Source organism: Alphaproteobacteria bacterium (assembly GCA_019635875.1).
GTDB lineage: Bacteria > Pseudomonadota > Alphaproteobacteria > Reyranellales > Reyranellaceae > JAFAZJ01.
In genome coordinates, this window is sequence record JAHBYP010000001.1 from 1113061 (window position 1) to 1170731 (window position 57671).

At 67.4% G+C, this 57671-nt stretch carries 43 protein-coding genes (2 of these 43 only partly in view); 18 read left to right on the forward strand and 25 right to left on the reverse strand.

The annotated features are described in order from the left end of the window. The 3 genes in view from KF889_05575 to KF889_05585 are tightly spaced (at most 16 nt apart) and all read right to left on the reverse strand, a layout consistent with a single transcriptional unit that may run on beyond the window. Window positions 1-440: the 5' portion of an aromatic ring-hydroxylating dioxygenase subunit alpha gene (locus KF889_05575; protein MBX3498895.1), read on the reverse strand. The gene continues 937 nt to the left of window position 1, outside the view; only the first 440 of its 1377 coding nucleotides appear in the window; its start codon is at window positions 438-440; the stop codon falls past the left edge of the window. A gap of 16 nt (window positions 441-456) precedes the next feature. Continuing rightward, window positions 457-1002, reverse strand: coding sequence for a 3-phenylpropionate/cinnamic acid dioxygenase subunit beta (locus KF889_05580; GenBank protein ID MBX3498896.1), 546 nt, complete (start codon window positions 1000-1002; stop codon window positions 457-459). After that, a complete protein-coding gene (locus KF889_05585; GenBank protein MBX3498897.1) occupies window positions 999-1190 on the reverse strand; it encodes a hypothetical protein in 192 nt (63 codons plus the stop codon). Before KF889_05585 ends, KF889_05580 begins: the two co-directional genes overlap by 4 nt. 145 nt (window positions 1191-1335) lie before the next feature. Here KF889_05585 and KF889_05590 point away from each other — a divergent pair, with 145 nt between their 5' ends. Further along, a complete protein-coding gene (locus tag KF889_05590; GenBank protein ID MBX3498898.1) occupies window positions 1336-1650 on the forward strand; it encodes a HigA family addiction module antidote protein in 315 nt (104 codons plus the stop codon). Window positions 1651-1805: 155 nt separating this feature from the next. On the opposite strand, the gene metH is transcribed toward KF889_05590, so the two are convergent. The 4 genes from metH to KF889_05610 all read right to left on the reverse strand — a co-directional run bounded on the left by metH (window position 1806) and on the right by KF889_05610 (window position 7512). Continuing rightward, window positions 1806-4448: a methionine synthase gene (metH, locus tag KF889_05595; protein ID MBX3498899.1), complete on the reverse strand. Its 2643-nt coding sequence runs from the start codon at window positions 4446-4448 to the stop codon at window positions 1806-1808. Then, a complete protein-coding gene (locus KF889_05600) occupies window positions 4448-5503 on the reverse strand; it encodes a homocysteine S-methyltransferase family protein (GenBank protein MBX3498900.1) in 1056 nt (351 codons plus the stop codon). Before KF889_05600 ends, metH begins: the two co-directional genes overlap by 1 nt. A 114-nt stretch (window positions 5504-5617) precedes the next feature. Next, window positions 5618-6547: a methylenetetrahydrofolate reductase gene (metF, locus tag KF889_05605; GenBank protein ID MBX3498901.1), complete on the reverse strand. Its 930-nt coding sequence runs from the start codon at window positions 6545-6547 to the stop codon at window positions 5618-5620. Beyond that, entirely contained in the window at window positions 6544-7512 is a 969-nt protein-coding gene (locus tag KF889_05610; protein MBX3498902.1) for a metalloregulator ArsR/SmtB family transcription factor, read from the reverse strand. Before KF889_05610 ends, metF begins: the two co-directional genes overlap by 4 nt. Window positions 7513-7721: 209 nt before the next feature. Between KF889_05610 and KF889_05615 the strand changes: the two genes are divergently transcribed. From KF889_05615 to KF889_05635, 5 genes are all read left to right on the forward strand, one after another. Next, the gene (locus tag KF889_05615; GenBank protein MBX3498903.1) at window positions 7722-8489 is read left to right on the forward strand and encodes a VacJ family lipoprotein; all 768 of its coding nucleotides are present in this window, start codon (window positions 7722-7724) and stop codon (window positions 8487-8489) included. Between the two features lie 23 nt (window positions 8490-8512). Beyond that, window positions 8513-9091, forward strand: a complete 579-nt coding sequence (locus tag KF889_05620; GenBank protein ID MBX3498904.1) for an ABC transporter substrate-binding protein — start codon at window positions 8513-8515, stop codon at window positions 9089-9091. Window positions 9092-9241: 150 nt separating this feature from the next. Then, window positions 9242-10042: a serine O-acetyltransferase gene (gene cysE, locus KF889_05625; GenBank protein MBX3498905.1), complete on the forward strand. Its 801-nt coding sequence runs from the start codon at window positions 9242-9244 to the stop codon at window positions 10040-10042. A 241-nt stretch (window positions 10043-10283) separates the two neighbouring features. Next, entirely contained in the window at window positions 10284-11189 is a 906-nt protein-coding gene (locus tag KF889_05630; GenBank protein ID MBX3498906.1) for a M23 family metallopeptidase, read from the forward strand. A 56-nt stretch (window positions 11190-11245) separates the two neighbouring features. After that, window positions 11246-11593, forward strand: coding sequence for a RidA family protein (locus KF889_05635; protein MBX3498907.1), 348 nt, complete (start codon window positions 11246-11248; stop codon window positions 11591-11593). Between the two features lie 57 nt (window positions 11594-11650). Here the strand turns inward: KF889_05635 and KF889_05640 are convergent, their stop codons facing one another. After that, complete coding sequence (locus KF889_05640) at window positions 11651-12466, reverse strand: hypothetical protein (GenBank protein ID MBX3498908.1); 816 nt, start codon at window positions 12464-12466, stop codon at window positions 11651-11653. Between the two features lie 69 nt (window positions 12467-12535). Further along, complete coding sequence (locus KF889_05645; protein MBX3498909.1) at window positions 12536-12736, reverse strand: hypothetical protein; 201 nt, start codon at window positions 12734-12736, stop codon at window positions 12536-12538. Window positions 12737-12992: 256 nt separating this feature from the next. On the opposite strand from KF889_05645, the gene KF889_05650 reads away from it, so the two are divergent. Next, window positions 12993-17180, forward strand: a complete 4188-nt coding sequence (locus KF889_05650) for a PAS-domain containing protein (protein MBX3498910.1) — start codon at window positions 12993-12995, stop codon at window positions 17178-17180. Here KF889_05650 and KF889_05655 read toward each other — a convergent pair. Both KF889_05655 and KF889_05660 read right to left on the reverse strand, forming a co-directional pair. Next, window positions 17153-17866, reverse strand: coding sequence for a response regulator (locus tag KF889_05655; protein MBX3498911.1), 714 nt, complete (start codon window positions 17864-17866; stop codon window positions 17153-17155). The two genes, KF889_05650 and KF889_05655, sit on opposite strands and share 28 nt — an antisense overlap. A 94-nt stretch (window positions 17867-17960) precedes the next feature. Continuing rightward, entirely contained in the window at window positions 17961-19364 is a 1404-nt protein-coding gene (locus tag KF889_05660; protein MBX3498912.1) for an FAD-binding protein, read from the reverse strand. A gap of 116 nt (window positions 19365-19480) precedes the next feature. Between KF889_05660 and KF889_05665 the strand changes: the two genes are divergently transcribed. The 8 genes from KF889_05665 to KF889_05700 all read left to right on the forward strand — a co-directional run bounded on the left by KF889_05665 (window position 19481) and on the right by KF889_05700 (window position 30724). Then, entirely contained in the window at window positions 19481-20935 is a 1455-nt protein-coding gene (locus KF889_05665) for an MFS transporter (protein MBX3498913.1), read from the forward strand. Window positions 20936-20981: 46 nt separating this feature from the next. Continuing rightward, window positions 20982-22304: an aminotransferase class III-fold pyridoxal phosphate-dependent enzyme gene (locus tag KF889_05670; GenBank protein ID MBX3498914.1), complete on the forward strand. Its 1323-nt coding sequence runs from the start codon at window positions 20982-20984 to the stop codon at window positions 22302-22304. A 91-nt stretch (window positions 22305-22395) separates the two neighbouring features. Then, window positions 22396-23154 (forward strand): phage Gp37/Gp68 family protein, encoded by a 759-nt coding sequence (locus KF889_05675; protein ID MBX3498915.1) that lies wholly within the window; start codon window positions 22396-22398, stop codon window positions 23152-23154. 36 nt (window positions 23155-23190) lie between these two features. Then, on the forward strand, window positions 23191-24024 hold the full coding sequence (locus KF889_05680) for a three-Cys-motif partner protein TcmP (GenBank protein ID MBX3498916.1): 834 nt from the start codon (window positions 23191-23193) through the stop codon (window positions 24022-24024). A 239-nt stretch (window positions 24025-24263) separates the two neighbouring features. Continuing rightward, on the forward strand, window positions 24264-25154 hold the full coding sequence (locus tag KF889_05685; GenBank protein ID MBX3498917.1) for an SDR family oxidoreductase: 891 nt from the start codon (window positions 24264-24266) through the stop codon (window positions 25152-25154). Continuing rightward, window positions 25147-26340: an adenylate/guanylate cyclase domain-containing protein gene (locus KF889_05690; protein ID MBX3498918.1), complete on the forward strand. Its 1194-nt coding sequence runs from the start codon at window positions 25147-25149 to the stop codon at window positions 26338-26340. The genes KF889_05685 and KF889_05690 overlap by 8 nt, the downstream gene beginning before the upstream one ends. 66 nt (window positions 26341-26406) lie before the next feature. Next, window positions 26407-26931 (forward strand): helix-turn-helix transcriptional regulator, encoded by a 525-nt coding sequence (locus tag KF889_05695; protein MBX3498919.1) that lies wholly within the window; start codon window positions 26407-26409, stop codon window positions 26929-26931. Between the two features lie 337 nt (window positions 26932-27268). Then, on the forward strand, window positions 27269-30724 hold the full coding sequence (locus KF889_05700; GenBank protein ID MBX3498920.1) for a hypothetical protein: 3456 nt from the start codon (window positions 27269-27271) through the stop codon (window positions 30722-30724). 2 nt (window positions 30725-30726) lie between these two features. Here the strand turns inward: KF889_05700 and KF889_05705 are convergent, their stop codons facing one another. Then, a complete protein-coding gene (locus KF889_05705; GenBank protein MBX3498921.1) occupies window positions 30727-30915 on the reverse strand; it encodes a DUF4169 family protein in 189 nt (62 codons plus the stop codon). A 44-nt stretch (window positions 30916-30959) separates the two neighbouring features. Here KF889_05705 and KF889_05710 point away from each other — a divergent pair, with 44 nt between their 5' ends. Beyond that, a complete protein-coding gene (locus tag KF889_05710) occupies window positions 30960-34274 on the forward strand; it encodes an AsmA family protein (GenBank protein MBX3498922.1) in 3315 nt (1104 codons plus the stop codon). 40 nt (window positions 34275-34314) lie between these two features. On the opposite strand, the gene KF889_05715 is transcribed toward KF889_05710, so the two are convergent. From KF889_05715 to gltB, 4 genes are all read right to left on the reverse strand, one after another. Then, the gene (locus tag KF889_05715; GenBank protein MBX3498923.1) at window positions 34315-34620 is read right to left on the reverse strand and encodes a ribbon-helix-helix domain-containing protein; all 306 of its coding nucleotides are present in this window, start codon (window positions 34618-34620) and stop codon (window positions 34315-34317) included. Beyond that, a complete protein-coding gene (gene fumC / locus KF889_05720) occupies window positions 34575-35972 on the reverse strand; it encodes a class II fumarate hydratase (GenBank protein MBX3498924.1) in 1398 nt (465 codons plus the stop codon). The genes KF889_05715 and fumC overlap by 46 nt, the downstream gene beginning before the upstream one ends. A gap of 87 nt (window positions 35973-36059) precedes the next feature. Then, window positions 36060-37511: a glutamate synthase subunit beta gene (locus KF889_05725; GenBank protein MBX3498925.1), complete on the reverse strand. Its 1452-nt coding sequence runs from the start codon at window positions 37509-37511 to the stop codon at window positions 36060-36062. A gap of 92 nt (window positions 37512-37603) precedes the next feature. After that, a complete protein-coding gene (gltB, locus tag KF889_05730; protein ID MBX3498926.1) occupies window positions 37604-42253 on the reverse strand; it encodes a glutamate synthase large subunit in 4650 nt (1549 codons plus the stop codon). Window positions 42254-42589: 336 nt separating this feature from the next. On the opposite strand from gltB, the gene typA reads away from it, so the two are divergent. Next, a complete protein-coding gene (gene typA, locus KF889_05735; protein MBX3498927.1) occupies window positions 42590-44416 on the forward strand; it encodes a translational GTPase TypA in 1827 nt (608 codons plus the stop codon). A 3-nt stretch (window positions 44417-44419) separates the two neighbouring features. On the opposite strand, the gene KF889_05740 is transcribed toward typA, so the two are convergent. From KF889_05740 to KF889_05750, 3 genes are read right to left on the reverse strand one after another with little or no spacing between them, the layout of a single operon-like run. Further along, the gene (locus tag KF889_05740; protein ID MBX3498928.1) at window positions 44420-44830 is read right to left on the reverse strand and encodes a type II toxin-antitoxin system VapC family toxin; all 411 of its coding nucleotides are present in this window, start codon (window positions 44828-44830) and stop codon (window positions 44420-44422) included. Beyond that, window positions 44827-45210: a type II toxin-antitoxin system Phd/YefM family antitoxin gene (locus KF889_05745; GenBank protein MBX3498929.1), complete on the reverse strand. Its 384-nt coding sequence runs from the start codon at window positions 45208-45210 to the stop codon at window positions 44827-44829. The genes KF889_05740 and KF889_05745 overlap by 4 nt, the downstream gene beginning before the upstream one ends. A gap of 28 nt (window positions 45211-45238) precedes the next feature. Continuing rightward, window positions 45239-45928 (reverse strand): VOC family protein, encoded by a 690-nt coding sequence (locus KF889_05750; protein ID MBX3498930.1) that lies wholly within the window; start codon window positions 45926-45928, stop codon window positions 45239-45241. Between the two features lie 36 nt (window positions 45929-45964). Between KF889_05750 and KF889_05755 the strand changes: the two genes are divergently transcribed. Further along, window positions 45965-46837: a branched-chain amino acid ABC transporter permease gene (locus tag KF889_05755; protein ID MBX3498931.1), complete on the forward strand. Its 873-nt coding sequence runs from the start codon at window positions 45965-45967 to the stop codon at window positions 46835-46837. Here KF889_05755 and KF889_05760 read toward each other — a convergent pair. From KF889_05760 to KF889_05785, 6 genes are all read right to left on the reverse strand, one after another. Beyond that, complete coding sequence (locus KF889_05760) at window positions 46834-47898, reverse strand: LLM class flavin-dependent oxidoreductase (GenBank protein ID MBX3498932.1); 1065 nt, start codon at window positions 47896-47898, stop codon at window positions 46834-46836. The genes KF889_05755 and KF889_05760 overlap by 4 nt on opposite strands. Before the next feature lie 14 nt (window positions 47899-47912). Then, the gene (locus tag KF889_05765; protein ID MBX3498933.1) at window positions 47913-49208 is read right to left on the reverse strand and encodes a tetratricopeptide repeat protein; all 1296 of its coding nucleotides are present in this window, start codon (window positions 49206-49208) and stop codon (window positions 47913-47915) included. Between the two features lie 275 nt (window positions 49209-49483). After that, a complete protein-coding gene (locus tag KF889_05770; GenBank protein MBX3498934.1) occupies window positions 49484-54229 on the reverse strand; it encodes an AAA family ATPase in 4746 nt (1581 codons plus the stop codon). Window position 54230: 1 nt separating this feature from the next. Beyond that, window positions 54231-55589 carry a hypothetical protein gene (locus tag KF889_05775; protein ID MBX3498935.1) on the reverse strand — a complete coding sequence of 453 codons (1359 nt, stop codon included), beginning with the start codon at window positions 55587-55589 and terminating at the stop codon, window positions 54231-54233. Further along, on the reverse strand, window positions 55582-57156 hold the full coding sequence (locus KF889_05780; protein MBX3498936.1) for a hypothetical protein: 1575 nt from the start codon (window positions 57154-57156) through the stop codon (window positions 55582-55584). The genes KF889_05775 and KF889_05780 overlap by 8 nt, the downstream gene beginning before the upstream one ends. A gap of 25 nt (window positions 57157-57181) precedes the next feature. Continuing rightward, window positions 57182-57671, reverse strand: partial view of a DUF4338 domain-containing protein gene (locus KF889_05785; protein MBX3498937.1) — the end only. It continues 1454 nt past the right edge of the window; the window shows 490 of its 1944 coding nt (coding positions 1455-1944); the start codon falls outside the window, past its right edge; its stop codon occupies window positions 57182-57184.

A 57671-nucleotide genomic window follows, 5' to 3' on the forward strand; every position in this document is an offset into this window, starting at 1 on the left:
TAGTTCTCCAGTTGCGCGACCTCGACGAGGCCCCATTTTTCCTTGTCGAGCCGTGAGTGGTAGGCCTCGCGGAAGTACGGCACGCCGACCAGGCGCCCGTCGGTGCCGTAGCTCCAGCCGTGATAGGGGCAGGTGAAGACGCTGGTCGAGCCCTCGTCGTAGCGGCACACCTTCATGCCGCGGTGGCGGCAGGAATTGAGGAAGACGTGAACCCGGCCGGCCCGGTCGCGGCACAGGATGACCGACTCCTCGCCCATCGACGACACGAAATAGTCGCCCGGCCGGGGGATCTGGCTCTCGTGCCCGACATGCAGCCAGGCGCGCGCGAAGATGCGTTCCTGCTCCTCGGCGTAGATGTGCTCGTTGACGAAGATCTCGCGGCTGATCTCGCCCGCCTGCAGATTGACCAAGCCGGAGCGATAGCCCGTGGTTGCCTTCATCGCCATCGCCGCCACCTCAAATGAAGAAGGTCAGGTTCTTTGACAGCAGCACGTTCTGGTCGAGAATGATCCTGCGCCGCGCCAGAAGCCAGCCGGCTTCCTCGCGCCTGAGCGAATCCTCGCGCTTGCCGACGAGGATGTCGGTCTCGGTCTCGACGCGGTTGCGATAGATCAGGAAGCGGCAGCTGACCGAGACCTCCCGGGGCGCGGCGAGCGAAGGCTCGGCGCTGTGGACCTGCACGTTGGTCACGAGATGCGAGAGACGCGAGTGCGGCTCCTCGGCCCAGTGGATGCCGGTCTCGATCTGCTTCACGCGCCGGGTCAGGGTTTCCTTGCCCTCGTCGAACCAGTTGATGTCGCTGTCGGCGCGTGTGAACTCGCGGTCGTCCTCGCCGAACTTGACGTTACGCCGCATCGGCATCCAGTAGCGGATGTCGTCGGCCAGCAGGCCGAGCCATTCCTGGTAGCGCCGCTGATCGAGCAGCTCCGCCTCGCGATAGAGGAAGCCGGCGATCTCCTCGCCGAGCAGCAGCCGGTCGATACGCGCCTCGCGCTCGCTCATGGTTCGTCTCCGTGGCGCGCAATCCGGTGCCGGCCATGCGCTCGGGCCGGCGCCAGCATATGCGCGGCCAACGTCGCCGTGGCCTCGGGCCGGATATCGTGCGCGGCGAGGTCGCGTCCGGCCGCCATCAGGTCCGGCACGATCGGCCCTGCCGTCGCGCCCATGCCGACAAATCCGATGCGCATCATGCTTCCCCTCTGGCCGGCGGCGTGCGCCAGCCGACCGGGTGAAACTTGGACGACCAGGTCAATCGAGCCTACAAAGAGGGTGATTGTCGATCAAGGGAATGGACCGTGGCGACTGCGCTTTCGCGTCCATGACGGAGATGCTCACATGTCGAAATCATCGACCGTCACTAGGCGCGGAACGCTGCCGCCGGTCCATCCCGGCCGGTTTCTGCGCCGCGAGATGACAGCGCGCGATCTGTCGGCCAACGCGCTGGCTCGCGGTTTGCGCGTGCCACCAGGACGCATCGTCGATATCGTCAACGGCAAGCGCGCGATCACGCCGGAGACGGCGCTGCGGCTCGGGCGCTACTTCGGCAATGGCGGCGGGTTCTGGCTGACATTGCAGACCAACTACGATCTCGCCTCGGCCGAACGCGAACACGGCGCGCGCATCGCGGTCGAGGTGCTCGCCGCCGCTTAGCGGGACGCGTGGCCAGTCAAGGGCAGCTGTCATCCCGAGCGCAGCGAGGGATCCAAGGAAGCTGCCTGGATCCCTCGCTGCGCTCGGGATGACAGGTGCATCTGAGTAGCCGCACGCCGCTTTGAGAAGAGCCGGCGGGTCGCTGGTGGTCCCAGTTATGAGTTGTAGCCGAGGTTCGGGCGCAGCCAGCGTTCGATCTGCTCAACCTCGACGCCGCGACGTCGCGCCATATCCTCGACCTGGTCACGGCCGATGCGCGCGACGCCGAAATACTGCGCCTGGGGATGGGCGAAGTAGTAGCCCGACACCGCCGCCGTCGGCAGCATGGCGAAGCTCTCGGTCAGGGTCATGCCGGCGTTCTGGCCGGCGTTGAGCAGGCGGAACAGCTCGGGCTTCTGGCTGTGGTCGGGGCAGGCGGGATAGCCCGGCGCCGGGCGGATGCCGCGGTACTTCTCGCGGATCAGCTCGGCGTTGCTGAGCGCCTCGTCGGGCGCGTAGCCCCACAGCGTCTTGCGCGCGCGCTCGTGCAGGCGCTCGGCGAAGGCCTCGGCAAGCCGGTCGGCCAGCGCCTTGAGCAGGATGTCGGAATAGTCGTCGTGCGCGGCCTTGAAGCGCTGGAGATGCTCCTCGATGCCGTGGCCGGCGGTGACGGCAAAGCCGCCGATCCAGTCGGCTTCGGGCGAGATGAAATCGGCCAGGCACATATTGGCGCGGCCGGCGCGCTTCTCGACCTGCTGGCGCAGGAAGAACAGACGCGACAGCTCCTTGGTCCTTGTCTCGTCGGTGTAGAGCACGACGTCGTCGCCCTCGCGGCGGCAGGGCCAGAAGCCGACCACGCCCTTCGCGGTGAGCCACTTCTCGCGCACGATGCGCTCGAGCATCTTGCGCGCGTCGTTGTAGAGCCGGCGTGCGCTCTCGCCCACCACCGCGTCCTCGAGGATCGCGGGATAGTTGCCAGCGAGCTCCCAGGCGCGGAAGAACGGCGTCCAGTCGATGCGCTCGACCAGCTCGTGCAGCGGGTACTCGGCGAAGACGCGCGTGCCGGTGAAGGCCGGTTTGGGCGGCGTGTAGGAAGACCAGTCGATCCTAAACTCGTTGGCGCGCGCATCGGCCAAGGAGGCGAGCTTCTCCTTGCTGCCGTCGCCGCGCTCGACGCGGATCGCCTCGTACTCGGCGGCGACCCTGGTGGCGAAATCCGTGGCCTGCGTGTCGGAGGTCAGCGCGGTGCAGACGCCGACGGCGCGCGAGGCGTCGAGCACATGCACGGTCGGGCCCTGGTACTTGGGCGCAATGCGCAGCGCGGTGTGCACCTTCGACGTCGTGGCGCCGCCGATCAGCAGCGGGATCCGGAAATCCGAGCGCGTCATCTGCTCGGCCACGGTCTGCATCTCGTCGAGCGACGGCGTGATCAGGCCGGAGAGGCCGATGATGTCGGCCTTGTTCTCGTTGGCCGCCTTGAGGATGTCCTGGTAGGGCACCATCACGCCGAGGTCGATGACCTCGAAGTTGTTGCACTGGAGCACGACGCCGACGATGTTCTTGCCGATGTCGTGGACGTCGCCCTTGACCGTCGCCATGACGATCGTGCCCTTGGCGCGCTGTCCTTCGGACTTCTCGGCCTCGATGTAGGGGATCAGGTGCGCGACGGCCTTCTTCATCACGCGCGCGCTCTTGACCACCTGCGGCAGGAACATCTTGCCGGCGCCGAAGAGATCGCCGACCACGTTCATGCCGGCCATCAGCGGGCCTTCGATCACCTCGATCGGCTTGGCCGCGACCTGGCGCGCCTCCTCGGTGTCGTCGACCACCCACTGGTCCATGCCCTTGACCAGCGCATGCTCCAGCCGCTTCTCGACCGGCCACGAGCGCCACTCGGCGTCGACGGTCTCGGCGGCCGCGCCGGTGCCCTTGTACTTCGGCGCCAGCTCCAGCAGGCGCTCGGTGCCGTCGGGCCGGCGATTGAGGATCACGTCCTCGCAGGCGTCGCGCAGCTCCTGCGGAATCTGGTCGTAGACCTCGAGCTGGCCGGCATTGACGATGCCCATGTCCATGCCCGCCTGGATGGCGTGATACAGGAACACGGAGTGCATCGCCTTGCGCACCGGCTCGTTCCCGCGGAAGGAGAAGCTGAGGTTCGACACGCCGCCCGAAATACGCGCGTGCGGGCAGGTCGCCTTGATCTGCCGCGTCGCCTCGATGAAGTCGACGCCGTAGTTGTTGTGCTCCTCGATGCCCGTCGCCACGGCGAAGATGTTGGGATCGAAGATGATGTCCTCGGGCGGGAAGCCGACCTCCTCGACCAGCACCTTGTAGGCGCGCTGGCAGATCTCGACCTTGCGCTGGATGGTGTCGGCCTGGCCCTTCTCGTCGAAGGCCATGACGACGGCGGCCGCACCGTAGCGCCGGAGCTTGCGCGCCTGCGCCTTGAACGGGTCGATGCCCTCCTTCATCGAGATCGAATTGACGATCGGCTTGCCGGCGACGCATTTCAGGCCGGCCTCGATCACGCTCCATTTCGAGCTGTCGATCATGATCGGCACGCGCGCGATGTCGGGCTCCGCCGCGACCAGCTTGAGGAAAGTCTCCATCGCCTTCTCGGAATCGAGCAGGCCTTCGTCCATGTTGACGTCAATGATCTGCGCGCCGTTCTCGACCTGCTGGCGTGCGACCTCGATCGCGGCGTTGTAGTCGCCGGCGAGGATCAGCTTCTTGAACTGCGCCGAGCCGGTGACGTTGGTGCGTTCGCCGATGTTGATGAACGAGGCGCGTTGCGCCTGTGGCTGGGGTTCGGCGGACATCAGAAGAAACTCGCCGCTTCCATTCCAGACAGGCGCAGGGCCGGGATCAGGCTCGGCTTCTGCCGCGGCGGCAGGTCGCGCACCGCCTCAGCGATTGCCTTGATATGCGCCGGCGTCGTGCCGCAGCAGCCGCCGACGACATTGATCCAGCCGGCCTCGGCCCATTTGCGCACCAGCTTGGCAGTCAGCTCGGGCGGCTCGTCATAGGCGCCCATGTCGTTGGGCAGGCCGGCGTTGGGATAGACGCAGACCAGGCTGTCGACGCGGCCGTTCATGTCGGCGACGTAGGGCTGCAGTTCGGTGGCACCGAAGCTGCAGTTCAGCCCCATGGTCAACGGCCGCACGTGGCGGATCGAATGCCAGAAGGCCTCGACCGTCTGGCCCGAGAGGTTGCGGCCGGCGAGGTCGGTGAGCGTCATCGAGACCATCACGGGCAGCTCTTCGCCGAGAGCCTCGGCCGCCTCGTCGGCGGCCACCAGGGCCGCCTTGGCGTTCAGCGTGTCGAACACCGTCTCGACCAGGATGAAGTCGACGCCGCCCTCGAGCAGCCCGTCGATCTGCTCGCGGTAGATGGCCTTGACCTCGTCGAAGCTCACGGCGCGATAGCCCGGATCGTTGACGTTGGGCGAGACCGACAGCGTCTTGTTGGTCGGGCCCAGCGCGCCGACGACGAAGCGCGGCTTGCCCGGATCCTTCGCGGTCCAGCGGTCGGCGTGCTCGCGCGTGATCTTCGCGGCGGCGATATTGATCTCGCGCGCCATGGTCTGGATGCCGTAGTCGCTGAGGCTGATGGCGTTGGCGTTGAAGGTGTTGGTGGCGACGATGTCGGCGCCGGCGGCGAGATAGGCGTCGCAGATCTCGCCGACGATCTCCGGCCGCGTCACGTTCAGGAGGTCGTTGTCGCCCTTCTGGTCGTGGTTGAAACTGCGGCCGCCGCGGAAGCCGTCCTCATCGAGCCTGTAGCTCTGGATCATCGAGCCGTAGGGCCCGTCCTTCACCAGGATGCGCTCCTGCGCGATCTGCAGCAGCAGGTCGGCTTTCTCACTGCGGGTCATGTCACGGATTCCGATAGCTCGTTGTCGTCCTGAGCGCAGCGAAGGACCTTGCGGTGCTGCGTCCGGATGCGATGGTTCGATGTGGCCGCCATGCCGCGAGGTCCTTCGCTGCGCTCAGGACGACGGGGTGCGTGCCGGCCGGACGCCCAGCAGATGGCAGATGGCGAAGGTCAGGTCGGCGCGGTTCAGCGTGTAGAAGTGGAAGGCGTTGACGCCCTCGCTCTCGAGGCGGCGGCAGAGATCGCCGGCGACGGTGGCGGCGATCATGCGGCGCGTCTCGACGTCGTCGTCGAGGCCCTCGAACATCTCGGCCAGCCAGCCCGGCACCCTGGCGCCGCACAGGCCGGCGATGCGCCTGACCTGGGCGAAATTGCTGACCGGCACGATGCCGGGCACGATCGGGGCGTGGATGCCCATCGCCCAGGCCTGGTCGCGGAAGCGCAGATAGTCGTCGGGCTCGAAGAAGAACTGGGTGATGGCGCGATCGGCGCCGGCGTCGATCTTGCGCTTGAGGTTCAGCAGATCCGAGGCCGTGTCGGCCGAGTCGGGATGCTTCTCGGGATAGGCCGCGACGCTGATCTGGAAGTCGCCGATCTTCTTCAGGCCGGCCACCAGCTCGGCGGCGTTGGCGTAGCCCCCGGGATGCGCGGTGTACTTGCCGCCCATGCCCGAGGGCGGATCGCCGCGCAGGGCGACGATGTGGCGGATGCCGGCGTTCCAGTAGTCGCGCGCGACCTCGTCGATCTCCGCTTTCGTCGCGCCGACGCAGGTGAGATGCGCCGCGGGGTCGACACCGGTCTCGCGCTTGATGCGCACCACGGTCTCGTGCGTGCGCTGGCGGGTCGAGCCGCCGGCGCCGTAGGTGACGGAGAAGAACGTCGGCTTCAGCGGCGCCAGACGCTCGACGGCGCCCCACAGCGTCTGCTCCATCGCCTCGGTCTTGGGCGGGAAGAACTCGAAGGAGACGGCGAGCTTGCGCGGGGCGCGGGCCGGGAACTCGGCGAGGGGCGCGGCATGGCTGAGCGGGCCGGTGTCGGGACTCATCGCGAATTCTCCTGCAGCGGGGCGCCGGTCTCGGCCGGCACGACGGCGGTATCGGCTCTCGGCTTGGTGGCGCGCCAGATGCCCACCATCAGGCGCTTGCCCGGCAGGTGCAGCGGCGGCGCGGCGTCGAGGCCGGCGGCGCTCAGCCAGCCGGCGACCTGGTTGTCGGCGAAGCCGAGATGGACATGGGCGTGCTCGCGGCGCAGCTCGACGAGATCGTGCGGCGCGAAGTCGACGATCAGCGCCGTGCCGCCGGGCGCCAGCACGCGCGCGGCCTCGCGCAGCACGGCGGCGGGATCCTCGGCATAGTGCAGCACCTGGTGGATCGACACGACGTCGAGCGACATCGAGGCGAAGGGCAGGGCGTACATGTCGGCCTGGCGGATCTCGACCTGGGCTAGGCCGGCGCGCGCCAGATTGGTGCGGGCCACCGCCAGCATCTCGCGCGACTGGTCGATGCCGGTGGCGCGCTCGGCGTGGCGCGCCAGCACCTCGAGGATTCGGCCGGTGCCGGTGCCGATGTCGAGCAGCGAGCCGACATCGTCGGGCAGCAGGCCGACCAGGGCCTTCTCGATCTCGGCGTCGTCGATGTGCAGGGCGCGCAGCTGGTCCCAGCGCTCGGCGTTGGTGCGGAAATAGGCGATGGCGCGGTTCTCGCGCCGGCGCCGCAGATCCTCGAGTCGCGCCAGGTCGCCTTCGGCGCCCAGCTTGGCGACGATCGCCTCGACCACCGGGGCCAGCTCGGGATGGCGCGCCAGCCGGAAATAGGCCCACTGGCCCTCGCGGAAGCGCTCGAGCAGGCCGGCCTCGACCATCAGCTTGAGGTGTCGCGACACCCGGGGCTGGCTCTGGCCCAGGATGTCGACGAACTCGCTGACGGTCAGCTGGTCGCGCGCCGCCAGCGCCAGGATGCGCAGCCGCGTATCCTCGGCCGCCGCCCGGAGCAACAGGAGAAGGTCTTCCATATGGCTACATAAAGATATATTTATATAGAGGTCAAACCAAAACTTCTAATGTCTGAAAAAAGCCGACATTGAGCAAAGCCCACGCGGATATCGGGGAAAATTTGCCGTTGTGAAATGAGCGCCCGCGCAAGCATACTGCCTCACCCTTCCGGGCCCTCGGGATAGGCGAGCAGGTCGCAACGAGAATGATCAGGTATCTACTGTCCCGAGTGCGATTCGGCCTCGCGGTCGTGCTGGTGGCCGCCACCACGGGCCTGGGCGCCTGCGCCTCGCAGGAGCCCGGCGAGCCGTGGGATCCCCTGGAGGTGCCCAACCGTTTCATGTTCGCGATCAACCGCACCATCGACATGTTCGTCGTGCGGCCCCTGACGGTGACCTACAAGTTCTGGGTGCCCGAGCCGATCCAGCGCGGCGTCACCAATGTCGTGCACAACCTCGGCGAGCCGGTCACCGCGATCAACGAGGTGGCGCAGGGCGAGCCGTCGCGGGCGGCCCAGACCATCGCGCGCTTCCTGGTCAACACCACGATCGGCATCCTCGGCATCTTCGACGTCGCCAAGGAGCTCGGCATGCCGCCGACCAAGGAGGATTTCGGCCAGACCATCGCCGTGTGGGCCAAGGCGCCGCCGGAGGACGGCGGCCCCTATCTCGTGCTGCCGCTGATCGGTCCGTCCAACGCGCGCGACGCGGTGGGCCTGCTGGTCGACTATGTGATCGACCCCTTCCGCATCCTTACCTGGCAGCTCGACGTTGAGTACCTGATGTATGCGCGTGCCGGCGTCACCTTGGTCGACGCCCGTTCGCGCACCATGCAGGCACTGGACGACATTGAGAAGAACTCGGTCGACTACTACTCGGCGCTGCGCAGCGCCTACACGCAGAGGCGCGTGGCCGAGATCCGGCAGAAGGGCGCTCCCCAGACCGCGTCGATCGCGCTGGTCGCGTCGGGGCGGCCGGAGCTGGGTTTCGCGCGCTGACGCACCATCGGATGGAGGCTCATGTGACGACGTTTCGGCGTTGGGTCGTGACGTGCGTGGTCGCGTCGGCGGCGATGGTCCTGGCGGCGTCGGGCGCCGCCGCCCAGGAGGCGGCGCAGGTCGTCGAAAGGATGGCGAGCCAGGTCCTGGCGACGGTCAAGACCGGGGCCTCGGACGCCGAGCGCGAGCAGCAGATGACCCAGCTGTTCCGCGCCAATTTTGACATCAATGCGATCGGCCAGATGGTGCTGGGCCGGCACTGGAACAGCGCCACGCCCGACCAGCGCAGCCGGTTCATGACGGCCTTCGAGAAGGCCGAGATCCGGGCCTATTCGGGCCGCTTCAAGAACTACCAGGGCCAGACGCTGACGGTCGGCAGGGTCACCTCCAACGGCGCCTCCCAGCTCGTCGACTCGCAGCTGGTGCAGCCCTCCGGCGGACAGCCGATCCGCATTGTCTGGGAGATCGCCCGCGGCAAGGTGGTCGACATCTCGGTCGAGGGCGTCAGCATGGGCATGACGCGGCGCTCCGACTTCAATTCCTATGTCAGCCGCAACGGCCTCGACGCGCTGATCGCCGAGCTCGAGCGCCGCGGCGGCTGAACCACGCGCTCGCGTGACCCTCACGCTTCGCGTGAGTGGGATTGCTGCAGCGCGCGCTAAAACTCATGTGAGGGCGGCTTGCGCCGGCGCGCGCGCGCGGCGAGAGTCCTGCCACGAACCCGGCCAGTACTGCCGCGGGAGGACAGTCGCATGGACAGCAATGTCATCGCCAGGGTCGCCGCCGTCGACCCGATCTGGACCGAGATCCGCGAAGCTGCCCAGGACCTGGCGCGCGCCGAGCCGGCGCTGGCCAGCCTGCTACACGCCGCGATCCTCAGCCAGCCGCGCTTCGAGAGCGCGCTCAGCTATCACCTCGCGCGCATGCTGGCGACCAGCGAGACGCCGGCCATGCTGATCCGCCAGACGCTTGACGAAGCGATCGCCGGCGACCCCGAGATCGGCGTCGCCGCGCGGGCCGATATCGTCGCCGTCTACGAGCGCGATCCCGCCTGCCGCTCGCGCCTCGATCCTTTCCTGTGGTTCAAGGGATTCCACGCGCTGCAGACCCACCGCGTGGCGCACTGGCTGCTCGGCCGCGGCCGGCGCGGCATGGCGCTGTTCCTGCAGAGCCGCTCGAGCTCGATCTTCGGCGTCGACATCAACCCGGCCGCGCGCATCGGCAAGGGCATCATGATCGACCACGCCACCGGCGTGGTGATCGGCGAGACGGCGGTGGTCGAGGACGGCGTGTCGATGCTGCAGGGCGTGACGCTCGGCGGCACCGGCAAGGAAACCGGTGATCGCCATCCCAAGATCCGCCGCGGCGTGCTGATCGGCGCCGGCGCCAAGGTACTCGGCAACATCGAGGTCGGCGCGCGCGCCAAGGTCGCCTCGGGCAGCGTCGTGCTGCACCCGGTGCCGGCGGGCTGCACCGTCGCCGGCGTACCGGCCAAGGTCGTGGGCTGCGTCGACTGCGACGAGCCGGCGCTGGAGATGGACCAGCGCATCTGAGGGCGACCGCCGGCCCCTTCACGTCGGCCCCTCGTCCCGGCAGAGTTCTCGTATCCGGCTGGTGTGCTGGGTTGGGGCCGCGCCGCTCCGGCCGCGCTCATGATGGGTGATTGCAGCGACGCTGCCCGAACGTCGTCGAGAACCGCATCGTGGTCGCAGCGCGCCATGACCATGTGTCCTCGCCCTGACCTCGCGCCGGGGATTCACATCGGAGCCGGGTTCGGGTAGTGTGCGCGTTCAAATGAACGCGCATCGCTCCCCCTCGCGATCGCTGCCGTTCGTCGCCGCGAAGCGGGTTCTCGTCGCCCTGGCCATGCTGTTCATGGCCGCCTGCGACCGGACCTACAGCGGGCGTGAAGGCACGATCGAATATCCCGGTTCGGGCGCAAGCCCCAACGCCGTCGCGATCTATGTCACGAAGCAGGGCGATACGCTCGACGCCGTCGCCTCGCGCTTCGGCGTGCCGCGCGACGCGATCATCCAACGCAACGGTCTGAGGGAGCCTTACCGGCTGCGCCCGGGGACGAGCCTCGCGCTGCCCGGCGCGCGTGTCGTCGACACCAGCGCGGCGCGCGATGCGCCGCCGCCGTCGGCACCGGCGCCTGCGGGCGGACCCGCGCCAGCGGGCGGCCGTGTCACATCCACTGAACTTCCGCCGCCATCAGGCACACCGGCGGCTGCACCGCCACCGCCGACATCGGCCGCACCGCAGCCGCCCGCCGATCCGGCGCCGCGCATGGCGCCGCCAGCATCCGCGCTGCCCGGCGCGGCGCCGCGCTTCGACTGGCCGGTGCGCGGCCGTACCCTGGCGGGCTTCGGCCCGCGTGCCGGCGGCCAGCGCAACGACGGCATCGACATCGCCGCCGCCGCGGGCACGCCGGTGAAGGCGGCCGACGGCGGTACCGTGGTCTATGCGGGCAACGAGGTGCGCGGCCTGGGTAACCTGCTGCTGGTCAGCCACACCGGCGGCTACATCACCGCCTATGCCCATCTCGACAGGATGTCGGTGGCCAAGGGCGCGACGGTGCGCAAGGGCCAGACCATCGGCACGGTCGGCACCTCGGGCGGCGCATCGGAACCGCAACTGCATTTCGAGATCCGTCACCGCAACAAGCCGGTCGATCCGGTCGGCCTGCTGCCGCGCTGACTCTTTCTCGCCTTGTTTGCTAGGGTGCGCTCCGTCTCGTTCAACGGAGGGAAAGTATCATGGTCGAACGCATCAACGCCGGACCGCGCATGAGCCAGGCGGTCGTGCACGGCAACACCGTCTATCTCGCCGGGCTGACCGCCGACGACAGCAAGGCCGACGTCAAGGGCCAGACCAAGCAGATCCTCGACAAGATCGACGCGCTGCTCGCCAAGTCCGGCACCGACAAGAGCAAGATCCTTTCGGCCAATATCTGGCTCACCGATATCGCCACCTGGAGCCAGATGAACGAGGTGTGGGACGCCTGGGTGGCGCCCGGCAACACACCGGCGCGCGCCACCGTCGAGGCCAAGCTCGCCGCGCCGGGGCTGAAGGTCGAGATCATGGTGCAGTGCGCGAAATAGCCGCCGCCACGACAACCCCGACAACGACGGCGCGCCCCCTGCGGCGCGCCGTTCTCGTTACGGGTTGGAGTGATTGAAGATCACGGCGCCGTGGGCGCGGGCGAAGGCCTCGGTGCAGATCGCGCCCGTGCGGCCCTTGAGCCTGGGGTTGCGCGCCTCGAGCTGCTCCAGCGTCACATTCTCCTTCACGCGCGGATGATGGACGCAGACCGCGCCGTTCTCGTCCCACCCCGCTTCGAAGCGCATGCCGGGTACATCCTCGGGCGGCTGGATGCCGAGCGCGTCGGAGACGTTGATCTTCATGCCGTCGCGTGTCATCGGCTCATCGCGGCCGCCATAGTCGCCGCGCAGCATGCGCACGCAGGCGCGGTGCAGGGCGAGCAGGGGCCGGCCATCGGCGCTCGTCGCCCAGGGCCGGTAGCCGAACCGGGCGCACTTGGCCATGGCGCCCGACGTGCAGAGGATTTCCAGGCGCCCCGGCTCGGCGGGGCGGAGAATGCCGTCGCGGCCGGCCCGACCGGCGACCGGGAAGCCGACGCGGCGGCCGTCGGGGCCGGGCGTGCAGTGCGTTGTCCAGCGGCCATCGGCGCCTTCGACGGACAACGAATGCAGCCAGACGTCGGACGCGTAGTCGGTGGTGTCGCGCTCGACGGCGTCGATGCGCACCCTCACCGATCGCTTGCCGACGCCGATGGTCAGAATGGCGCCAACCAGCGAATCGGAATGGCGTTCCCGTCCGTCCGTCATCGTCACGCGGAAGCGGCTGTCGACGACATCGACGCGCGCGACCCGCCGGCTGTCGGGCGCGGCCGCGGCGGTGCCGGCCTGGAGGGCGGCGAGTAGCGGCAGGACCTGGCGGAGGATGGCGTGCACGAATGGAACTCCCTGACGGTGTGAACGCGAAACGGGACCGGCGGCGAGCCGGTCCCGTGGTGCGGTCGATCACTCCTTGGGCAGCTCGATCATCAGGATGTGACCGTGCCGCGCACCACTATCCCGGCCGTTCGTGCTGTCGAGGCCGTTCGTGCCGATGAGGCCGTTCGTGGCGCCGAGGCCGTTGTCGGTCAGCGCGGCCTGGGCCGAGGTGGCGACGGTGGCGGCCAGCAGGGTGGCGGCGATCAGGGTCGTGAAGCGCGTGAACATGGTCGTATCTCCCGTGTGGTGTTGGCCGGCGGTGTGCCGTCCTTCGATGGCGGGGAGATGCCTGTGGTGCGCGTCGCCGGAATGTCCCCGATCACTGGACATTGTGTCGTGAGTGTCGTGGCATCCAGATGTTGTGTCTTGCGGCGGCAACGTCGATGTCTCCCCGATGTCGTCAGGCGCCCGCGAAGACACACACGACACAATTGGCGGCATCCCGCGACATGCGTGAGACGCGCGGGAACGGCATGATGGCGCGATGAACGAGTCCCCGGACGCCGCCGAGCGACCCATCGATCCGGCCGACCGCGCCGTCGAACGCGAGCTGACGTCGCGCCTGCTGCGCCGGAGCATGGGCGTGCGCAGCTTGCTGCTCCTGATCTGGCCGATCTACGCGGTCCTCGACGCTGGCCGCAGCCCATGGTGGGTGTTTGTCGCGCTTGCAGCCCTCCACGTCGCGGGGCGTTTCGGCTATCCCCGTCTCGAGCGCGACTACGGCGCGAACGCCGATCGCCGTCCGCTTCGCCAATGGCAGAACCTGCACCTGGCGTTGACGCTGTGGAACGGCCTCGTCGTCGGCGCCGGCGCCGCGCTGGTGGCCGTGTCGGCCGATCCGCCGGTGCGCTTCTCGCTGTGCCTGCTGCTGATCATCATGACGCTGGGCTCGCCCACGCGGGCCTACTCGATGCGCAGCTATGCCGGCTACGTCTTCGCCCTGCTGACGCCGATGAGCGTCGCGCTGATCGCCGCCGGCGACATGCTGTCGGTCGTCCTGGGCGCCGCCTGCCTGCCGCCTTTCGGTCTCGGTCTCCTGCTGGTCGCGCGCGGCCAGCAGCGCTTCGCGCGCGAGATGATCGCCGTGACGCTCTCGCACGAGCGGCTGCTCGGCCGACTCGAGGCGGCGCGCGGCGAGGGCGAGGAGGCGCGCGCGACCCTGCGGACCGCACTCAACGCGCTCAGCGAAGCGGTCTTCCTCTACGCGCCCGACGGCCGGCTGCTGCTGCTCAACGACGCCGCCTACCAGATCCACGCCATCGACCGCGCGGCGCCCCTGATCGGCCGGACCTTCCGCGAGATCATCGAGGCCCAGGCCGACCGTGGCGATTTCGGACCGCTCGGCGCAGCGACGCGTGACGCTGCGATCGCCGATCGTATGGAGCAGTTCAACCGCGGAACCAATGGCTGGCAGCAGGTACGGCGGCGCGATCGCTGGCTCGAGCTGTCGACCACGGTGCTGCCTGACGGCCACCGGCTGATCGTGCATCGCGACGTCACCGATCTGAAGAACAGCGAAACCGCCGCCACCGAGGCGCGCGAGACGCTGCAGACCGCGCTCAACGCGCTGAGCGACGCGGTCATCCTCTATGGCCCGGACAAGCGGCTGCTGTTCATCAACGATGTCGCGCGCCGGACCCTGGGCGACATTCCCGCCGAGCGGCTGATCGGCGGCGCGCTTCGCGAGCTGGTGGAGCGCCAGATCGAGGCCGGCGTGTTCGGGCCGCTCGATCAGGAGGAGCGCGAGGCGGCGATCGCCCTGCGCGAAGAGCTTCTCGAGAACGGGACCAACGGCTGGTACCCGTTGCGTCGGCGGGATCGATGGCTGGAAGTGTCCGTCGTCATCCTGACCGATGGCCGGCGCGTGGTCGTGCATCGCGACGTTACCGACCTCAAGAACAGCGAGACCACCGCCAGGGAGGCCGGCGCCAAGCTGATCGCGGCCATGGAGTCCAGTGCCGGCGGCATCGCCTTCCTCGATGCCGACGAGCGGCTGGAACTGTGCAACGAGGCCTTCAAGCGGTTCATGGACGACGACCCCATGATGTGTGTGCCCGGCGCTTCGCTCGAGCTCGGCACCCGGCGGGGCGCGGAGAAGAAGCTGCCGCCGGAGAATCGGGAGGAATGGACCCGTGAAGCCCTGCGTCGCTACCGCGCCGGCGAGCCCGTGCTCGTGCCGTTCGGCGACGACAGGTGGGCCCGGCTGCTGATGCGACCGACCGGCGATGGCCGCTGGACCCTGCTGGCGACCGACGTGACGGAGCAGCGCCAGCGCCAGCGCGAGCTGGAGCAGGCGCTGGCATCGGCCACGGAATCGCGCACCAAGCTGATTGCGGCGATGGAAACCATGGCCGGCGGTATCGCCTTCCTCGACGCCGACGAGCGGCTGGAGCTGTGCAACGAGGCCTTCAAGCGCTTCGTGAATGACGACCCTCTCATGTGCTCCCCGGGGATCACGCTGGAGGGCGCGATTCGCCAGGGCGCGCTCAGGCTGCCGGCGGAAGTCAGGCAGAAGGCGATCGTCGACGCTTTGCGCCGCTACCGCGCGGGAGAGTCGGTCCTCATCCCGTTCGGAGACAATCGCTGGACCCGCATGGAAATGCGACGTACCGGCGACGGTCGCTGGACCTTGCTGGCGACCGACGTGACCGAGCAGCGCCAGCGCCAGCGCGACCTCGAACAGGCGCTCGATTCCGCCACCGAAGCGCGGCGCAAGCTGGTGGCGGCGATGGGTTCGATGGCCGACGGCATCGCGTTCTTCGACGCCGACGACCGGCTGGAATTGTGCAACGAGGCGTACGAGCGTTTCATGGGCAGCAACCCGGCGCTCTTCAAGTCCGGCCTTTCGCTGTCGATGGCCGTGGTCATCGCCGCCGACGCCGGCGCCGTTCCGGCGAACCAGAAGGCCGAGTGGATCGCCAGCACGCTGCTCAGCCTTCGGACCGGCGATCCGATCCTTTTCCGCTTCGGCAAGGGCCAGTGGGCGCGGGCGCTGGCGCGCTCGATCGAGGGACGCACTACCCTGCTGGTGACCGATGTGACCGAGCAGCGCCGACGCCAGCGGGAACTGGAGCGGGCGCTGGAGGCCGCGGAGACGGCGCGCGTCGAGTCCGACGCGGCCAACCAGGCGAAATCGACGTTCCTCGCCACCATGAGCCACGAGATCCGCACGCCGATGAACGGCGTGCTCGGCATGATCGAGGTGCTCGGCCGCGAGAAGCTGAACGACGACCAGCGCGATCTCGTCCATACCATGCGCGACAGCGCCGGCTCCGTGCTGCGCCTGCTCGACGACCTGCTCGACTTCTCCAAGATCGAGGCCGGTCGCACCGATCTGGAGGCGGCCGCCTTCTCGCTGTCGAGCGTGGTCGAGCGCGCCGCCGACAATTTCCGTGCCGCCGCCGCCGCCAAGCGCGTCAGCCTGAGCGTCGCCATGTCGCCCGGCTCGGCCGATGCGCTGATCGGCGACCCGACGCGCGTGCGCCAGATCGTCGCCAACCTGATCGGCAACGCGGTGAAGTTCACCGAGCGCGGCGCGGTCATCGTGCGCGCGCTGACCCGGCCGCTGGGCGAGGGCCGCACCGAGGTCGAGATCTCGGTCAGTGACACCGGCATCGGCATGGACGAGACGCAGCTCGCCGGCCTGTTCAAGCCTTTCGCCCAGGCCGACTCCGGCACGACGCGGCGCTATGGCGGCACCGGGCTGGGCCTGTCCATCGTGCGCCGCCTGTCGCAGCTCATGGACGGCGACGTGCGGGCCGAAAGCGTGCCCGGCGCCGGCTCCACCTTCACGGTGACGCTGGTCCTGCGCGCCGCGCCGGCCGATTCGCCGCTGGTCGAGCTGCAGGCGCAGTCGGTTTCCGGTGCGATCGACGTGCCGATCCCGAGCGCGCTGCCATCGAGCGCGCGTGTGCTGGTCGTCGACGATCACCCGGTCAACCTGAAGGTGGCGCTGCGCCAGCTCGCCTCGCTGGGGGTCGCCGCCGACACGGCGGTGAACGGCCGCGAAGGTCTGGAGCGCTGGCGGGCTGGCGACTACGCGCTGGTCCTCGCCGACGTGCACATGCCCGAGATGGACGGCTTCGAGATGACCGCCCGGATCCGCAGCGAGGAGGTGCGCCGCGCCCTGCCACGCACGCCGATCGTCGCCAGCACGGCCAACGCCATGAAGGGCGAGGACGAGCGCTGTCGCGCCGCCGGCATGGACGGCTACCTCGCCAAGCCGGTCGAGACGGAGCGGCTGCGCGCGGTGATCGAGCGCTGGCTGCCGGCGGTGGAGCAGGCGGGCTCGCGGGCCCATGTCGCGTCCGACGGACCGGGTGGCGGCGACGAAGTACTCGACCGGTCGGTGCTGGGGCGCTGGTCGGGCGGCGACGCGGCCTTCGAGCGCGAGCTCTTCGACACCTTCTCCGGCGAGCTGGAGGAGTCGGAGGGCGAAATCGACGCGGCGATGCGCGCCGGCGACCTCGCGCGCGTGGCGCGCGCGGCGCATCGGCTGAAGGGCTCGGCGCTGCAGATCGGCGCGCAGCGCGCCGGCGCGGCGGCCCTGGCGCTCGAGGAGGCCGGCAAGGCCGCGGACCGCCAGCGCTGCCAGGACGCGCGCGGCCATCTCGCCACCGAGCTGCGCCGCCTGGCGTCGGCGCTTCAGTCGGTCGGCGGCACGAACATGTAGCCGGCGCCGCGCACGGTGCGGATCGCCTCGGGATGTGCGGCGTCCTGCTCGACCTTGCGCCGCAGACGCTTGATGCGCAGGTCGATCGAGCGCTCGAAGGCGTCCATGTCGCGGTGGCTGGTGACCTCCAGCAGCCACTCGCGGGTCAGCGGCCGGTTGGGATTCTCGGCGAAGACCTTGAGCAGATCGAACTCGCTGGCGCTCAGCGTCTCCTCGCCGCCGTCGGGATCGACCAGCAGGCGCTTGTCGAGATCGAGGATGCGCCGGCCCATGCGTACGCGGCCGGCCGCCTTGGGCGTCACCGCGCCGGCGCCGGTTGCGCGCCGCAGCCCGGCCTTGACCCGCGCCAGCAGCTCGCGCGGATCGTAGGGCTTGGCGACGTAGTCGTCGGCGCCGGTTTCGAGCCCGACGACGCGGTCGACCGGATCGCCCGCGGCCGTGACCATGATGATCCACACACGGCCGCTCTTTTCGCGCAGGTAGCGCGCCAGCGAGAAGCCGTCCTCGTCGGGCAGGCCGACATCGAGCAGCACCACCGCCGGCATCTCGCGATCGGCGATCCGGCGCAGCATGCCGCCATTCTCGGCGCCGCTGACCCTGAGATTCTGGCGTGTCAGGTAGTCGACGAGCATCTGCCGCTGCGAGGCGGCGTCTTCGACAACGACGATGTGGGGGCGGATATCCATGGACGGTCCTACCGTCCTCGACACTGAACACCGCGTCAAGCCGCCGGACGCGATTTTATCAACCTGCGGCCAGGCCACCCGTCCGCAAACGGCCTCAGTTCATCGGCCCGAAGATCTTGCCCGGGTTCATGATGTTGTCGGGGTCGAGCGCCTTCTTCACGGCGCGCATCAGGCTCACCGCCTCGCCGTGCTCGGCATAGAGGTACTTGATCTTGCCGATGCCAACGCCGTGCTCGCCGGTGCAGGTGCCGCCGAGGTTCTGCGCCCGCGCGATCATGCGGTCGTTTAGCCCTTCCGCCCGCGGCAGGTAGGTCGGATCGTTCGGGTCCACCATCATGGTGAGATGGAAATTGCCGTCGCCGACGTGGCCGACGATGGGGGCATAGAGGCCGCTGGCCACGACGTCCTTCTGGGTCTCGAGGATGCATTCGGCGAGGTTGGAGATGGGCACGCACACGTCGGTCGCCCACATGCCCCAGCCCGGCCTGGCGGCCTTGGCGGCCCAGGCGGCATCGTGGCGCGCCTGCCACATCCTGCTGCGCTCCTCGGCCTGGCCGGTCCAGGCGAAGTCGCCGCCGCCGTTGTCGGCGGCCAGCGCCTGCACCATCTCGGCCTGCTCCCTGGTGCCGGCCTCGGTGCCGTGAAACTCCAGCAGCAGCAGGTTCTTGTGCGGCAGGCTGAGCTTGGAATACCTGTTCACGGTACTGACCGTCTCCGTGTCCATCAGCTCGATGCGCGCCACCGGGATGCCGGACTGGATCGTCTGGATCACCGTGTTGACCGCGCCCTCGAGGCTGTCGAAAGCGCAAGTCGCCGCGACCATCGATTCAGGGATGCCGTACAGGCGCAGCGTCACCTCGGTGATGATGCCCAGCGTGCCTTCGGAGCCCACGAACAGCTTCACCATGTCGTAGCCCGCGCTCGACTTGCGTGAGCGCCGGCCGAGCCGCATCAGTCGGCCGTCGGCGGTCACCACCTGCATCGCCAGCACATTCTCGCGCATCGTGCCGTAGCGCACCGCGTTGGTGCCTGAGGCCCGCGTGCTGGCCATGCCGCCGATCGAGGCGTCGGCGCCGGGATCGATCGGGAAGAACAGGCCAGTGGCGCGGATGTACTCGTTGAGCTGCTTGCGCGTGACGCCGGGCTGCACGACAACGTCGAGGTCGGCCTCGTTGACCTGCAGAACCTTGTTCATGCGGCTGACGTCGAGCGAGATGCCGCCGTTGGGCGCGCTGATATGGCCTTCGAGCGAGGTGCCGGTGCCGTAGGCGATCACCGGCGTGCCGTGGCGGGCACAGATCTGCACGATCTTCTGCACCTCCTCGGCCGATTCGGCGAAGACCACGGCATCGGGCAGCGGCGCCTCGTGATAGCTGATATCCTTGCCGTGCTGCTCGCGCACGGCATGCGCCGTGCTCAGCCGGTCGCCGACCAGCGCCTTGAGCTCGGCGATGGTGGCGTCGACCTGGGGCGGTCGCGAGGGGGCGGCGAGGGCCATGACAAGCTCCGGTTCGGCGATGCGCTGATGGCCGGACATTGCCCACAAATGTGGGGGTCGTTCAAGGCACCGCCCGATGCGCTGTGTCGTTTGTGAGGCAGGGAGGAGTTTCCGACATGGCGGATTCGGCTGTCACCGGCGTCAGCGGCCGGATCATCGAGACTGACATTCCCTCCCGGCTCGACAGGCTGCCGTGGAGCCGGTTCCACACGCTGGTCGTGATCGCGCTGGGCGTGACCTGGGCACTGGACGGGCTGGAAGTCACCCTGGCCGGCACCCTGGCCGGGGCCCTGAGACAGAGTCCCGCGCTGCAGCTCAGCAACACCGAGGTCGGGCTGGCGGCCAGCGCCTATCTCGCCGGCGCGGTGCTCGGTGGCCTGGGCTTCGGCTGGCTCACCGACATTCTGGGACGCCGCAAGCTCTTCTTCATCACGCTGTCGGTCTACATCGTGGCCACGGGGGCGACGGCGTTCTCCTGGGATTTCTGGAGCTTCGCCATCTTCCGCTTCTTCACCGGCGCCGGCATCGGCGGCGAGTACACGGCGATCAACTCGACCATCCAGGAACTGATCCCGGCACGGGTGCGCGGGCGCACCGACCTGGCGATCAACGGCTGCTTCTGGCTGGGGGCGCTGTTCGGGGCGGGCGGCGCGACGGTGTTGCTCGATCCGGCGCTGTTCGAGCCGGACCACGGCTGGCGGCTCGCCTTCCTGATCGGCTCCGTGCTTGGCCTGTTCATCCTGCTGATGCGCTACTGGATTCCCGAGAGCCCGCGCTGGCTGGTGCTGCATGGCCGCGTCGAGGAGGCGCGCAGGATCGTCGAGAGGATCGAGAGGAGCGTCGCGGACCGCGGCCATCGCTTCGATGCTGCGCCGGTGCCGACGCTGAAGCTCCGGGCGCGCGAGCGCCTGCAAGTGCGCGAGGTCGTGCACGTGCTGTTCGATCTGCATCGCTGGCGGGCCATCGTCGGCCTGGTGCTGATGGCGGCGCAGGCCTTCTTCTACAATGCGATCTTCTTCACCTACGCGCTGGTGCTGGGCGAGTTCTACGGCGTGCCGGTCGACGATGTCGCGCTGTACATCATTCCCTTCGCGGTGGGCAACCTGCTGGGGCCGCTGATCCTCGGCCCGTTCTTCGACTCGGTGGGGCGGCGCGCCATGATCGCGCTGACCTATGCCGTGTCGGGCGCGCTGCTGGCGCTGAGCGCCTGGCTGTTCTGGGCCGGCTGGCTCGACGCCACGACGCAGACGATCGCCTGGTCGGGGATCTTCTTCGTCGCCTCGGCGGCGGCAAGCTCGGCCTACCTCACCGTCTCCGAGACCTTCCCGCTGGAGCTGCGCGCGGTGGCGATCGCCGTGTTCTACGCCATCGGCACGGGCGTCGGCGGCGTCGCCGGCCCGACGATCTTCGGCGCCCTGATCGACACCGGCTCGCGGTCGTCGCTGGCGGCCGGCTACATCGCCGGCGCCGCGCTGATGCTGGGCGCGGCGCTGGTGCAGTGGCGCTGGGGCGTGGCGGCGGAGCGGCGCTCGCTGGAATCCGTCTGCCGCCCCTTGGCCGCCGTCGATTGACGGCCTACGGTGCGGCGACATCCCAGCCGCCGCGAGGACCAGTACCGTGAACCAGATTACGCCCGCCCTGCGCAACGAGCCCGAGGGCGTCAGCATCAACGCCTGGTCCTCGATCAAGGACACCTTCGGCTCGCCCCGGGTGACGCGCGCCGCGGGCGTCTACTTCCACGACGATACCGGCAAGCGCTGGCTCGACTTCACGGCGCAGCTGTTCAACGTCAATCTCGGACACCAGGACCGGCGCATCGTCGAGGCCATCAAGGCGCAGGCCGAGAAGCTCTGCTTCATCTCGCCGTTCTACCGCAACGAGCCGCGCGAGGAGCTGGCACGGCTGCTGGCGAGCGTGACACCTGGCGACCTCAACACTTTCTTCTTCATGAACTCCGGCACCGAGGCCAACGAGGCGGCGCTGACCTTCGCGCGCATGGTCACCGGCCGGCCCAAGGTGATGTCGCGCTACCGCTCCTATCACGGCACCGGGCTCACCACGCTGGGCGTATCGGGCGACCCGCGCCGCGGCGCCAGCGCCAACAACTTCGCCAGCTCGGTGAAGTTCCCCAATCCGTACTGCTATCGCTGCACGTTCAGGCAGACCTACCCGTCCTGTGGCGTGGTCTGCGCCACCAGCATCGAGGAGCAGATCCTCGCCGAGGGGCCCGACACGATCGCGGCGATGATCTTCGAGCCGATCACCGGCGGCAACGGGCCGATCGTGGCGCCGCCGGAGTACTATGCGATCCTGCGCAGGCTTTGCGACAAGTACGGCATCCTGATGATCGCCGACGAGGTGATCAACGGCTTCGGCCGCACCGGCAAATGGTTCGCCATGCAGCACTACGACGTGGTGCCGGACATGATGACGGTGTCCAAGGGCATCAACGGCGGCGTGCTGCCGCTGGGCGCGGTGATGATGAGCGACGCCATCGCGCAGAAATTCTCCGACCGCAGCGTGGCCATCGGCTCGACGCAAACCGGCAATCCGCTGTCGTGCGCCGCGGGTGTCGCGGCAATCTCGGCGATGATCGAGGACAAGGTCGTCGACAACGCCGCGCGCCTCGGCGTGCACCTGATGCGCCGGCTGAAGGAGCTGGAGGCCAAGCACCGCCTGGTCGGCGAGGTGCGCGGGCTGGGCCTGCTGGCGACGCTCGAGCTGGTGAAGGACCGCGCCACGCGCGAGCCGCTGGTGCAGTGGAACGCGCCCGATCCGCTGGTCGGCCGCATCAAGGCGATGTTCAACGAGCGCGGCGTGCAGATCCACGTGCGGTCGAACCAGATCGTGATCTCGCCGCCGCTGACCATCACCGAGGCTGAGCTCGAGGAAGGGCTGAAGGCGGTCGACGAGGTGCTGGGAAGTATCGAAACTACTTAGGTCGAAACAATCCACAGAGCTACAACTTACGCGCGCTTCACAATTCCTATTGCTGTGGATAGAATGTTCCCTATTCGTTCGAGAGTGCGCTATGGCCGATCAATCCTCTATCGAGTGGACGGACGCTACGTGGAATCCCGTCACCGGGTGCACGAAGATCAGTTCTGGTTGCGACAACTGTTATGCGGAGCGCTTTTCAGAGCGTTTCCGCAATGTAGCCGGTCATCCGTTTGAGACGGGCTTCGATCTCACGCTGCGACCCGAGCGATTAGACCAGCCACTGGCTTGGAAACGTCCTCGCATGATCTTCGTGAATTCGATGAGCGACCTTTTTCACAAGGAGGTTCCTCGCGGGTTCCTCGACCGGGTCTTTGACACTATGGAGCATGCTCATTGGCACACGTTCCAAGTGCTCACAAAACGCAGCTCCTTGCTGCGGCGATATGTCAACGAACGCTATCGGGATCGCTTGGCGCCGCCTCATGTCTGGTTAGGGGTCTCGGTTGAGGACGGCACGAAGCTATCGCGCGTCGCTCATCTTCGGGGAGCCAACGCGAGCGTTCGCTTTCTCTCTGTCGAACCGCTTATCGGCCGTGTCGGTACCTTTAGTCTCGACGGAATACATTGGGTGATTGTCGGCGGCGAGAGCGGACCTCGAGCTCGTCCAATGCTCGGGGAGTGGGTCAGAGAGATCCGCGACCAGTGCCGAGCTTCCAAGGTTCCGTTCTTCTTCAAACAATGGGGAGGACGGACTCCAAAGGCCGGCGGGCGCCTACTCGACCGGCGGGAGTGGAATGAACTGCCCAGAAGCGGGCGCTTGTCACCGGTGATGCCGATGGCTGCTGAGTAGCTGCCACCCATCATCAGCTGATTGCGAGTAAGATCCATGTCTACTGGCAGTGGCTTGATTGATGGAGACGATGGGCTTCCCGCAAGTGAGGTTGGAGCTTGGGCGTCGCAGAAACACACCTATCTTAATCGCTATCTGGACGCTTCCCGAGCAGCAAGGAGCAAGTACTTGGGAGCAGGTAAGGCTGGTGCGACGTTCCTCGATCTGTTTTGTGGCCCCGGTCGAGGAAGGGTGCGTGAGACCGGCAAATGGATTGATGGAAGTGCAGTGGCTGCGTGGAAGATGAGTCTGGAAGGTAAGGCGCCGTTCACGAAGGTGCTGGTGGCAGATCTCGATGAAGACAGAAGAGACGCTTGTGTCGAGAGACTGAGAAGATTGAATGCCCCGGTCGAGGAACTGCGAGGTTCGGCTGTTGAGGCGGCGCAGACGGCGGCGCGTTTACTCAATCCTTATGGCCTTCATTTCGCGTTCATCGATCCGTTTAATCTCGGGACTCTGGATTTCTCCATCATTCGAGCGTTGGCGCAGCTAAAGCGGATCGACATGCTGATCCACGTGAGCGCCATGGATTTACAGCGCAATCTGGATGCGAACATTTCAGCAGAGACCTCGGCTTTCGATGCCTTTGCTCCGGGCTGGAGAAAAGAGGTGAATCTTCGACAGTCGCAAGCAGAGGTACGACGACAAGTTGTCGAGTACTGGCGAAGCTTGGTGTTGCAGCAGGGCGTGTGGCCGGCAACAGAGATGAAGCTGATCACGGGTGCAAACAACCAACGACTCTATTGGCTGCTATTAGCAGCGAAACACAAGCTTGCGCATAAGCTATGGAGTGCGGCGGCGAACATCGAGAAGCAGCCAAGACTCCTTTGAAGGCAACGTGCTGGCGATGGCGGATGATGTCGCGCCACCGACGAGCTGCTCGACCATGTGAATTCGACCATCATAGGGGCGGAAACTCAAAATGCGGCCGTGCGCTGTAAGGCGCGGCCGGGCCCCTGAATCACCCGGGCGATATCAAGTGATTCTGACTACCCTAGGGACGGAATGGGCGGCGTCGGCGATTCCTGTGCTACATACCCGCCGCCAAGAACGAACACCGAGGGACCGCCATGACCATCCGCTTCGACAACCGCGTCGCCATCGTCACCGGCGCCGGCAACGGGCTGGGGCGCGCGCATGCGCTGCTGCTGGCCAGCCGCGGCGCGAAGGTGGTGGTCAACGATCCGGGCGGCGCGCGCGACGGGCGCGGCGGCGATCACGCGGCGGCCGACAAGGTCGTGGCCGAGATCAGGGCGGCGGGCGGCCAGGCGGCGCCCAACTACGACAGCGTCGCCGACAAGGAAGGCGCCAGGAACATCGTGCGGACGGCCGTCGACGCCTTCGGCACCGTCGATATCGTCGTCAACAACGCCGGCATCCTGCGCGACAAGTCGTTCCCCAACATGACCATGGAGGATTTCGACTTCGTCGTGCAGGTGCACTTTCTCGGAAGTGCCTACGTCACCCACGCGGCCTGGCCGATCCTGCGCGAGAAGGCCTATGGCCGCGTCGTCGTCACCTCGTCGAACTCCGGCATCTACGGCAATTTCGGCCAGACCAACTACGCCGGCGCCAAGCTGGCCCTGGTCGGCTTCGTCAACGCGCTGCGCCTGGAGGGCCAGAAATACAACATCATGGTCAACGCCCTGGCGCCGGTCGCCGGCACGCGCATGACCGAGGACCTGATGACGCCCGAGGTGCTGGCGAAGATGAAGCCGGAATTCGTCTCGCCCATGGTCGCCTATCTGTGCAGCGAGCAGTGCCAGCACACCGGCGACATCTGGGCCGCCGGCGCCGGTTACTTCTCGCGCATCGAGTATCGCGAGGGACCGGGCGTGCGGCTGGGACCGCAGGCCACGGTCGACGACGTCGCCGCCAACATCGAGAAGATCGCCGACCTCTCGACCAATGTGCGCTACCGCACCTCGGGCGAGGAGGTCCAGGCGGTGCTGGGTGGCTGACGGCGATCGCCGCTCGATCGATTGGGACCTCGCCCCCGTCCTCGACTGGCTGGTGCGCGAGGGCAGGCTGCTGCCCGATGTCGTGCCGCTGGTCGACGCGCTGGGCGCTCGCCTGCTCGAGGCGGGTGCGCCGCTGTGGCGCATGACCATCGGCCTGCAGACCATCCATCCGCAACTGCGCGCCATGGGCACGGTGTGGCGCCGCGACCAGCCGGCCTACGAGCAGGGCCGGCCGCACGGCATCGAGACCTCGCCGGCCTTCATCGGCAGCCCGCTCCACGAGCTGGCGACGACCGGCCGCCCGGTGCGCTACCGGCTCGACCGGCTGACGCCGCAGAACCATCCAGTGCTGCATGAGGTCGCGGCCGAAGGCGGCCGCGACTACTACGCGCTGTCGGTCGCGGTGGCGCATGGCCGCTGGCCGGCGCTGACTTTCTCGACCGACCGAGTCGAGGGCTTCGCCGAGTCGGACATCGAGAAGTTCACGCGTCTGGCGAATCATCTCGCGCCGGTGCTCGAAGGTCACCTGCACTACCGTATCTCAACCACGCTGCTGGAGACCTACATCGGCCGCGAGACCGGAAGGCGCATTCTCGACGGCCTGATCCGTCGGGGCGACGGCGAGGAGATCAACGCCGTACTGTGGTTCTCCGACCTGCGCGGCTTCACGGCGCTCAACGAGCGGCTGTCGGCCGGCGAGATGCTGGAGCTCCTCAACAGCTATTTCGAGACCGTGGGCGATGCGCTGGCGCGGCACGGCGGCGAGATCCTGAAGTTCATCGGCGACGGCGTGATGGGCATCTTCCCGGTGATCGACGCGATGTTCCTGCCCGACATCACCGCCGGCGCGCACGACGCGGCGCGCGAGGCGCATGCCGAGTTCGCCGAGATCAATTTCGGCCGCGCCGAGGCCGGGCGCCAGGCGATCCGCTTCGGCGTCGGCCTGCATCTCGGCATGGTGACCTTCGGCAATATCGGCACGCGCGACCGGCTCGACTTCACGGTCATCGGCCCGGCGGTCAATCGTTGCGCGCGCATGGAAAGCATGACCAAGGCGCTCGGCGTCTCGACCATCGCCTCGGCCGAGTTCAACGAGGTCTGTCCGCGGCCGCTGCGCCCGCTGGGACCGCATCGCCTGCGCGGCGTGCCGCGTCGGGTCGAGCTCTACGCGCCCGAATGGGCCTGACTTCCGCGCGGCGGAAGCGGCCTTCCCTGCGATTGCGTGGCGTGCGTCCGGCCCTATACTCGCGCCATGCGCAGGACGTCCTACGGCCACATGAACTGCTCGATCGCCGCGGCGCTCGACATCGTCGGCGAGCCGTGGACCTTCCTGATCGTGCGCGACGCGCTTTATGGCGTGCGCCGCTTCGATGATTTCCAGGCCAATCTCGGCATCGCGCGCAACGTGCTGACGGCCAGGCTCAAGCGCCTGGTCGAGGCCGGCGTGTTCCGCCGCGTCGCCTACCAGCAGCGCCCGCTGCGCTATGAATACCGTCTCAGCGAGAAGGGCGCGGCGCTCTTTCCCATCATCATCGGGCTGAAGGAATGGGGCGACCGCTTCGGCGCGGCCGCAGAGGATGGCCGGCCGATGGAGCTGGAGGACGCCAGCAACGGTCATCGCGTCGAGCCCGCTCTGGTCGACGCGCGCACCGGGCGCAAGCTCGATCTCATGGGCGTGCGTGCCGTCGCCGGCGAGGGCGCCACCGCCGAGACCCGGCGCTTCTTCGAGCGAATCGCCTTCGAGCGGGCGACCACCAGGCGCGTGGCGCGATCGTGAAGCGCCGCGGCTTGACCGGCGGCTTGCGGGGGGTACGTAGTCTCTAGAGGGTGCGTCGCGCCCAATGGTTGGACGTCCGGGGGACGGATGCGGTCGACCCGATCGTTGCTGGTGATCCTGATCGGCCTTCCGCTGCTGCTGCTGACGGCGGTGACGGCGCTGTTGCCGCTCGTGTCGTGGCACGTCACGAACGATGCCGAGCGGCGCGCCTGGATCGCGGCCTGGATCAGCGTCTTCACCGACGGCGACGTCGATCTCACCGGCCCGGTCATGGCGCGCATCCTGCCGCGTCCCGAGCTCATCCTGTCGGGCGCGCCTCGAGGTCGATCGTCACGGCGTGCGCACGGTCGTCGCGATCGACGGCGCGACGCTCGTCGCGACGATGGTCGGCTTCGATGTCGGCTGGTCGCTGTCGTTGCGGCAACCCGATATCCGGATCAATGCCGGCCGCTCGGTCGCCGCGTCGGCCGACATCGAGATGACGCGCAAGGTTTTCGAGAGCCTGCAGGTTTCGCCCTCGCTCTGCAGCTGGATGCCGGGGCGTCTCGAGCTCAACGGCGGCCACGTCTCCGTCGGTGGCTTCGGCATCGACCTCGAGCGGGTGGTGGTCGACCTCGCCGCCGGCGAGAGGATGCTCGACGTGAAGGGCGTCGAGCGACGGTCGCGGCGACCGCTCGAGGCGCGCATACGGCGCGATGCGGGCGACGGCGACGTCGTGTCCGGCGGCGTCGAGTTCAACCTGATGGGCGCGGAGGTCGACGTCCTCTTCACCATGCGCGACCTGCGCGGGCCGGATGGTGTCACCGGCTGCTGGCCCGGCCGCCTCGAGGCCGAGGTGACGTTTGCCGCCGACGATCCCGGCGAGGTTTGGGCCGCCGCGGTGCGCGCCGTCACGCCGCTCGGCGCCAATACGCCGTCCGACACGCCGCGTGCGCGCGCGGTGCAGCCCGATCGCGGGGCGCCGCGGCTGACCGGCGGCGCGCTGCTGGATATCGCGCTGCGCGATCTCGGCGACCGTCCGCCCGTGCGGGTGAGCGGCCTGCGCGCGCGCGTAAGCTCGGTCGATCTGTTGTCGCTGAACGATCCGCGCGCCGATGTCGGCACCATCGGTGCCGCGCCGCCGCCGTCGCCGGCCGGTGACGGCGAGTTTCTGGCGGCGGTCCTGCGCGAGGTCGAGGGTCGCCTGCGTCAACTCGTGGCCTCGGTGCAACGCGTGCACACCTGGGAGGCGCCGGTGACCGGGGTCGCCGACCGTCTCGACGCGGCGCGCCGCGCCATCGAGCTGACCTCGCCGGCCGAACTGCGCATCGACCGCGCGACCCTGCCGGGCGCCGCGTTCTCCGACATGACCCTGCGTGTCGGCCCGCCGGCGCTGGCCCGACCGGGCGTCTGCGTCGGCGGCGCGCCGCTGCAGCTCGAGATCGGCCGCGCGCGCGTCGGCGCCTGGGAAGCGCCCGTGGTGATGGCCGCGACGGTCGATTACGACCGCGTCGAGCACCGGCTCGACAGCGAGTTCTGTGCCCTGGGCTTCGGTGCCGGTCGTCAGGAGGCGGCGATCATCGGCAGGCTGTCGTTTCGTCGCTCCGGCCGGCGCAGCGGCATCCCCGGGCAGGCGATCGACATGGAGATCGATGGTGTCCTGCCGCGCATCGACACGGTCGCCGCGCGGCTGCGCACGCCGAACGAGGGCGCGCTCGACGTGTCGGCCTTCAGCCATGGCTTCAAGCTTTCGGCGACGGCGCGCTCGCGCCGCGACAACGTCGGGCGGGACGACGAGGTGATCGTCGCCCTGCGCGAGCTGCGCATCGACCATTTCGCGCTGCGCGCGCGGCTCAGCGCGCCCAAGAGTGGCGTCGCCTCGCTCAAGGTCGAGCCGGTGCGCGGCGAGCAGGTCGTCGACGGCACCGGCCTGCTGAGCTGGCTCGACGTGCACCCCACCACCGCCGCGGCACCCGAGACCCGCCTGCCGCCGATGCCGCCGCCCACGCATTGCGTCAGGCCGCGCGCGGCGCCGGAGGATGTGATGCTGGTCGGCTCGGTCGAGCTTCCCCGGGTGAAGTTCGGCGACGGCATCCTCGAGCGGGTGTCGCTCGACCTGCATGTCGGCGCCACCGGCCTGGCGCTCGAGGACGTCCGCCTCGAGATGCCCGGCGGCGTGCGGCTCGCCGGCGATCTGCGCGCCTTCGCGCCACCCGGCGCGCAGGCCACCAGCCTCGATGGCTGCCTTGCTGTCGGCATGCGCGCGCCACAGCGGCTGGTGGACTGGGTCGTGGGTGCCGAGTTGCTGTCCGAGAACGCGCCGCTGGTGCGCTTCCTGAGCTTCAGCCAGGCCGCCAATGTCGCCGGGACACTGATGCTGACGCGGACATCGAACGGCGATTTCGACGCACAGTTGGTCGGCGTCGAGGCGACGCTGGCCGGTCAGCAGGGCGCCGTGCGGATGTCGGGAACGATGCAGAGCGATCGTGCCGCCGGGCGCGTGCGTCTGGTCAATGGTCGCCTCGATCTGCCGACTTTCGATGCGGCGATGGCCTGGCGTCTGTATGCCATCCTCGATGGACGCTCCGACGCGGCGGCGCCGCGCGAGCTCGCCGGCCGCCGGTTCTCGATCGCCGGCGGCACGCTGGACATCGAGTTCGTCCGGGGCGAGCCGCAGGTGGTCCTGATACGCGCCGACAGTCTCGGCCTGCATCCCGCCGATCTGCGCGAGGTGCAGTTCTCCACCCTGCCTGGTGGCAGGTTCGAGGCGAAGGCGCGCCTGGGCAAGGCCGATGCCGCGCACTTCGCCGGCATCTACGAAGCGCTCGTCGCCACCTTCGGACAGCCGGGTGCCAATGGCCGCGCGTCAATGCAGGGCGCGATCGACGTCAGCGGCCAGGCTCTGTCGCTGCCCGTCAGGTATTTTGGAGCAGGCGCCGCCGGGCCGGCCGATCGCGTCGAGATCGCCGAGTACGTCTTGCGCGCCGAGTTGCGCGACGGCGCGGTGCTGGTCGATCGCCTGCACGGCGTCTTCGACTTCACCCGCGTCAGGCGCGACGCGCCGTGCCGGATTTCCGCCGACGACCGGCGCGAGCTGCGCACCGCCTTTCGCACCGAAGAGGCCCGCGGCAATCGTTTCACCGCGAAGGCGGCGATCCGGCCCGGGACTGGTCGGGAATGGCGAGTCGATTTCGATCTGGCACTGACCTGCATCGCGCCGCTCGACCTGCGCTACATCCTGACCGGCAGGCAGGGCGTGCCACCCGGCCAGCCGTCGATGGACGGCCAGATCGGCTTCCTGCGGATGAAGCTGGGCGGCCCGCTGGTCGATGGCGGCTTCGTTCTGAGCGGACTGAAGGGCGAGGGCAGCTTCGAGGCGTTGATCGCGCTGAAGGGCGGGATGGCGTCCGCCGCCGGCTTCTTCGCGCTCGACGAACTCGACCAGCAGGGACTGACCTTCCGCGGCAGGCTGGGGCTGAACGACGGCCGGCTGCGCAGCACCGGCGAGCCGTGGGTCGCCATCGGCGGCGGCGCCACCCTGTCGATCAACATGATCCTGGATCTCGCGAGCGACTGCATCACGGCGGCGGCCAACGTGCGGTCCCACCGCGAGGTCGATTCGCGGCCAGGCTTCGACCAGTACTTCCAGGTGGAGTGGGGGCGTGATATCCGCTGGGAGAAGTACGAGCGGCGCGAACTGAGATCATGGAAGCCGTTCAGGGCAACGGACGACTGCCACGGACCGCCAGACTGGCCGCCGCTGCCCACTGTCGCTCCGCGACCGCGCGGCGGCGCGCGCGCAATCCGCGACTGACTTCACGGCTTTTCGTCGTCGTTCCTGGCGTGGGCGGCGTGCTCGCGCCGGGCGCGCTCTTCCTCCAACCGGCTTGCTCGCTTCTCGGCGCCGGTGCGGCCATGCGCCGCCCGGTTGGCGGCGGCTTCTGCCTCACGCTCGCGGCGCGCCTTGTCCTTGCGCGCACGCCTGAGGTTGACGATATCGGCCATGTCGCATTGTCGCCCCGTTCCTCATGCTTGATAAGAGTGAATCGATGCGTGGAGCTTCCGTGCTGAAGAAGGTCGCGATCGGGCTGGGCGCGGTCATCGTGCTGGTCGTCGCCGTGGCGCTGGCGGCGCCGCTGTTCATTGATGCCGAGAGCTACAAGCCAAGGGTTGCCGCCGCGATCCGCGACCTCACCGGACGCGACTTGGCCATATCCGGGCCGGTGAAGTTGCGCCTGCTGCCCTCGCCGGTGCTGGAGGCCGCAGATATCCGGCTGTCGAACATGCCCGGCGGGAAGGCGGCCTCAATGGTCGAGGCCAAGTCGCTGCGCATGGCGGTCGGTCTGTTTCCGCTGCTGGCCAGGCGGCTGGAGGTCTCCGAGCTGAAGCTGGTCGAGCCGCGCATCGCGCTGGAGGTTACCGCCGACGGCCGCGCCAACTACGATTTCACCCCGTCGGCGCCGCGGCAATCCGCACAGGCCGGTGATGCGACGCCCAAGGCAGCGGGCGAGGGCTATCGCATTACCGCCGAGCGCATCATCGTCGAGAACGGCAGCGTGAGCCTGGTCGATGCCCGGGCCAGGCGCGAGGTGCGGCTGGAGCAGATCGAGCTCACCGCTTCGCTCAAGGGCATGCCAGCCCCGGCGACGCTCAATGGCGCGGTGGTGGCCAATGGCGTGCGGCTGGCGCTCGAAGTCAAACTCGCCACACCCCAGGCCAACCGTCAGCCGGTCGAGGCGGTTCTCAAGGTCGATGACGGCGATCTGCGCCTGGTCGGCGCGATCGACGATCTGGCCGGGACCCCGCGCTACACCGGCTCGGCAAAGCTCTCGGCGCCGGATTTCGCCAGCTTTGTCGCCCGACTTTCGCGCGCAACAGGCACGCCGCCGCCCGACCTGCCGCCGGCACTGGCGCGCAAGGTCGCCTATGAGGGTGGGCTCGAGGCCTCGGCCACCGGTGTCGTCGCCCGTGATTTCAAGCTGAGCCTGGGCGAGGAATCCGGTAGTGGCTCGCTGTCGGTGACGCTCTCGCCGCTGAAGCTCGACGGCAAGCTCGTCTTCACCAAGCTCGACCTCGACAAGTGGCTGGCCGATGCGCCGGCGTCGACCACGGCCGTTCCGGCTCCCGGCGTGCCAACGGCAAGGCCCGGTGGCCCGCCGTCCGATCTTGCCCTGAAGCTCGATCTGCGCGCCGCCGACCTTGTCTACGGCGGCCGCAGCGCCAAGGACGTGGTGGTCGACGTCGAAATGGCCCAAGGCAGCCTGTCGCTGCACAAGTTGGCCGCGATCCTGCCTGGTGGTGCCAGGCTCGACGCGACCAGCACGGCGCAGGGCAAGGCGCATCGCGGCACGATCAGCCTCGAGGGCGAGCGGCTGCGCGAGCTGCTGACGTGGCTGAAGGTCGATGTCGCATCGGCGCCGCAGGGCAAGCTCGGCGCCTTCTCTCTCAAGGGCAATATCAGCGGCAGCGGACTCGATACGATCTCGATCACCGACGTCACGGCGCGGCTCGACGGCACGAGCATGAAGGGCGCCCTGACGGTGGCGCTCAGGGCGACGCCGTCCTTCACATTGGACATGCAGGCCGACGCGCTGGATCTCGACTCCTGGCTTCCCAAGCGCGCTGATGCCCCACGGCCTGCAGCCAAGGGCGCGGCGCCACAGCCGGCGGCGCCCGTCGATCTGTCCGGTATCGACGCGCGCGTGAAGGCGAAGTTCGCCCGGCTGACGTGGGGCGGCGAACGCCTCGACGGCGTCGATGTCGATCTCACGCTGCGCGGCAGCCGCCTGACGATCGGCGAGTCGCGCATAGCGGGGATCGCCGGCGGCTCGCTGGCGCTGAAGGGCAGCGTTGCCGATCTTGGTACGACACCGGTCTTCGACCTCAATGTCGGAGCGCAGAACGTCAACGTCGAGCGCCTGACGAAGCTGGCCCGGCAGGCGCCGCCGGGCAAGGCGCCGATCGGCGCGGTCTCGGTGCAGGGCGGCGTCGCCGGCACGGCGAGCGAACTCTCGATGCGCGACCTGCAGGTGAGCGCGCTGGGCAGCCAGCTGCGGCTGACCGGCAAGCTGGCGCTGCAGCACGGCGGGCCGCGCTACGACTTCAGCGCCTTCTCGCTGCGCACCGACGATCTCGGCCGGCTGTTCGCCGCGATCGGCGAGGAGCCACCCGGCGTCACCGGCGACATCAGCGCCGCCGGCGCGCTGAAGGGCGATCCCAAGGTGGTGTCCTATCGCGGCAATTTTGCCCTCAAGGGCATCCAGGCGCAGGGTTCGGTGCGTGTCGATATCGCCCAGGTGCCGCGCGTCACCGCCGACCTGCGCGTCGGCGATCTCGACATCGACAAGCTGTTCGGCGGCAGCACCGCCGGCCCGGCCGCGGGTGCCGCCGCCGGCGGCGGCGGTGGCAGCCGCCACTCCCGCGCGCCGATCGACCTGTCACCGCTCAAGGCGCTCGAAGGGCAGTTCAAGCTGGTCGCCACCACCCTGCAGAAGGGCGTCTGGCGCCTCGAGAATGCCCAGCTCGAGGCGACCCTGAAGGGCGGCGTGCTGAGCATCGCGCGGCTCAATGGCGGCTTCTACGGCGGCACGCTCGACCTCACCGGCAAGGTCGATGGCGCCCGGGCGCCCGGCCGTCTCGACGCGCGCGTGATCGCGGCCAACGTCAATCTCGGCCGTTTCGGGCCGGCGATCGTCGATTCCAACCGCATCGGCGGCGCGATGAACGCCAATGTCGCCTTCAACGCCTCGCTCGCCAGCGTGCATGACCTGGTTGGCACTCTGAATGCCGATGGCAAGATCCACGGCACCGTGCGCTTCAACGTCACGGATGCCGAAAGGATCGCGGGCCAGGCGGTCGGCGGTGCGGCGGCGCGGGGTGCGGCCGGCGTGCTGCGCGACATCACGGGTCCGATCGTCGGCGGCATTGCGCGCGGCGCCGGCAGCACGGTCGAGGCGCTGGGTCTGGCGATACGCATCGCCATGGATCGCTTCGTCGGCCGCAACGCGCCGATGAACGGCGAGATCACCGTGCGCGACGGCGTGCTGAGCACCAACAACACGCGTGTCGATGGCGAGCGCGCCTGGGCGATGGTGATGGCCAATGTCAACCTGCCTGCCTGGACGCAGGACACGACCATCAATGTCTTCGTCCAGGAGGATCCGAGCCGGCCGGCCGTCACGGTCCGGCAGACCGGCAGCGTCGATCGTCCGCATCGCGCGATCGCCGCCAGCGGTGCCGGCGCACCGCAGCAGCAACAGCCGCAGCAGCCAGCGCCGCAACAACAGCAACCACCGCCGCCGCAGCAGCGGCCGAGCCGGGTTCCCGGGCCGGTGCGGGATTTTCTGAAGGGCCTCGGCCGCTAACTGCGTCCTTGGGATCGCTGGCGATCCCGGGAGGACGAATTCACGCGCGTGTGGCGTCCAGCCGTTCGCGCAGATCGCCGAGGACGAACAGGCGCAGCGCGCCCGAGAGGTTGGGGGCGCTGGCGAGGTCGCGGCCGGCGATGCGCGCGCGATCGATTTCCGCCACCAGCGCCGCCAGCGACTGGCCGCGCCGCGTCGCGATCGCCGCCAACTCGTCCCAGAACGCCGCCTCGAGCGACACGCTGGTGCGATGCCGGCCGATGGCGATCGAGCGCTTGCGCACGCGAGCGTCGGCCGGAATCACGCGGGCTCCTCGGGCCGCGTCATCGCGCCGGGCTTCACCCATTGGTCGAACTGCTCCGACGTGACGAAGCCCGAGGCCAGCGCCGCATCGCGCAGCGACAGGCCCTCGAGATGCGCCTTGCGCGCGATCTTGGCCGCCTTGTCATAGCCGATATGCGGGTTGAGCGCCGTCACCAGCATCAGCGAGCGCTCCAGCAGCTCGGCGATGCGCTCGCGGTTGGCTTCGATGCCGGCGACGCAATTGCGCGCGAAGCTTTCCGATCCGTCGGCCAGCAGCCTGATCGACTGCAGCACCGCGTCGGCGATCACCGGCTTGTAGACGTTGAGCTGCAGCTGCCCGTTGGCGCCGGCGAAGGTGACGGTGGCGTGGTTGCCGATGACGCGGGCGGCCACCATGGTCAGCGCCTCGGCCTGGGTCGGGTTGACCTTGCCCGGCATGATCGAGGAGCCGGGCTCGTTCTCGGGCAGCGCCAGCTCGCCCAGGCCGGCGCGGGGACCCGAGCCCAGCAGGCGCACGTCGTTGGCGATCTTGTGCAGCGACACGGCGATGGTGTTGAGCGCGCCCGACAGCTCGACCAGCGCGTCGTGGCTGGCCAGCGCCTCGAACTTGTCGGGCGCCGTACTGAAGGGCAGGCCGGTCAGCGCGCCGATCTCGCGCGCGAAGGCCTCGGCGAACAGCGGGTGGGCGTTGAGGCCTGTGCCGACCGCGGTGCCGCCCTGCGCCAGCTCCAGCACGTGCGGCATCGCCGAGTCCAGCCGCGCCAGCGACAGCTCGACCTGCCGCGCCCAGGCACCGAACTCCTGGCCCATGGTCACCGGCGTGGCGTCCTGCAGATGGGTACGGCCGATCTTCACGATCGCGGCGAACGCGGCGGCCTTGGTCGCCAGCGCTGCGCGCAGTTCGCGTAACGCCGGCTTCAGCCGACGCTCGACGCCCAGCGCCGCGGCGATGTGCATCGCCGTCGGGAACGAGTCGTTGGAGGATTGGCCGAGATTGACGTGGTCGTTGGGATGCACCGGCGCCTTGCCGCCGCGCTTGCCGGCCAGCAGCTCGTTGGCCCGGCCGGCGATCACCTCGTTGGCGTTCATGTTGCTCTGCGTGCCCGAGCCCGTCTGCCAGACCACCAGCGGGAATTCGTCGGCCAGCGTGCCGTCGACCACCTCGTCGGCCGCCTTGAGGATCGCGCCGGCCTGCGGTTCCTTCAGCAGACCGAGCGCGATGTTGGCCAGGGCCGCGGCCTTCTTCTGCAGGCCCAGCGCCTCGACCAGGGCCGCCGGCATGCGCTCGCCGCCGATGCGGAAGTTCTCGACGCTGCGCTGCGTCTGCGCGCCCCAGTAGTGCCTGGCCGGGACCTTCACGTCGCCCAGCGAGTCGGTTTCGATCCTGTCGGCCATGCGGGCTCCCGCGACGAAAAGGGCGGAACCTCGTGGCTCCGCCCATCATGTCGTATCGGCACGCGCCGGGGTCAACCCGGCCATCGCTCAGCGCGGCAGGACCGTCGAGCCCATCAGGAACTCGTCGACGGCGCGGGCGCATTGGCGGCCCTCGCGGATCGCCCAGACGACCAGCGACTGGCCGCGGCGCATGTCGCCGGCGGAGAACAGCCTCGGTACCGAGGTCCTGTAGTCGACGACGTTGGCCTTGACGTTGCCGCGCGGGTCGAGGTCGACGCCGGCCTGCTCGACCATGCCCTTGCGCACCGGGCCGAGGAAGCCCATCGCCAGCAGCACGAGGTCGGCCTTCAGCTCGAAGGCGCTGCCGGCGATCTCCTGCATCGCCATCCGGCCGGAAGCGTCCTTGACCCACTCGACGCGCACGCATTCCAGCGCCTCGACTTTGCCTCCCGTGCCGACGGCGCGCCTGGTCAGCACGGCGAAGTCGCGCTCGGCGCCTTCCTCCTGCGACGACGAGGTGCGCATCTTCAGCGGCCAGTCGGGCCAGGTCAGGCCCTTGTCCTCCTTCTCCGGCGGCTGCGGCATGACCTCGAGCTGGGTCACCGAGGCGGCGCCCTGGCGGTTGGAGGTGCCGATGCAGTCCGAGCCGGTATCGCCGCCGCCGATCACCACGACGTGCTTGCCCTTGGCCGAGATCGTGCCCTTGGGTGCGGCGCGTGCCTCGTCGTCGCCGGCGACGCGCTTGTTCTGCTGGGTCAGGAAGGTCATGGCGAAATGGATGCCGTCGAGCTCGCGGCCGGGCACCTCGAGGTCGCGCGGCCATTCGGCGCCACCGGTCAGGGCCACGGCGTCGTAGCCCTCGAGCAGCGACTTCACCGAGATCGTCATGCCGACCTCGACGCCGGTGCGGAACTCGACGCCTTCGGCCTCCATCTGCCTGACGCGGCGATCGATGAGGTGCTTCTCCATCTTGAAGTCGGGGATGCCGTAGCGCAGCAGGCCGCCGACGCGGTCGTTCTTCTCGTACAGGCTTACCGCGTGGCCGGCACGCGCCAGCTGCTGGGCGCAGGCCATCCCGGCCGGGCCGGAGCCGACCACGGCGACGCGCTTGCCGGTCTTCTGAACTGGCATCTCGGGCTTGATCCAGCCCTCGTCCCATCCGCGATCGACGATCGCGCATTCGATCGTCTTGATGGTCACCGGGTTGTCGTCGATGTTCAGCACGCAGCTGGCCTCGCAGGGCGCCGGGCAGATGCGGCCGGTGAACTCCGGGAAGTTGTTGGTCGAGTGCAGCACCTCGAGCGCGTCGCGCCACTGGTCGCGATAGACGAGGTTGTTGAAGTCCGGGATCTGGTTATTGACCGGACAGCCGTTGTGACAGAACGGGATGCCGCAATCCATGCAGCGCGCGCCCTGCTGGCGGACGGACTCCGTCGGCAGCGGCAGGACGAATTCCTTCCAATTCTTGAGGCGCGCCTCGACCTTCTCGTAGCTCCGGTCCTGGCGCGCGATCTCGAGGAAGCCGGTCGGCTTGCCCATCGCTTTCAAACTCCGTATCGCACTTCTGTCATCCCGAGCGGAGCGAGGGATCGGGATCCCTCGCTCCGCTCGGGATGACAGGGAGGTTGGTGTTACTCCGCCGCGACGGCCTTGGCCGCCGTGCGTTCCGCACGCATGTCGAGCAGCGCGCGTCGGTAGTCCTTCGGCATCACCTTGACGAAACGTTTTACCGCCTCGTCCCAGTCGGCGAGGATCTCGCGGGCGCGCTCGCTGCCGGTGTAGAGCAGGTGACGCTCGACCAGGATGCGCAGACGCTCCTCGTCGAAGCGCAGCATGTCGCCCATGCCGTTGTCGTAGGCGCTGACCGAGCGCTGGCGCGGCTTGTCGGCTTCCTCGGCGTCGCTGCCGGCGTCGCCCGGCTTCACCGGCTCGAGCTCGACCATCGCCATGTTGCACAGCGACCTGAAGCGGTCTGCCGGGTCGTAGACATAGGCCACGCCGCCCGACATGCCGGCCGCGAAGTTGCGCCCGGTGTCGCCCAGCACGGCGACCACGCCGCCGGTCATGTACTCGCAGCCGTGATCGCCGGTACCCTCGACGACGCAGACCGCGCCGGAGTTGCGCACCGAGAAGCGCTCGCCGGCGACGCCCTGGAAGTAGGCCTCGCCGGCGATGGCGCCGTAGAGCACCGTGTTGCCGACAATGATGTTCTCCGTCGGCGTGCGCGGCGCGCCGGCCGGCTGCTTGACCACGACGCGGCCGCCCGACAGGCCTTTGCCGACATAGTCGTTGGCATCGCCCGTCAGCTCCAGCGCCACGCCGCGCGCCAGGAAGGCGCCGAAGCTCTGGCCGGCGGTGCCGTTCAGCTTCACCGAGATCGTGCCCTCGGGCAGGCCGGCGTGGCCATGCTGCCGGGCGATCTCGCCCGAGAGCATGGCGCCCACGGTGCGATTGACGTTGCGGACCTCACGCTCGATCTGCACCGGGTCGCGCTTGTCCAGCGCCGGGCCGGCCGCTGCGATCAGCTGATGATCAAGGGCACGCTCGAGACCGTGATCCTGCCGCTCGCTGTTCCAGATCGCCACGCCCTCGCGCGCCGGCACCTGGTGCAGCAGCTTCGACAGGTCGACGCCCCTGGCCTTCCAGTGGTCGAGCGCGCGGCGCATGTCGAGCCTGTCGACGCGGCCGATCATCTCATTGAGCGTGCGGAAGCCGAGCTGCGCCATGATCTCGCGCAGCTCCTCGGCGACGAAGAAGAAGTAGTTGATGACGTGCTCGGGCTGGCCGGTGAAGCGCTTGCGCAGCACCGGGTCCTGCGTCGCCACGCCCACCGGGCAGGTGTTGAGGTGGCACTTGCGCATCATGATGCAGCCGGCGGCGATCAGCGGCGCGGTGGCGAAGCCGAACTCGTCGGCACCCAGCAGCGCGCCGATGGCGACGTCGCGGCCGGTGCGCAGGCCGCCATCGACCTGCACGGCAATCCGGCCGCGCAGACCGTTGAGCACCAGCGTCTGCTGGGTCTCGGCCAGGCCGATCTCCCACGGCGAGCCGGCATGCGTGAGCGAGGTCAGCGGCGAGGCGCCGGTGCCGCCCTCGAAGCCGGAGATCGTGACGTGGTCGGCCTTGCACTTGGCGACACCGGCCGCGACCGTGCCGACGCCCACCTCCGAGACCAGCTTCACCGACACGCGCGCGCGCGGGTTGGCGTTCTTCAGGTCGTGGATCAGCTGCGCCAGATCCTCGATCGAATAGATGTCGTGGTGCGGCGGCGGCGAGATCAGGCCGACGCCCGGCGTGCTGTGGCGCACGCGCGCGATGTTCTTGTCGACCTTGTGGCCAGGCAGCTGGCCGCCCTCCCCGGGCTTGGCGCCCTGGGCCATCTTGATCTGCAGGTCGTCGGCGTTGACCAGGTACTCGGTCGTCACGCCAAAGCGGCCCGAGGCCACCTGCTTGATCGCCGAACGCATCGAGTCGCCGTTGGGCAGCGGCTTGAACCGATCGACTTCCTCACCACCCTCGCCGGTATTCGACTTGCCGCCGATGCGGTTCATGGCGATGGCCAGCGTGGTGTGCGCCTCGCGGCTGATCGAGCCGAAGCTCATGGCGCCGGTCGCGAAGCGCCGCACGATGTTGGCGGCCGGCTCGACCTCGTCGATCGGCACCGGCGTCTCGGCGAGCTTGAACGACATCAGGCCGCGGATGGTCAGCAGCCGCTCGGTCTGCTCGTTGATCGTGCGCGCGAAGGCCTTGTACTCGTCGGGCAGGTTGCCGCGCACCGCGTGCTGCAGCTTGCCGACGGATTCCGGCGTCCAGGCGTGGTCCTCGCCGCGCAGGCGGAAGGCGTAGTCGCCGCCGACATCGAGCATGTTGCGGTAGATCGGGCTGTCGCCATAGGCGTCGCGATGGCGCCGCACGGTTTCATGGGCGATCTCCGGCAGGCCGGCGCCCTCGATCGTCGTCGCGGTGCCGGTGAAGTACTTCTCGATGAAGTCGGAATGCAGGCCCACGGCGTCGAAGATCTGCGCGCCGCAATAGGACTGATAGGTCGAGATGCCCATCTTGGACATGACCTTGAGCAGCCCCTTGCCGACCGCCTTGATGAAGTGCTTCTGGACCTCGTAGGCCTTGAACGGCAGGCCGTTCTGAACGCGGATCTGCTCCAGCGTCTCGAAGGCGAGATACGGGTTGATCGCCTCCGCGCCATAGCCCGCCAGCACGCAGAAATGATGCACCTCGCGCGCCTCGCCGGTCTCGACCACCAGGCCGGTCTGCATGCGCAGGCCCTGGCGGATCAGGTGGTGATGCACGGCGGCGGTGGCGAGCAGGGCGGGAATCGGGATGCGCTCGGCGGATACCTCGCGATCAGACAGGATCAGGATGTTGTTGTCGGCCAGCACCGCGTCGGTCGCCTCGTGGCAGATGCGCTCGATGGCGTCCTCGAGCCCCTCGGCGCCCTCGGACGCGGCCCACGTCGTGTCGATCGTGGCGGTGCGGAAGGCGCCGTCGAGCAGCTCGGAGATCGAGCGGATCTTCTCGAGGTCGGCGTTGGTCAGTACCGGCTGCGAGACCTCGAGCCGCTTGTGCGTGCCGGCCTGGTGGCCCAGCAGGTTGGGCCGCGGGCCGATCATCGACACCAGCGACATCACCAGCTCCTCGCGGATCGGATCGATCGGCGGGTTGGTGACCTGGGCGAAGTTCTGCTTGAAGTAGTTGTAGAGCAGCTTCGACTTGTTGGAGAGCACGGCGATGGGCGTGTCGGTGCCCATTGAGCCCACCGGGTCGTCGCCTTCCTTGGCCATCGGCTCGAGGAAGAACTGCACGTCCTCCTGGGTGTAGCCGAAGGCCTGCTGGCGATCGAGCAGGGTAGCCGGATCGTTGGTCGGCGCCGGCATCGGCTGGTCGGGCAGCTCCGACAGCTCCTCGAGCTTGTACTGGGTGTCCTTGAGCCACTGCTCGTAGGGCTCGGCCTCGGCCAGCGTGCGCTTGATCTCCTCGTCGTCGATGATGCGGCCCTGCTCGAGGTCGATCAGCAGCATCTTGCCGGGTTGCAGGCGCCACTTCTTGACGATCTTCTCCTCGGGAATCGGCAGCACGCCGGATTCCGAGGCCATGATCACGTGGTCGTCGTCGGTGACGATGTAGCGCGCCGGGCGCAGGCCGTTGCGGTCGAGCGTGGCGCCGATCTGGCGGCCATCTGTGAAGGCGATCGAGGCCGGGCCGTCCCACGGCTCCATCAGGGCGGCATGGTACTCGTAGAAGGCGCGACGCTTCTGGTCCATCAGCGGGTTGCCGGCCCACGCCTCGGGAATCAGCATCATCATCGCGTGCGCCAGCGGGTAGCCGCCGGCGACCAGCAGCTCGAGCGCGTTGTCGATGCAGGCGGTGTCGGACTGGCCGTGCGGGATCAGCGGCCACATCTTGTCGAGGTCGGCGCCGAGAAGCTCCGACTCGAGCGTGCGGCGGCGCGCGTACATCCAGTTGACGTTGCCGCGCACCGTGTTGATCTCGCCGTTGTGGGCGATGAAGCGGTAGGGATGCGCCAGCTTCCACGACGGGAAGGTGTTGGTCGAGAAGCGCTGGTGCACGAGGCAGAGCGCCGACTCGGTCAGCGGGTCGCGCAGATCCTCGTAGAAGCTCTCGACCTGGTGCGCCAGCAGCAGGCCCTTGTAGACCACCGTGCGCGTCGACACCGAGGGCATGTAAAGCTGAGTCAGTCCGGGCAGGCCCTTCTTCTTCTCCAGCCGGGCCAGCGGATTCTGCGTCTGCTTGCGGATCACCAGAATCTTGCGCTCGAAGGCGTCCTGGTCCCGCGTGTTCGGGCCACGGCCGATGAGGCACTGGCGGATCACTGGCATGGTCTCGATGACCCGCTCGCCCAGGCCCTCGAGATTGGTCGGCACGTCGCGCCAGCCCAGCAGGATCTGGCCCTCGACCTTGATGAAGTGCTCGAACTGCTTGACCGCGTAGGCGCGCGCCTTCTCGTCCTGCGGCAGGAAGCACATCGCCACGGCGTACTCGCCCGGCGGCGGCAAGGCGACACCGGTGCGGCTGGCCCAGGCGCGCAGGAGCTTGTCGGGCATCTGGATCATGCAGCCGGCGCCGTCGCCGACCAGCGGATCGGCGCCGACGGCGCCGCGGTGATCCAGGTTGACGAGGATCTGCAGGCCCTGCGTGATGATCGCGTGCGATTTGCGGCCCTTGATGTTGGCCACAAAGCCGACGCCGCACGAATCGTGCTCGTTGGTGGGGTCGTAGAGCCCCTGTCTCGGTGGCAGAGCCATCGCGATCATCCCTGCTACAGTGCTCGGTCGTCGGGAGACGAGCGACCCGGACGTCCCGCCCGCCCAATGTCGCAAGCACGTTGTATGCCGCAAAGCATCGGGGAAAGCGACTCGATTCGTCAGTAGTATTGTCTTATTTTTGTTAATGCTTGCATTAAAATGTCGTTAACCGATGGCCATACGACGCTTTATGTCGCATGCTGTACCGATACGGTACCAAACGGAATCTCCGCAGCGATCGGGACGTCCCTGTTCGAGGGCCATTCCGGAACCTGACTTGCTGCGGCGCAGCAACATCCGTATAAGCCCCATCCGCCCCCGCCTGAAAGCGTACCAATGAAGCTCCGCAATATCGCGATCATCGCGCATGTCGACCATGGCAAGACGACCCTGGTCGATGCGCTGCTGCGCCAGAGCGGCACCTTCCGCGACAACCAGCAGGTCGCCGAGCGGGCGCTGGACTCCAACGACCTGGAGCGCGAGCGCGGCATCACCATCCTGGCCAAGTGCACGTCGGTGGTGTGGAAGGACACGCGCATCAACATCGTCGACACGCCGGGCCACGCCGATTTCGGCGGCGAGGTCGAGCGCATCCTCTCGATGGTCGACGGCGTGGTGGTGCTGGTCGATGCCGCGGAAGGCGTGCTGCCGCAGACCAAGTTCGTCACCGGCAAGGCGCTGCGCCTGGGCCTGCGGCCTATCGTGGTGATCAACAAGATCGACCGGCCCGACGCGCGGCCCGACGAGGTGCTGAACGAGATCTTCGATCTCTTCGTCGCGCTGGACGCCAACGACAAGCAGCTCGACTTCCCGACGCTCTACGCCTCGGGCCGCCAGGGCTGGGCCGATCCTGAGCTCCAGGGCGCGCGTAAGGATCTTTCGCCGCTGTTCGATCTCGTCGTCGGCCATGTGCCGCCGCCGAAGGTCGAGGCCGACGCGCCATTCCGCATGCTGGTGACGACGCTGGAGTACGACTCCTTCCTCGGCCGCGTGCTGACCGGCCGCATTCTCAGCGGTTCGGTGAAGGCCAACTCGACGGTCAAGGCGCTGTCGCGCACCAACAGCCAGATCGAGCAGACCCGCATCACCAAGCTGCTGGCCTTCCGCGGCCTGGAGCGTACCGGCGTCGAGACCGCCGAGGCGGGCGACATTGTCGCCATCGCCGGCTTCAAGACCGCGACTGTCGCCGACACGATCTGCGAGCTCGCGGTCGAGGAGGCGATCGAATCCCAGCCGATCGATCCGCCGACGCTCGCCATGACCTTCTCGGTCAACGACTCGCCGCTGGCGGGCCGCGAGGGCGACAAGGTCACCAGCCGCATGATCCGCGCGCGACTGTTCCGCGAGTCGGAAGGCAACGTCGCCATCCGCGTGCGCGAGACGGAGAACGCCGACGCATACGAGGTCGCCGGCCGCGGTGAGCTGCAGCTCGGCGTGCTGATCGAGACCATGCGCCGCGAGGGCTTCGAGCTCGCCATCAGCCGCCCGCGCGTGCTGTTCCGCGCCGATCCGCAGACCGGCCAGCAGATGGAGCCGATCGAGGAGGTCGTGGTCGACGTCGACGAGCAATTCTCCGGCGTCGTGGTCGACAAGCTCTCGCAGCGCCGCGCCGAGATGACCGAGATGCGGCCCAGCGGCGCCGGCAAGGTGCGCATCGTTTTCCACGCGCCCTCGCGCGGCCTGATCGGCTATCACGGCGAGTTCCTCACCGACACGCGCGGCACCGGCGTGATGAACCGGCTGTTCCACAGCTACGGCCCGCACCGCGGCCCGATCGGCGGCCGCTCCAAGGGCGTGCTGATCGCCAACGGCATGGGCGAGGCGGTGGCCTATGCGCTGTGGAACCTCGAGGATCGCGGCCCGATGTTCATCGACCCGGGCACGCAGGTCTACGAGGGCATGATCATCGGCGAGCACACGCGCGACAGCGACCTCGAGGTCAACCCGCTGAAGGGCAAGCAGCTCACCAACATCCGCACGACGTCGAAGGACGAGGCGGTGCGGCTCACCCCGCCGCGCCGCATGAGCCTCGAGCAGGCCATCACCTATGTCGAGGACGACGAGCTGGTCGAGGTCACGCCCAAGGCCATCCGCATCCGCAAGCGCCTGCTGAACCCCGAGGACCGCAAGCGCGCCAAGAAGCAGGCGGCGGCGAACGGGTGAGCGTCAGCTGAACGGATTGACGACCGCCACGCCGATCCGCTCGAAGTCCCGCACGTTGCGCGTGACGATGGTAAAGCCGTGAACCAATGCCGTCGCGGCGATCAACGCGTCGATCGCCGGCGGGGTTGGTCTTCTCGCGGCGATCGCGCCCCAGCGCAACGCGATAGCCTCCGTCACGTCCAGGATTCTGCCCGCAAATACAGACCGTGAACCGACAAGCCAGGCTTCCAGCTCTCGGGCGTGCTGCGGGTCGCGACCAAGCTGGCTTTCGATTCCCTTCTGGACCTCACCCAACGTGAGAACACTGACGAACAGCGACTGGTTGTCCTGCCGCGCGAACCATTCGACGTAGCGAGGGCCTGGCCGCCGCTTGACGGCTTGCGACAGTGAGACCGTATCCAGCAGGTACATCAGTCAGGATCGAGATCGCGGTCGGGATCGAAGCTGGAATCCGGCATCTGCCGGTTCTCACGCATGACGTCTTCCATGATTTGGTCAAAACCATCGATCTTCGGCCCGTTGAGTATGAAGTCGATGAAGGTTCGCTGCGGCTTGGCTTTCGCGCCGGTGAGCCGGTCGTACTCTTCCTTTGACATGACGACGACCGCCGGCTTGCCATGGCGTGTCACTTCCTGTGGGCCCTCGCGCAACGCAGCTGCCACCAGCTCGCTGAAGCGGTTCTTGGCATGCTGCAACTGCCAGGTCGCGGGCGCGGCTTTGAACGGCCTTGCCTTGGGTTCGGCGAGGCCGTGGGGCTTGCGCGTACGGCGCGGCTTGGCAGGCTTGCGGACCATCCTTCATTCTAGCCAGTCTGGCTAGAATTTACAAATGCCCACCCGTGAGCGAGGCGCGCTGGGAGATTTCGATGTGGTTGCCGTCGGGGTCGCACACGAAGGAATAGCGCACAGTCTCGCCCAGCACGCGCAGCGGTGCGCCTTCCTCGCCGCCGCGGGCGAGGATGCCGTCGTGCTCCTTCGCGGCGTCCCAGATCTGCACCGTGGTGTAGCGATAGCCCGGCGCGCGCCACTCCTTGCTCTTCTCGACCTTGCCTTCCTCGCCGACGATCACCAGCGAGTCACCGCAGCGATAGACGCCGCGGCTCGCGGCCTCGAACTGCATGACGTGGCGATAGAAGTGCTCGGTGGCATCGCGGTTGTTGACGCGCAGCACGACACCGACGCCGACCACGCCTTCGCAGCCCCTGGGTACCAGGCTGACGCGATTGCCGTCGGGGTCGATCAGGTGGCGCGGCGCGTCGAGGCCCTCGCGCGCGATCAGGACCTCGACGATGCCCGAGGGCGGCAGCGAGGGCAGAGGATCGCGCGCGTGGTTCATCTTGAGGATCGAGCCGTTCATGTGGTGGCGATGCTGCTGCATGCCGCCGCCCAGCTTGCCGAGATGGTCGTAGGGCAGGCCGACCGGTCCCTGCCAGAAGGCGAGCTGCTGATCGCGCCGGTTGCTGAACAGGCCGACGTCGATGTGGTTCTTGGCGAGGTTCATGGTGCGCACCATGGACTCCTGCGCCGACTTCGCCAAGACTTCGCCGGCGTGTCCTTCTTCATCGCCCTCATCGTCGACGGCATCCTCGCCGGATCGATCTACGCGCTGATCGCGCTTGCCTTCGTCGTGGTCTACAAGGCCGCGCGCATCATCAATTTCGCTCTCGGCGAATGCGTCATGCTGGGCGCGCTGCTGGTGGCCTTCGGGCTGCACGGGCTCGGGCTGGGCCTGGCGCCCGCGCTGCTCTTTGCCGCTTCGGGCATGGCGGCGCTGGCGCTGCTGTTCAGCCGTCTGGTGCTGTACCGCCTGCTCGGCGCGCCGCTGATCCCGCTGATCATGGTCACCCTGGGCCTGGGCGCGCTGATCCGCGGCGGCGGCACGATCATGCTGGGCGGCGTGCCGCGCGAGATCGTCCTGCCGATAGACCGCGCGCCGATCGAGATCGGCAGCCTGCAGGTCGGCACTGACCGGCTGGCGGCGGCGATCATCGCGGCGCTGTGCGTCGCGGCGGTCGGCTGGTTCCATCACCGCAGCCGCACCGGCGTGGCATTGCGCGCCATCGCCGAGGATCGCGTCGCGGCGACGGCGTCGGGCATCGATGTCCCGCGTTACGTGGCCCTGACCTGGGTGGCGATGGGCGTGATCTGCGTCGCCGCCGGATCGCTGTGGACCTTCGTCTCGGGCGGTGGATTCAGCGTCGCGCTGGTCGGGCTGAAGGTGTTCCCGATCGTCATCATCGGCGGCCTCGACAGCATTGCCGGCACCATGGTCGGCGCGATGCTCGTGGGCGTGCTGGAGAGTCTCGCCGCCGGCTATCTCGATCCCGGCTTCGGCACCATCGCCGCGTGGCTCGTGCTGATCCTCGTGCTGATCCTGCGCCCGCACGGGTTGTTCGGCACCGCGCGGGTCGAGCGCGTCTAGCGGATCGCCGGCAGCACCTCCTTCTCGAACAGGGCGCGGCCGGCCGCGGCGTGGTTCGGGTCGGCGCCGCGCGTGGCGCCCGACGTGGCGATGCGCTCGAGGCCGAGCTTCTTCAGCGCCTCGAATCGCTTCACGCAGGTCTCGGGCGGGCCGACGATGGCGAAGCGGTCGATGAACTCGTTGGTCAGCGTCGTGGCCTGCTGCGAGTCGCCGCGCGTATGGGTGCGCATGTCGTAGGCGTTGCGCAGATTGTTCAGCACGTCGCGGTCCTTGGCGCCGAGCGGGCCGCTGGTTTTGCCATGCATCACCGAGAAGCGGGCGAAGGTGGTCAGCCCGCCGCGCACCAGGCTGCGCGCCGTCTCGATGTTCGTGTGGCAACCCGAATTGACGTAGGCGCCGTAGGTGATGCCGTCGGGATCGAGACCGGCGTCCCGCCGCGTCTGGCGCGCCAGCTCGATGCCCCAGTCGATGCGTTCGACGTCGGCGCCCAGGGTGAACATGATGCGATCGGCGTGCAGGGCGGAGATCGCGATCACCCTGGGGCCGCTGGCAGCGACCTCGACCGGCACCTTGGCGCCCTCGGCGATCCAGGCGATGCGGCTGGCCGAGGGCGCGTTGGCGAGCTCGAGCGCCGACATCGGCGGCGCGACGTCGAACGGGATGTCGATGTCGTCGAACGCCACCGACTCGCCGCGCAGGTAGACCTGCAGCTGGCGCAGGTAGCGCTCGAACTGCGCCAGCTTCGCCGGCGCGCGTCCCAGATGCGCCAGGGCGGAGTCGCCGCGGCCGATGCCGAGCACGGCGCGGCCCTGCGACACGCGATTGACCGAGGTGATCGAGTTGGCGGTGACGGCGGCGTGGCGCGTGACGGAATTGGTGACGCCGGTGCCCAGGCCGAGCTTCGTGGTCACCGTGGCCGCCATCGCCAGCGCGACATAGGGATCGCCGGAAAGGTTCTGCGAATCGACGACCAGCAGCCCGTCCCAGCCGGCCTGCTCGGCCTGCTGCGCCACGCGCATCGTGCCGCGCGGCGAGGCGACCGTCGTGGTCCAAAGTTGCATCGCGGCGATCCTCGCTACGCCAGGCCGGCGACCGGCGTCGCCGGGCGGCGATCGACGCGGTTCTCGACCAGGAAGCGCGCGGTCGCCGGCCGGCCGTCCTTGAGGTAGGCCGCCAGCAGCGTGTTCTCGATGATGTCGCGCTGGGCGCGGCTGCCGCCGATGCGCACGGTCTCGACCAGCACCGGCTCGAGCACGGCGATCGCACCCTTCCAGTCGCCGCGGCCATAGGCTTCGAGACCGGCGGCGAGCCGCGGCACGACATCGCCGGTGACCGAGCGGCCGGAGTCGATGCGCTGCTTCAGGTCGGCGGCGATGGCGGCGACGCCGTCGCCGTCGCCCGCCGCGACGCAGGCCAGCGCGCGATGCACATCGATGAAGGCGATGCCGGCCTTGGGGAACGACTTCAGCGCGTAGTCGCGGATCTCGCGCCACTCGCCCTCGCGCCGGGGATGACCCGCGAGCTCGGCGCGCCACAGGAAGGCGGGCGCGTCGGTGGCGACGTTGAGCGCCGGGCCCCAGGCGGCGCCGGGCCGCACGGCCTTCTCATAGACCTGCCAGGCGCGCTCGGTCTGGCCCAGGGTCAGCGCGAACATCGCCACGTGCCAGGAGATGTGGCAGTGCATCAGGCCTTCGCGCGGGTAGGTCGGCAGCCAGGACTCGAGAAAGTCGAGCGCGGCGCGATCCTCGCCCATCTCGTACAGCACATGCGCCTTGATGTGCGCACCATGCGCATTCCTCGCGTTGGTCGCCATGCTGCGCTCGATCAGCGCCTGGGCCTCGTCGAGCCGGCCGACTTCCTCCAGCGCGAAGGCCAGCACGGACTGGTACCACCAGTCGTCTTCGAGATGCCTGCGCAGGATCTCGAGGAACTCGACCTGCTCGGGCTCGCGATCGCGCCGGCCGGAGAAGCCGATCAGGCCGAACACGCCGGTGGCCGGCGCCGCCACCATGGCGTCGCGCGGATGCTGGGCGAGATGCGTGCGGGTGGCCGCCAGCGCCTCGACCGGCTTGCCCTCCATCGCCGTGCACAGAATGTCGACGTGCGCCTGCTCGCGCGGCGTGGCTCTGGCCGCATGCTCGCGCGCCCTGGCGATCGAGGCCCGCGCCTCGGCGACATTGGCCATCAGGAAATGCGCGCGGGCCAGCGCGGCGTGGGCGACGGCGAGGTCGGGCTGCGCCATCAGCGCGCGCGCCAGATGGGCCTCGGCGCCATGTTCCGCCGACAGCACGCAGTCGACGCCGGCGACATAGGCGTCGCGCGCCACGGTGGAATCGGTGCTGATCGGCAGTCCGTAGCGGTCGGCGAGCATGTCAGGCGTTTCCTCGGTTGATCTCGCCGCGAGGCTAGCCGGTTCAGCGCGGGAGTGCGACGCAAACGATGCTGTCGCGCCACTCGTCGCTGTCGCGTGCCGCTGTGCGGATCGCGGCGACGCGGTCGGGTCGAGACTGATCGTCGCTTTGACCCACAAATTCAACGGGCATACTTGCCACGGAGCACTGACCGTTTGGTCGGGGCGCATCCCTGTCCAAGACGCAAGCTTGATTGCGAACCGTTTGAGGGGGCATGCCAACGGAATGCGCCTGCTTATGCGATCCTTCTGGATATCCGATCTCTCAAGTCGAGCGTCACCGGTGCGGAGAGATAGCGCCGCCCATCAGGCGTCAGGCTACGTCCACCGGGGCCAACGCGGACCAGATCGAGGCGTGCGAGATACTCGGAAATGATTACGAAATCTGCTCGGTTTGATATTCCGAGCGCGCGGCGGATTTCCTCCTCCGCCGCAGCTCCCCGCGTCCGCAGCAATTTGAGATACTCAATGTGCTGGCTAGCTAGTCCGTTTGCGTCGATGCCAAGCGATGTCTCAAACCAGCGAGCTACGGTCCCAACGTTCATCCGTTCCGCAACCTCCTGCTTGGTTGGCACTCTCTTCAACTCCTGCTCAGCTGTTCCGTAGAAGCTGGATACCAGCGGCTCCAGGATGTTGACACTGGGACGGGGGCTGCATTGCATGCGAGCGGCTATCTCGATGCAGGTTTCGCGGGTTAACCCGGGTTCGCCAAGCTTCTCGATGGAGTGGAGCCATACGATCCCGGCCATCTCCTCAAGTGTGTACGACCGGAGTATGGTTTTGTCGGGTCGGCTCTGAAACGCCTCGCTGAGCTTTCCAGGGTCGGTTGTTGCGAGCAGGAAGACGACATCACGAAAATCGTAGATCACGTTACCGACGGTGGTGTGGCGGCGCTCGTCGAGCGCACTCAGCAAGACGGTTGCCACCGCGTTCGAGACTGCATGGATCTCGTCAATGAAAATGAGGCACGGCTCTACGCGCACAGTACCTGTGGCGCTCGCTGGTATCTTACCGAGCTCAACTAGGCGTTCGACGATCATGTCCGGCCGACGGAGATCGGCACCGTTGAAGAGGACTGGTTCGAGCTGAAGCAGTTGTTCGGCGATCCGTCGTGCCAGCGTTGTCTTGCCAACACCTGCGGGCCCGACGAACAGCTTGTCGAGGAAGCGCTCCCCCCATCCTCGTGATTTGCGCGCTTGATTGTCGAGCTCGTGAGCAATCTCGTCCTGGCCGATCATTCCCAAGGCATTAACCTTCGGCGGCCACGGCTGTCCGGATAGCGCCCCGTACTCGTCTCGAGTAGCCGGAGTCTCGATGGCCTTGGCTGCGACCGCTTCGCTGTCCGGGACTTGAGTGGTGGATGATGGCAGGATCGTCACGCCATCCGTGGCTCGCGTCGCAGACGGCGTGCCGCTCCCTGAACCGGTCTGGCCGGACGATGTTGGCGTCGTCGCGCTAGCGTCGATCGTAGTTGGAGTCTTGGGGTGAGCTTCCGGTCCTTCACCCCGGCCGCTGGGACCGCCGCCTCCGCCAGGCTCAGGGTCTGATATCTTGTGCACGAAGCCTTTGCCGAACAGCTCTTCTGCGAGCGCCTCGGTGATCGTTCGGACCATGATCGGCACCTTCCGCCCGACAACCGCAGCCTCGCGGGCGGTGTCGATTGAGCGCAGCTTCACGATGACGATTTCGCCATCGACATGAACGATCGGCGGTTGAGGGCTGTCACCGAAGAGATCCTTGAGCCATGGCCCCCAAACCTTACGTTGGGAAACATCGTCGCTGTCGGTGCCCCAACGATTGGCGGCGGCGCGAACCAGAACTTCCTTCAGCATTTCCGAACGAGGCGCAGCAAAGGGGCCCGTTCCGCCCACGGCATTCAGCAGCACATCCGCTGTACGCTCGATCTGGTCGGCTGCGCGCGCCACTAGGGCTGCTTCATCCGGCAGACTCGCGTCGCGCGTGGTCTTGACCTCGATGCAGGTGATCCGAAATGACCCATCGGCGTCGCGACGGACTGCGATCAGATCGCAGCGCTCACCACCTGTTGCCGGCCCGAGCTTGAGCCAAAGCCGGGCAATACGTCCGTCGACCGACGCCACCAGAGCGCCGGGATGCTTCTTGCGCACGTCGCGAGCGGCGAGCAGCATTCCGACAAAGCCCAGTACCTTCGCGTTGTCGGGTAGCCCGGACTGCTTCTTGATCATGTCCAGCAATCCGGCACCGATCAGGTTGACGCCCTGCCGCAGTACATGACCCAAGCCGGCATCAGTGATAGTGAGGTTGCAGGAGCCGAAGGCAGCGTACATGAGCGTTGCCAATCGCCCATAGTCTGCGGCGCAGAGCAGCAGCTGCCGGTGCCCCTCTCTACGCTCAAGCAAGCGGATTGCTTTCATGCCACTCTCCGCAGGCAAGGCCCGATCGGCGAGCAGCACCCATTGCGCCGACGGCCGGTCACCAAGCACCAGCATGTCGATCGTTGATCGGAGCCGTTCGGCATCAGCGGATGCGATCATCGTGCTATCACGCTGCTCCTGTTCGAACTCATGAATCATCATCACAAAGTCCGAGAAAGGCGGCTCGCCGGGATGCGGGCTGAGGCTGATGTCGCCCAGCATGCGGTCGACCACGATTTCGTTGCGGACGCAAAATGGGCTCATCGGCAGCAGTCGCTCGACGCGCCGCCGTCGTACGGCGATCGAAGACTCGTCAAAGATCGCAATGAGATGTTGCGGCCGCTTGGACAATGCGGTTTGGATGAGGCGGTCAAGGTTCTCGTAAGTGTCCCGCTCGACGCGCAGTTCTAGCCTGCCGGCCGCGACCTTTTCATAGACCAGATCCTGGGCCTTTCCCTCAAGCGTGGAGGCCGCCATCAGGCGGTCGCGATGCTTGCCGGTGGCGACGATCGAGACGTCTAGTGCGGGCAACCGAGAGGGATTGTTGCGCGGGTCGTTTAGAAACTTGGTCAGCCGCTCTAGCACGCGCGCCGGTTCGGGCGGATTGACAAGCGTCAATCGAAGCGGCCGCGGATGGTTCGGATAGAGAAGGACGTAGTGATCGAGCGCCAAGATCAGTGTTTCGAGACCATCTGCGCTGCTCACGGCATTATGTAGGTTTTCGAAGGTCGCGAGCCCACAAATCGTGTTGGCAACCGGCAAGAGCTGGTCGAGACCTTTTGCCTCCGGCGTGGCACCCGTCCGAATAACGCCGAGGAATTGCTCGGGCCTGCGCAACTCCTCGATGATGACCTTGCGGTCGCTGTCGGACAGCGGCCCGGCGTGGACGAGATCGCGCAGGACTTGGCCCAAGCGTTGATACCTCCAAAGGTGAAGCGGATGCAGCGGCAACATGACCGCCTTTGCACTTACGCCGCCGTCGCTGCGGCGGATCCGCACCTGGACCAGATCGAGCGAGAGGATTGCATCAAGCGTCGTCTGTGCCCATTCCCTCGATTGATCCCAGACCGCCCGGTAGTTCTGCTGGATCGCCTTGTAGAGCTCGGTGGTCGCCGTAAGATACTGGCTGCACCGCTCCTTCGCTTCGGGGTGCGTGTCGAGCCATTCGCGGGGGTGGATGAGAAGCTGTCGAATGTCTTTCGCCAATGCTGAGCGCGCAGCAAGAAAATCGCGCCACATTGCTTCGATCGGACGGGCGCACGATTCCTTCACTGCGTCGACTTCGTCCCAAGCCTTGAGCAGTTGGTCGATCGAGTAGGTCAGACCGTTGTGCCGCCAGACCATTGCGGGATCAATGAAGACAGGATCGAACTCCGCGTATCTCGCAAGCGCTTGAGGTAAGTCGGAAACGTCAGTTTCCATGAGCCCGCCGAATCGATCGGCGGCACAGAAACCAGTGACCCAATCAATGATGCGAGGGTCGACTGCTTCGTCAATCCTTGCTACGCCCCGACTGGTCTCGCGATTGGATGCGAGATGATCGCCATTCTGATCGAACTCCGCCCAGGCATCTTCAAGCGCCTTGCCGATCGTGGCGAGGTCCTCGTCCCGGCCTTCGAGCAGCGCATCAACCGCCATATCGCGTAGATCCGGATCGTCCGGATCAGAATGGATTTGCTCGTCGTCGTCCGGCTGCTCGTCATCCGGCTCGTCCTTCGGTCGCTCGACAATCGGCAGAGCATCTGGAGGTAGCGTGACGAGTCGATCGGCGTCCTGCACGGTTAGCCCCGCATGGGGATCGCCGCGGCGGTAAAGTTCCAATCGATCCAGCGCCTGCGTGACAAGGTTCGAAGTGGTTTCGTCGCGATACCGCGCCGCTCGCAACCGACGCTGCCGGAGTTCGCCGGGGGAGAGAATGGTGACGCGCTCGCCGACGCGCAAATTGTGGAGGAGGCGCTTGGCGATATCGTCGGCTTCGAACAACTGCGGATCGGCCAAAAGCCCGAGCGCGGGCAAGGCGTCACGCGGTGCCTCGATCGCGCCCCGCGGTGCGGTGCTCCATTCGGCCAGGAAGTTCGAGATGCCTTCAAGCGAGCGAAGCGGTGCCAAAGCACGTTCAGTGCGGAGTTTCGAGAGGAGTGAGCGGTGCTGGGGTGTAGCAGTGAACTCAGCTACCCCCTCCGCCCAGTTCAAGAGATACCTGGCGAGTTCGCCCGACGAGGCTCGCGAGAAGAAGCGTAAGCCGTGGACACTCGGATTGTATCCCCGTGCTAAGGCGATGATCCGCCGATGGAGACCGCGGTCGTTGCGCCACTTCGTCGCGACGTGGAGGTCAGTCGTGACGCCTGCGAGATCGCCGAGACCTGCTGCGGTAACGGAGGCCCGGGCTTTGTCCTCGCTGATGTCAAAACCGACAAGCGCCAGCGAGAATTGCTCTGCGGGGAGGCCACCTGCGACGAGCGCCTGTAGCAAGTTGTCGATATTGCAGCGCGGCAGGCCTTCCCGCGCGAAATCATTCTCATGATCAAGTCGGGTCAGAATCCAAGCAGCCAGCGCTTCGCCGACCAGTGAGGGCGCAGTTCGGGCCATCTCAGATCAACTCTTCGGCGTTTATAGCAACGAGGGTAAGACCGTCCGACGGCTCGACGGCCAAGCCCAGGCGGATTAGCAGTGCTTCGAAGGCGGCGGCATTGGGGCGTAGATCGTCGTCCCGATCAAGGGGGCCGAAGCGATGCGAGCGCAGGAAATCGCCGTCATGCGCACGTGCGCCGACAACAAGCGACCATGTCGATTGCAGCTGATCGGCGAATTCCGGCAGAGTGAGAACCTGCTCCTTTTCGAGGAGACTGAGGGCAAGAACCCGCAGCGTATCCGCCTGCAATTCGATATGTTTGTGCTTAGCAGCGCCGGAACGCGGCTGGGCTATCCCGATGCGAACAGCCAGATCGCGGAAGTGTTCGTCGAGGACCTGGCGCGATTCGGCGGACGCAGCGAAGACGTTCCAATCTTTCTCGCTCACGCTTGAGTGGCCGGGTCCAGCGATGGCGCGGTCGTAGCTTACGGAGAAGAGGTCGAGAGCCCGAGTATAGCTCGTTCGGCTTTGCGCGCGAATGCGCAGATTGTCTCCCTGCAGCGAGTCGATCAGCAACACCGGCTGATCGCTCGACTGACGCAGCATGTAGGCGAACAACCAGCAGCACAGACCGAGTACGATATAGCGAAGCGCATAGTTGGAGCGCTGGCGCTCGAGGTTGGACGCAAGCCGACCCACCGCGATCGTGCAGTCGTGCATCATCGAACCGATTGCCGTGGCGCGCGCAGGCTCGATTGCACCGTATAGTTCGTCGTGTCGATCGGACCAGGCCTCCTCCTCGTCATCGAGCAGCGGGGAGCCCAAAGCGGCCAGCGGAGGCGCCGGCATGTCAAGAAGCCGGCGGATCATGTCTAGAGCCTGCCGGCCTTCAGGGGTTGCTTCAAAGATAGTGAGGACGAAGCTTCCAGAATGTCCGTGGTTCTTAGAGGAATCCGAAATGTATTTGATCGACGGAGCGCTGTAGTCTGCGCCGAACGTCGAATAGGGCGCAAACGACGCAGCCAGAGCAGAACCGTCATTATTGTAGGCCGCATTGAGATGGGATCGAAGCGTTCGGAAGCCGTCAAGCTCCACGGAAGCACTCATACGTTTGAGATCCACTAGCAGGGGGTGCAGTCGCTCGGACGGATACTCGTCGCGAACGCGCTGCGAATCCTTGGGCGCAACCTTCGGCACGGATGCTTTGTTTAGGTATTCTAGCCGTTGATAGCGTCGCGTTAGTGCCAGTAGAAAACTGGTCGCAAAATGAACCGGCTTCATCCGAAGTGGCTGGTAGCCAAGCAGGGCGCCATGAACGCGCCGTTCGGCCGCAGTGTTTTCGCGCCGTTCGGCGGCAGAAAAGGAAGGCTTAGGCATATCTCCGAACCCCCTCGTACCGACGCCCGTCGGTGCTCAGGTTTACTTGGATGAGCTCCAAACTCTCGAGATGCACTGACCAAATCACGTCGCGCTGACTGGTCGCATGAGCCCCCAGCTTCTCGAGAAAGGCATCTAGCCGATGGATATCACGCTCCGGCACCAGCTTGCGCGGCAGACCGCGTCCCAGGCGGCGAAGCGTTCGCCACAGCGGGAAGTCGATCCGTAACCGCGGCGTCTCGGCCATGTTGATTGCGGTCAGTGCGATATGATCGGCACTGTAGCTGAAACAGTCTTCCAAGCGTGATGGTAGGCGTGGGATCTCAAGGGCGAACTGCTCGCTTGGGACTCGCTCGGCGGCAACAAACGAGCGCGAGGGTTGCTCGTGGAATCGGTGCCCGCTCCAAACATAGAGATGTTGATCGCGGGAATCGAAGCGCACTGGGCAATAGGATGCGTTGATGGCATCAACGAGCGATGCAACAGCAGCACGATCCGGGCCGCGACTCAAGAGGGCCTGGAAATCCTTAGTGTCTGGATCGGCCAACTCGAAAAGTTCTTCACCTTGTTCATGCTCAAAGTAGAAGCGACGCTTCATCGCCGCAAAATCCTCCCATTCTAAGGTCGGATGGGGTGGCGGCACCGGCGCCCGCAACGCCCAGCCTTGGCGCACTTTGGGGGCCTTAGTTTCGATTGCGGCATCCCACAGCGGATGACTGGTCGCCGCAGGGTCGACTGATTGGAGTGCGGCGGTCAGGTCGAAGCGGTCATCTCGGGCGAAGAGCGATTCAGAATACCAGTCGAGACGCTGGAAGTCGCCGCGTTCCATCCGGCCAAAGATCATGCGAGATATCAGGATCCAAAGTTCCCGTACTGTGGCGCGATGACCGAGCGCGATCAGACGAGTTGTAAGAGCGCGAAGGCGCGTCCGTACCCTAGGGAGCGACAAAAGTTCGACATTGCGACGTGCGACTGGCTCGGTGGCGTCCGTGAGCGACGCTGTAAAGTCCGCGTCCGCCAGCAGCTTGTCGATCAACGCGTCGAAGAAGTTTGCGCTGAGCGGGTTGCGCAGGCTGAGATCGATCACGAGCACGTTGCCAGCGGCTTCTTCCTGTGATTTCGGTCCATAAGCGAGTCGATGACGGCATTGTCGCGATACTTCTGAGAGATGTGCAGCAGCAGGGTCCGCCATCCGCAGCTGGTAGAGAGGATACTCATTCGCGGCGATACAAAACGGACGAGCTTGCTCTATCGCTTTTTGCCATTCCGCCAGGATGGGTGCGGGATCGCCGCCTCGCATCAGCGCCGTTGCGTCCTCTACCACGATCGCTCCGGCCGCCTCCAGGGCGGTGCGGGCGCGGCGCAAGAGATGGGTCTTGCCGTCGCCAGCATTGCCAGTCAGGACGACGCTTCGACCGGCGCGAACCTGATCGGCCAAGAAGCGCTCGATCTTTCCATCGATATGCAGCCGCTCGAAATCGTCGTCGCTCAAAGCCTCCGCGATTGCTTTGGGGCCCGCCGCAGCCAGCGTCCGCCAAAGCTCGCTGCCGTTCTTGTCCCTGTCCATCGTCCTGCTTGACCTCCGCCGCCGCTCATTCAATCGATTCTCCCGTTTCTTGTCTCGTTAGATTGCCTAAGGGCACAAAGCCGTCCAGCGGTAAGGCGCGCATGGTTGGTTCGTGGTTGAGTCGGCTAGCGAGCCAGCGGCGACACCAGAAGTCGGCGATTCGCTTGGTAGCATCGACATACTGCTCCGGAAATTGAAGGTAGCCAGGGAGCAACGACGTGCGCTCGACGAGCCAATCACGAGCTTCCGCGAACAGCGGCACGGCGTAGATCAGACGGTGCTGGCGATGCTGTAGCAGCTTGTCAGGATCGTATCCAAGTTTCCGCAACCCCATCTTTAGCTTTCGGAGCTTCGGACTGGTGCCTTCACCAAAGACACTGTTCACTTCGCGAAAGTCGTTTTGCGCGGAAAGAAAAGCGTCGATCGAACGGCTGGTATCCTGGGAGAACTGGAGCGTTCCGAATCCCGAAGTTTGGCCTATTGGATGGAATGCGATCTCGACCTGATCGGAAGCG

Bases quoted from the DNA above. Each gene is read 5' to 3' on its own strand.
- KF889_05630 (MBX3498906.1), top strand. From the start codon at position 10,284: ATGAACGCGCATCGCTCCCCCTCGCGATCGCTGCCGTTCGTCGCCGCG.
- KF889_05760 (MBX3498932.1), bottom strand. From the start codon at position 47,898: ATGCAACTTTGGACCACGACGGTCGCCTCGCCGCGCGGCACGATGCGC.
- KF889_05675 (MBX3498915.1), top strand. From the start codon at position 22,396: ATGGCCGATCAATCCTCTATCGAGTGGACGGACGCTACGTGGAATCCC.
- KF889_05600 (MBX3498900.1), bottom strand. From the start codon at position 5,503: ATGACCCGCAGTGAGAAAGCCGACCTGCTGCTGCAGATCGCGCAGGAG.
- KF889_05725 (MBX3498925.1), bottom strand. From the start codon at position 37,511: ATGGGCAAGCCGACCGGCTTCCTCGAGATCGCGCGCCAGGACCGGAGC.
- KF889_05710 (MBX3498922.1), top strand. From the start codon at position 30,960: ATGCGTGGAGCTTCCGTGCTGAAGAAGGTCGCGATCGGGCTGGGCGCG.
- KF889_05750 (MBX3498930.1), bottom strand. From the start codon at position 45,928: ATGGTGCGCACCATGAACCTCGCCAAGAACCACATCGACGTCGGCCTG.
- gltB (MBX3498926.1), bottom strand. From the start codon at position 42,253: ATGGCTCTGCCACCGAGACAGGGGCTCTACGACCCCACCAACGAGCAC.
- KF889_05745 (MBX3498929.1), bottom strand. From the start codon at position 45,210: ATGGTCCGCAAGCCTGCCAAGCCGCGCCGTACGCGCAAGCCCCACGGC.
- KF889_05695 (MBX3498919.1), top strand. From the start codon at position 26,407: ATGCGCAGGACGTCCTACGGCCACATGAACTGCTCGATCGCCGCGGCG.
- cysE (MBX3498905.1), top strand. From the start codon at position 9,242: ATGGACAGCAATGTCATCGCCAGGGTCGCCGCCGTCGACCCGATCTGG.
- metF (MBX3498901.1), bottom strand. From the start codon at position 6,547: ATGAGTCCCGACACCGGCCCGCTCAGCCATGCCGCGCCCCTCGCCGAG.
- KF889_05645 (MBX3498909.1), bottom strand. From the start codon at position 12,736: ATGTTCACGCGCTTCACGACCCTGATCGCCGCCACCCTGCTGGCCGCC.
- KF889_05685 (MBX3498917.1), top strand. From the start codon at position 24,264: ATGACCATCCGCTTCGACAACCGCGTCGCCATCGTCACCGGCGCCGGC.
- KF889_05580 (MBX3498896.1), bottom strand. From the start codon at position 1,002: ATGAGCGAGCGCGAGGCGCGTATCGACCGGCTGCTGCTCGGCGAGGAG.
- KF889_05655 (MBX3498911.1), bottom strand. From the start codon at position 17,866: ATGGATATCCGCCCCCACATCGTCGTTGTCGAAGACGCCGCCTCGCAG.
- KF889_05650 (MBX3498910.1), top strand. From the start codon at position 12,993: ATGAACGAGTCCCCGGACGCCGCCGAGCGACCCATCGATCCGGCCGAC.
- KF889_05610 (MBX3498902.1), bottom strand. From the start codon at position 7,512: ATGGAAGACCTTCTCCTGTTGCTCCGGGCGGCGGCCGAGGATACGCGG.
- KF889_05660 (MBX3498912.1), bottom strand. From the start codon at position 19,364: ATGGCCCTCGCCGCCCCCTCGCGACCGCCCCAGGTCGACGCCACCATC.
- KF889_05715 (MBX3498923.1), bottom strand. From the start codon at position 34,620: ATGGGTGAAGCCCGGCGCGATGACGCGGCCCGAGGAGCCCGCGTGATT.
- metH (MBX3498899.1), bottom strand. From the start codon at position 4,448: ATGTCCGCCGAACCCCAGCCACAGGCGCAACGCGCCTCGTTCATCAAC.
- KF889_05590 (MBX3498898.1), top strand. From the start codon at position 1,336: ATGTCGAAATCATCGACCGTCACTAGGCGCGGAACGCTGCCGCCGGTC.
- typA (MBX3498927.1), top strand. From the start codon at position 42,590: ATGAAGCTCCGCAATATCGCGATCATCGCGCATGTCGACCATGGCAAG.
- KF889_05765 (MBX3498933.1), bottom strand. From the start codon at position 49,208: ATGCTCGCCGACCGCTACGGACTGCCGATCAGCACCGATTCCACCGTG.
- KF889_05775 (MBX3498935.1), bottom strand. From the start codon at position 55,589: ATGCCTAAGCCTTCCTTTTCTGCCGCCGAACGGCGCGAAAACACTGCG.
- KF889_05680 (MBX3498916.1), top strand. From the start codon at position 23,191: ATGTCTACTGGCAGTGGCTTGATTGATGGAGACGATGGGCTTCCCGCA.
- KF889_05585 (MBX3498897.1), bottom strand. From the start codon at position 1,190: ATGATGCGCATCGGATTTGTCGGCATGGGCGCGACGGCAGGGCCGATC.
- KF889_05770 (MBX3498934.1), bottom strand. From the start codon at position 54,229: ATGGCCCGAACTGCGCCCTCACTGGTCGGCGAAGCGCTGGCTGCTTGG.
- fumC (MBX3498924.1), bottom strand. From the start codon at position 35,972: ATGGCCGACAGGATCGAAACCGACTCGCTGGGCGACGTGAAGGTCCCG.
- KF889_05780 (MBX3498936.1), bottom strand. From the start codon at position 57,156: ATGGACAGGGACAAGAACGGCAGCGAGCTTTGGCGGACGCTGGCTGCG.
- KF889_05665 (MBX3498913.1), top strand. From the start codon at position 19,481: ATGGCGGATTCGGCTGTCACCGGCGTCAGCGGCCGGATCATCGAGACT.
- KF889_05705 (MBX3498921.1), bottom strand. From the start codon at position 30,915: ATGGCCGATATCGTCAACCTCAGGCGTGCGCGCAAGGACAAGGCGCGC.